The sequence below is a fragment of the Bacillus sp. TH17 genome (genome assembly GCF_016651125.1).
GTDB classification, from domain to species: domain Bacteria; phylum Bacillota; class Bacilli; order Bacillales; family Bacillaceae_G; genus Bacillus_A; species Bacillus_A mycoides.
Map to the genome: position 1 here is coordinate 1,441,781 of NZ_JAEKEN010000001.1, position 57,671 is coordinate 1,499,451.

Below are 57,671 nucleotides of genomic sequence, written 5' to 3' on the forward strand. Positions count from 1 at the left end.
AAGGAGTGGAATGCGAGCTGCTGTTTCAAGAACTTTATTTAGCTTCGGAACGAAAGACGATGAAAAGAAAGCAATTGAAGAAGCTGAGAAATATGTGAAGCGTTACTATAACGAAAGTGGTATGTTAACTACGATGGTTGCACCGCATAGTCCATATACATGTTCCACAGAACTGTTAGAAGAGTGTGCTCGTATTGCAGTAGAAAATCAAACGATGGTTCATATTCATCTTTCTGAAACAGAGCGTGAAGTACGTGATATTGAAGCACAGTATGGGAAGCGTCCAGTAGAATATGCAGCAAGTTGCGGATTGTTTAAACGCCCAACAGTTATTGCGCACGGTGTAGTATTAAATGAAAATGAGCGTGCATTTTTAGCAGAACATGATGTTCGAGTAGCTCATAACCCAAATAGTAATTTAAAACTAGGTTCTGGTATAGCGAATGTAAAAGCGATGCTAGAAGCAGGAATAAAAGTAGGAATTGCAACAGATAGTGTGGCGTCTAACAACAATTTAGATATGTTTGAAGAAATGCGTATAGCGACTTTATTACAAAAAGGTATTCATCAAGATGCAACAGCATTACCAGTTGAAACAGCTCTTTCTCTTGCGACAAAAGGAGCTGCGGAAGTAATTGGTATGAAACAAACGGGATCACTTGAGGTTGGTAAGTGTGCTGATTTTATTACGATTGATCCATCTAATAAGCCACATTTACAACCGGCAGATGAAGTGTTATCACATCTTGTGTATGCAGCTAGTGGAAAAGATATAAGCGATGTAATTATTAATGGTAAACGTGTCGTTTGGAATGGTGAATGTAAAACGTTAGATGAAGAGCGTATTATATTTGAAGCAAGTCGTTATAAACGAGGTTTACAAAGATAGGTATTTATATACCAGTTGAGAAAGCTATCCTTTCTAGAAAATAGAATAGGGTAGCTTTTTTTATTGAACGAATAAATATCCAAAAGAATGTCGCATCTTTCTATTGGTATTTCTGCTGCAATATGGGCTGCATTAGGAGATAGTATTACATCACTAAATTATGCAGACATTCCTTATTGGAAAGTGATTAGTAATGCTAATAATATAATTAGTATGGTATTTCGGGGTTTCGTATAGCAGTGTGAGAAGGACACGACCGGCCAATGTGTACAAGATATGCAAACATGACCGATGACGCAGATATCATTACTGTTTTCGGAGGTACAAATGATTACGGGAATACGGTTACGCTGGGAACAATAAACAGTGTAGATACAGGTGCTTTTTACGGAGCATTGAACGTCCTGTGTGCAGGTTAAAAAGTAAAGTTGGCTTCAAAGGCATCGCCAAAAAGGTGGTGCTTTTTCTTTTGAGTGGAGTGGAAACCCAATTAGGTACAGCACTTGGAGGTAATAGTGCTATTCGTGAAGCGACAATTTTTTATCGGAAATGAGTTGCTTTCACTTTTAGAAAACGCTGGTCGTATGGGAATTCCGCTACCTTCAGCACTAACGAATGCAGTTGAAATTTTAGGTGGCAAGAGCAATAAGACAAGTTCTGAATATGATAATAAGAAAGGAGATGTTGAATAATGACACGTTATAGTTTACACGGAGGGCACAACAGTATTGTACAAGGGGCTAATTCCGGAAATCGAAAAGAGCATATTATGGACCGTCAGGTGAAAGATGCGGTGGCAGCTAAGTTAAGAGCTTTAGGACACACAGTCTATGATGATACAGACGAAGTAGGAAGCACTCAAGCGCAAAATTTAAATAATATCGTTCGTAATAGTAATTCCCATAATGTGGATTTGGTTGTTTCTTTTCATCTTAATTCAAGTGATGGGAATGGGCAGGGTGTGGAAGTTCTGTATTATGATCAGAAAGAGCTGGCGGCTAAAATCTCAGCTCAACTAGCAAAAGATATTGGATGGCGTGATCGTGGTGCGAAACAACGTACTGATTTAGCCGTATTGAATGGAACTAAAGCACCAGCTATTCTTATCGAATTAGGATTCATCGATAACGAATCCGACATGGCTAAATGGAATGTTGATAAAATCGCAAATTCTATCGTATATGCTCTAACGGGACAAACTGTTGGGGATGGTGGAGGAAACGGCGGTTCTAATGGTGGATATCAATATGTTAAGTCTGGTGAATTCGGGACAAACTATCTAAATGAAGCGATTCAAGCTATGGTTGAACGAGGAACAAAGGGAAAAGTTGTTGTTAATCCATTAACAGGTCTTGCTTATATCCAAACTGAGGTATTGCCTAATTCAGAACTAGATAAAATCACTTGGTGGATGGATACTCGACCAGGTGGTAAGTGGTGGTATGAATATATTAAAGTGAATTAATAATTTTTTAACAAAAGAATAGTTTGGTGCCAAAAAATAAAAGTCGTTAATTACGGCTTTTATTTTTATTTTTGAGGATGAGCTATCTCCATTCTCTTTTATTCTTTTTTCGTGTTCTTTCTTTATTTCATCTGGAATGATGATTTCAATGTTATCACGTATTTTTTATATTCCTGATGTGAAATTTCGTGACGAAGAAGGGATACTTCATGGAGTCGAAGTAGATCGGTCACAGAAAATGAAAGTGAATGAAGAGAAGTTAAAAAAGTATGAAGAGTTCACACAAATATATAAGCAGAAATATAACGGGAAGATGCCAGTCATGAATTTCTTTACAGTCACAAAATACAGCGGGGAAAACTGGAAGAGTTAGCAGCTAAGTATGATGTGTTTGTGAAAGTGTATGTAATAGAAGAAATATAAAAAGCGTTAACAATTTTGCAAACGAACTTGCTAACACCTATACGAAATAGACATAAAATATCGCTGATACGTCGCTAAATAAAATGAGAATAATTAACGACTAATAATGAATAATGGTTTATTATAATGGAAGCAACAAAATATAACGTTTTATAATATTTTATATTTAAGGAGAGCAATTTATGAAGCGAAAAAAGAGCCGTTTAATGGTAATGGCACTTGTTACATCTTTATTTTTAACAGCTTGTAATAATAAAGCGAATAAAAGTGATGTAGAAGCTAAAAAACAAGTGTTAAATGTAACAGTATCAGAAGAAATTCCTTCCCTTGATACTACGAAAACGATGGATGGTACATCAGCACACGTTATGCAAAACATATTTGAAGGATTGTATGTGATAGATGATCAAGATAATCCAACTCCCGCTATAGCAAAATCGTTTGAAAGAAGTAAAAATGGTAAAAAATATACATTTGATTTGCGTAAAGATGCAAAATGGTCAAATGGAGACAGTGTAACAGCCAATGATTTTATGTTTGCGTGGAGACGGACGGTAAGTCATGAAACAGCGTCTCAATATGCGTATATGCTCTTTTACGTGAAAAATGCGAAAGAGATAAATAAGGGAACAATGCCTCTTGATGAACTTGGGGTTAAAGTTATAAATGATTATAAGTTAGAAGTGGAACTAGAACAGCCAATTCCGTATTTTTTACAGTTGTTAGCATTACCTATATACTTACCACAGCACGAATCATTTTTAAAAGAACAAGGAAAGAATTATGCATTGGAACCTAGTAATCTCATATATAACGGTCCATTTGTATTAGAGAAGTGGAAGCATGAACAAGAATTTCAATTAAAGAAAAATGATACATATTGGGATAAAAAGAAAGTGAAATTAGAAGAAATAAACTTTCAAATTGTGAAGGATACAATGACAGCAGTAAATTTATATGAAGCTGGCGATTTGGATCGAGTACCAATTAATTCTCAATTTGTAGACAAGTATAAAGGGAATAAGCAATTGCATATGTCGAGCGATCCTGGAATTGCTATGCTCCGTTTTAATGAAAAAAATAATGCGTTAGCAAATAAGAAAGTGCGTCAGTCTATCTCATTAGCGTTAAATAAAGAAGATTTTGTAGCTCACTTTATTAATAACGGGGCAAAACCTGCAAGTGGACTTGTACCAGTTGGTCATATAAATGAAGCGACTGACAAAGATTTTAGAAAAGAAAACGGAGATATTTCTCCATACGACTTACAAAAAGCGGAAAAGATTTGGGAAGAAGCGAAAAAAGAACTTGGAGTAGAACAAATAAAACTCGAGTTTTTAACGTTTGAACAAGATAACGCAAAACGTATGGCGGAATATATAAAAGGTGACTTAGAGAAGAATTTGCAAGGACTCACGATACAAATTAAACAACAGCCATTTAAGCAAAAATTACAATTAGAACAAACAGGAGATTACGATATATCTATGGCAAATTGGGGACCTGACTATAAAGACCCAATTAGTTATTTAGAACTATTTACGACGGGTAATCCGAATAACAAAATGAATTATTCTAACCTTCACTACGACGAATTAATAAAAAAAGCTAAAAATGATTTTGTACTAGATCAGAAGAAAAGATGGGAATCGTTGCGAGAAGCTGAGCAGGTCTTATTAGAAGACGCTGCTGTGGCAACGCTGTATCATATTGGCTCAGCTTATGTACAAAAGGATTATGTAAAAGGAATTGAAAAACATCAATTTGGTGGTGTTTATACTTATAAGAATGCTTATATCGCTAATGAATAAATACAAAAAACCTTACTTTTTAAAAGTAAGGTTTTTTTAGAGAGGGCAGGGAAATCCTTTGGTGGTGTTACCAGCATATAAAGAAGATAAATGCAAAATTGTAGTTACGCATTCATAGGAAGTTGCAAAAAATCAAAAACAAAAACGGAAAGTTTTTTCGATTTGTTTAAAAATTGAATGTAGTTTCTATTCTTTGTAGGGGTGTAATATCGGAAAAAGAAGAATAGAAATATAGCATACATGGAATAAGAGAATGCAGTACAGATCAGCATACAAGCATTCTCTTTCTGTAACTACGTTTATTTTTAATTATATGAAAAGAATATTAGATTATATATTTTGTCCTTGGTATACTTAAAAGGTAATTTGGGGTATTAAGATGAATTGATAGAGGTGTTTGTGTGGAATTATTTGAGTATTATAAAAAAAGGGGACGGTTTAAGTGTTTAATTGGGACGGGGATTTTTCTCTTTGGATTATATTGTCTGTATAATAGTTGGGGTGATGTTAATTGGGGAGAAATAATATTTATGGTTATAGCTTCGTTTGTTTTTGGGGGAATTGGATTTTGGCAATTAAGAAAAGGGAACTTATTAAAAGAGAATATAGCTAAAAATGATTTGAAGTTTTGGGATATTGATACTTATGTTTTACTAGAATTACCTCAAAATAATAAACATTACGGTTTATATACTCCCGATGGGGCCTATATAGTAGGAACAACTATGATTTCAACTGATATAATTTCTTCAAAATTACCTTTTTTAAAAAACAAGCAAGTTATTTGGTTGGAAGCAAGGGATGGGGAAATTCTTGCATATTTTCATAGTGAAGTTGAAAACTATGATTGGGCTATTTATGACTCAAATTATAATTGTGTAGGTATGTTTAAAGAAAATATGATACAAGGATTTGGAATGGTACGTGGTTCTTTAATGAATGAAAAAGAGATAAAACTTTCTGAAGTAGAAGTTGAATTTGATTTTTTCGAAACTTCTTTTCGTACAATGGATAATCGGATATTAATAAACTGTAAAAGAGGATATATGCCTTTGGAATAGAGCGAAAGATTCGGATTAAATGTACCTATTATTAAATTAGGTAATAATGTTTCTAATGCTGAAAAGATATTTGGTTTAGGGGTTCTTTTCTACATTTTAGAAACAATTAAAGTAAGAAAAAGTAGGGTTTTTAATGATTAGGATTAAAAATTTGTGTTATGAAATTTTTTGAATGCGTTATTGGGATAGGGGGATATTCATGAGGAATATACAAGTTAGACCGGAAGAATTGAGGAGAATTGCAAAGAATTTTAAATATGCTAGTAATATTTCTTCGGAGTATAATTTCTTTTTGAATCATGAAGATATCTCTAGTGTGTTACATCTTGGTTTTATTAATGAAACAGAATTAGAGTTTCAAAAATTATTTAAAAAAGAAATTGAAGAAAAGCAGTGATTCTTTTAAGGTGTTGGTGTTGGTGTTTTTGAAATAGTTAAATAATTAATCTTAATTCATATACATAAAAAAGGAGGATTTCTATGAAATCATTACGTTTATTCATGATTCTCACTCTTGTCGTATTGTTAAGCGCGTGCAATACAGCAACACAAGTTACAAAGGTTCAAAAAAATGGCGAAACGACTTTAAAAATTGGTTCCCTGCAAGGGTATTACGATGTGCAAACGCTTAAAGCTGAAAAAGGAAATGTGGAAATTCCTTATGAAGCAGCCGTTGAAGAAGGTACGATTTTATTGCAAGTTACAAAAGATGATAAGGTAATTTATGAAGAAGAAGTCACTTCTCAAAAGGAAGGTTTGCTTTCTTTTGAAGCGCCAAAATCCGGATCATATGATTTAATTGTACGCGTGAAGGGTGAAAAAGAGAAAGCAAAAGAAATTCAAATACATACTAAGCTATGAAAAAACGGCAAGTGGAGTGCACCCGCTTGCCGTTTCCATTTTCAGTTGATTCTGTTACAACATATGTTTATGAAGTGATCCGCTGAGTCCTGATGTTTATTCCGCCGAAATTCCTGATGAAGTTAAAATAAGAGATGAACAAAAGAATGTGTTACAAACTTGGCATGTTAGTAACGAAATTGATAACTCTCTTTTACATGATAAAAAGACTGGGTTTGATACATTTGTATTTGAAAGAGATGTAGATGGTAAAAAGCAAGTAGTAGCACTCAGGGGGACATAAGGTGATGATCTTTTTGGAGAAGGTGTCCCAGACCTTACTACAGATATTGATTATATATGGGGGTAAATAAGTTGAAAAACATTGAAGTTCTAAATAAATACATTGAAGGGTTTTCTGATGATCTCCCTACGTGGTTAAAGCATCTAATCGAGGCAGAGGAGATACATCAAAACTATGAGAATGTACAAGTACTTGGTGAATTAAAAACAGATGCGGTGTTGTACTATGTACACCGTACGCTGCAAGTGTTAGATGGATTGTCTTTAGATGAAGAAGCGTATCGCATTATTGAAAAAGTACTAACGTATAGTGAGCTTGCAAAGGTAGGCTCTTTAAAACAGCGAGAGAAATGGAAGAAGAACGGAATCAATCTATTGGTACATAACGAGGGTTCTGCTGATATCTTTAGTGATATTCAGTTTATCGAACATATAGAGACAAACTTAAACTCTACTGAGTATTTGTTTGTTCGAGATTTAATTAGAACACATGGATTAATCGGGCAGTATATCCGCGGAGAGGCTCGTTTGAACTCTCATATTGATTTAATTGACACATATAAAGAAGAATACGGAGACGTTAGGTTAAAGGAGATTCTATACTATCTTAATCAATGTATTATTGAAGGTGTATCAAAATCTTTGTGGAGCGAAGTAAAGAACGATGTGAAGATTACAATTGATGGGCTATTTGATGGTTATGTGGAGCCATTTACTTCTCGTGTACATAGACTCACGCCAAAACATAAGGAGTCAGTATTTGAAAAAGATATAATTATGGGGAGCGAGAAGAGAGACGTTCAAACATTTTTATCTGATAAGGATTTGTGGTATGTAGAACCGTCTATGCATGCCCTTAGCTTCGAGGATATTTGGACAGTTTTTGTTATGTTAAAGAACGAGATAGGCACTAGAAAGGTTCAGCATATCCATTTCGAGAAATTGATGCAGCAGTTGCACTATGATTTCAAAGGCGAGAAGAAGGACAACGTGTATCGTAAGCGGGTTATTGAGAAGTATCTACGGGAGTACCGTGAGAACGAGAAGCCGAATACAACACATGTTTCTTTTGAGGTTAAAGTCGATGAAGATATGAAGACTGCGTATGTGTCGTTTCAGTTTTCTGCTGTAGGTGAAGCGTTAATCATCTTCTGTGTAGAGGCAGAAAAGATAGATATGATGCATGCTCGGGCAAATGTACTGCTCTTTGATTTCTTCGGGTTACGAAAGGATGCATATGATAGATTCCATAACGAAGAAGTGTATTTGGAGCATATGAATAGTTCGGCTGATGATAAACGAATTATTCTTGATTATATAAAGGGAGATACGATTGTAGATGTCGGATCCGGTGGTGGTGTTATGCTAGACATGATTGAAGAAGAGACCGAGGATAAACGAATCTACGGTATCGATATTTCCGAAAATGTGATTGATACGTTGAAAAAGAAGAAACAGGACGAAAGTCGTTCTTGGGACGTCATTAAAGGGGATGCTATCAACTTAGGTAGCTCGTTTGATAAAGAATCGGTTGATACGATTGTGTATTCTTCTATCCTTCATGAGCTGTTCTCTTATATTGAGTATGAAGGTAAGAAATTCAATCATGAAGTAATCAAAAAGGGGTTACAGAGTGCTTACGAGGTGATAAAGCCAGGAGGTCGTATTATCATTCGTGATGGCATCATGACTGAAGATAAAATGTTAATGCGTGTGATTCATTTTAAAGATGCAGGTGGAATGAAGTTCTTAGAGCAGTATGTCCGTGAATTTAAGGGGCGTATAATCCAGTATGAGGTACTTGCAGACAATACAGTCAAAATGCCTGTTAACGATGCGATGGAGTTCTTATATACGTATACATGGGGTGAGGATTCCTTCGTTCACGAGGTGCAAGAGCAGTTTGGAGTCTTTACGCCAAACGACTATCAGGATTTCGTAAAGGGTATCTTTGGAGATAAAGTAAACATCGTTCAAGCTATGAACTATTTACAGGATGGATATACACAACATCTTAGCGAGAAAATCGATTTTAAAGATGAGTCTGGGAATGCGGTTGTGCTACCGGATAGTACGTTCTTTATGGTTTTAGAAAAGAGGTAATGATATTGAAAACTTATAAAAAGTTTAGTTTGTGGGTTTCGATATGTTTGTGGAGGATCTCGTTCTAAAGCATATGCAATGACGGGAGATTACATGGAAAGCGAACCTTTCTGTGTATACATTCCAAAAGCATTGCGAAAACAGAAAAAGAACGTAAAAAAGGGACATGAGTAAGAATATGCTCATGCCCTTTGTTTAGATTATATAATTTATTGTACTTCGCATCAGTCGTATGATGATCTAAGAAATGAAAAACGCTCGGTTTCCCATCTTTCGTTAAAAATCCACTATCTTGATTCATTATGCTGAAACGAGTTTTTACGTATAATTTCTATTAAACTCATTTTAATAAAGAATAATAATTCGTATCATATGGGATATCATCTTGATACATATAATTTTTTAGAACGCCTTCTTTTTCAAATCCTAATTTTAATAGCACTTTATTTGAAGCCTCATTTTCAAGAAAGACAATTGCTCCGATCCGTTTTAAATGAAGTGTGTGGAAACCGTATGATATAACTTCAGAAACCGCTTCAGTCGCATATCCATTTCCCCAGTGTTCAGGCAAAAAGGCATAACTTATATTTGCTCGTTTATGTTCGGAAGACCAATCATGAAAACCAATTGTTCCAATGAGCCCTTTCTTATCTTTTAATTCGATTCCCCATTTAATGCCGCTTCTTGCGTTGTAACCAAACTTAAAATTAGTAAGGATTTGCTTTACTTGATCCAAGTTTTGCAATGGTTTTTGGCCATAATGGCGCAGGACATCAGTATTAGAAAAGCACTGTAATATACTCGGTGCATCTTCTTCGGTAAGTTCTCGTAAAATGAGTCGGTTGGTTTTTAATATAGGAAACATATTTTCACTCCATTTCTTCTGAAACTAGAATGTGTTGTTATTATATAATCTAATCTGAAAATAAAGATTATTCAAGAGGGAAGTATGGTTTTGATTTGTGATAAAATTGATTGTGGAATATATTTCAAAAAGAGGTTTGTATATGGCGAAAAACTCAATTTTAATTGTAGATGATGATCGAGATATTATTCGATTCGTTAATGAAAATTTAAAACAAGAAGGTTTTAGTGTTTTTAGTGCTGACAACGGAGAAGAGGCGTTAGAGGTATTGAATAATAATGATGTTCAACTTGCTATCCTTGATGTTATGATGCCTCAAATGGATGGGATTGAATTGTGTAGAAGGATAAGAGAGAAATATAGTTTACCAATTATGTTTTTAAGCGCGAAATCATCGGACGTAGATAAAGTCGTTGGATTTAGTACTGGGGCAGATGATTATATTGTGAAACCGTTCAGTACAATTGAATTTATAGCAAGAGTGAAAGCTCAATTAAGAAGGTATACATACTTCAATCAAAATGCTGTTCAAGTAATAGAAAAGAAAATAAACATTAGAGGTTTAGAAATAGATGAAGTGTCGAGAACAGTGATGTTATATGGAGAAACAATCAATCTTACGAAAACTGAATATGATATTTTGTACTTAATGGCCGCTGCAATGAATCGTGTGTTTACTATTGAAGAAATATATGAAAGCGTTTGGAAAGAAAGGGCCTATGAAAGTAATAATACAGTAATGGTTCATATTGCAAGATTAAGAAATAAAATTGAAGAGAATCCAAAAGAGCCGAAGTTTATTCAAAATGTTTGGGGAGTCGGATATAAAATTGAAGATTAAATCATTACAAGGCATGAGAGCTAAGTTTTTTATCGCATTCATATGTAGCATTTTGTTAGCAACTGTAAGTATAATAGCGTTTCAAATTGTAATTGGAAATATATATAGTCATGTTACTGCGTTAGAGGAAAAATATTCATTTTTATATTTAATAGTTTTTTTAATTTTTACTACAATATACTTTGCATTCATGACAAAAACAATGATGAAAAGATTATCTGAAATTAACAAGAGTCTGAAGGAAATAAGTAATGGTAATTTTGAAATACATATACTTATTTCAAAAAATGACGAGATTGGTGAATTAGCAGCGAATGTTAATAGAATGGCCAAAAGTTTAAAAGAGTCTATCGAGAATGAAAAAAAATCGCAAGAAATGAAAAATGAAATGATTAGTAATATTTCTCATGACTTACGAACACCTGTAACATCCCTAATAGGTTACGCGGACCTGTTAGGAAATCAGCTTCATTCAAATAGAGAAGAATGTGAACAGTATGTAAGTATATTAAAGCGAAAAAGTTATGAATTAAAAAATCAAGTAGATGGTTTATTAGAATATTGTCAAATAAATTATAGAGAGATCGAATTACATAAAAGTGTAATAAATATGAAAGCGTTCATTGAACAAATCATGATTGATTTTTTACCACAACTAGATGATGCTGATATGAGCTTTTGTATTAAAGGTGATAAGGTGTTACATGTGGAAATGGATGTAGCGGTTATGGTGAGGCTATTCGAAAATGTAATTAGTAATAGTATTATGTACGGGAAAGACGGAAAGGAGATTTTAATTCAAGTTTCTAAAAGAGATATGAATGTTGAAATAGAAATTAAAAATTTTGGACAATGCATTCCGAATGAGAACTTTCCTTACGTTTTTGAAAAGTTTTATCGTGGTGAAAAATCACGTAGCTCTCATACGGGTGGAAAAGGAATGGGGCTTGCAATTGCGAGAAGTATAGCGGAACTTCATAAAGGAGATATCACTGTACGTAGTAACGATAAAGAAACGGTTTTCACTATCGTTTTACCGCAGTATAAAGAAATGTAAGAAAGTCGTAAGTATTTCTTTCATATGTCGTAATTTTTACTTCGTATCATGGGGAACAAAGATAGGAGAGTAGGGATACAGCATGTGGAAGAGATTTTTATTAGCGATTATAGTTGCTTTTTTAATTATAAGTTGGAGTTTAGTTTATTTAGGTAATGGCGTTACATCAGTCTTTGTTTGGTGGATTATACAGGCTTTTAGTGTAATTTCAGTTTTTCTCTTAATAGGCTCAGCAGTAATGTTTGTTTGGAAAGGCATTTTTAGAAAGCGGATAGATGGAACGCTACTATTAATAGTTCTGTTTTCTACCATTGGAGCTTGGCCCGTGGGATGGTTCGCTAACATTGGGAGAATTGCATACCCAGTAGATGTACAGTCTATGAGTCCTAAAGTAGTCGTTCGTTTTCCTTTGAATGAACGAGCATTGATAGGTTGGGGCGGCGATAAATTAGAAACGAACTATCACGTTATAAAACCAAATGAACGATGGGCATACGATATTCTCATTCCACCAGCTGAAGTGAAAAGTAGTAAGTTAGAGGATTATGGAATATATGGAGCGAAAGTAATGGCACCAGCTTCTGGGACAGTTGTATCAATTAAAAATGATGAAATAGATTTAGTTCCGGGATCGGATGATTTTCAATCGATGGCGGGAAATCATATTTATTTACGACTGGATGAAACAGGTACATTTTTGTTTCTTGCCCATTTAAAGAAAGGATCAATTAAAGTGAGGGAAGGCGAACGTGTAAATGAAGGGGAGGTTCTTGCCCAAGTCGGTAACTCAGGAAGTTCAAGTGAACCACATTTACATATCCATCATCAAAGGCAGGATCCATCCAAGGTGAGTATGTTTTTCACGGAAGGCTTGCCACTTTATTTTCGAACTGAAAAAGGTGCGATAATGCCAGAAAGAGGGACATACATAAGTGGTAAGTAGAAGGAAATCATTTCATACAAAAAGGGTATTCCAAATCAAATTTGGAATACCCTTTTTTATTAACCTACAAATGTTTGATACAGTAAGAAAATATTTAAAACGATAATAAGTGCAGCGATTAACCACGCGATAAATGTTGTAATGCGATGGTTGACGAGTGCGCCCATAATCTTCTTATTACTTGTAAACATAATAAGTGGTACTAATGCAAAGGCAATACCGAAAGATAAGACAACTTGACTCATAACGAGAGCGTAAGTTGGATTTACACCTAAAGCGATAATAACGAGAGGCGGAATCATTGTTATAAATCGGCGTAAGTATAACGGAATATGCATTCGAATGAATCCTTGCATAATAATATCACCAGACATCGTACCAACAGAAGAACTAGATAAACCTGCTGATAAAAGTCCAATCCCAAATAATGCAGCCGATACAGGACCGACTAAATTACTGAACTGGTTAAAAGCAACATCAAGGTCTTCAACGTGCAAGCCGTTTTTAAAGAATAGTGCAGCTGCTACAATTAACATACTTGCATTAATTGCTCCAGCGATAACCATTGCAATAATAATATCGATGAATTCGAAGCGGAAAATCTTTTTCTTTTGTTCATCATTTGTTCCGACTACACGGCGCTGCGTTAAGGCCGAATGTAAATATATCGCGTGTGGCATTACTGTCGCACCTAAAATTCCAGCTGCTAAAAGGATGCTATCTACACCTTGGAATTTTGGAGTGAAAAGTCCTGAGAGTAGAGGGCTTAATTCCGGTTTTGCGTAAAAGACTTGGATACCAAAAGCGATAACAACGATAAAAATCATACCTGTTATGATAGCTTCTAATGGACGAAAGCCTCTGCGTTGAAATTCAAGAATAATAAATGATCCAACTGCTGTAATTAAAGCAGCTGGTAACATCGGAATTCCAAATAGTAAGTATAAGCCAAGTGCTGCCCCGATAAATTCAGCTAAATCTGTAGCCATAATAACGAGTTCCCCTTGTATCCATAAACCGATGGAAACTGGTTTGGGGAAGTTTTCGCGAGCTACTTCAGGAAGATTTCTCCCAGTAGCGATTCCTAATTTAGCTGATAAAGTTTGAATTAATACAGCCATTAAATTAGAAGCGAGTATTACCCAAAGCAATAAATACCCATATTGTGATCCAGCTGCGATATTTGTAGCGAAGTTCCCAGGATCAATATAAGCAACTGATGCGATAAAAGCAGGTCCTAAGAATGGTAACAGTCTTTTAAAGCCTTTTGTTTGTCCACTTAACGCTAAATGGGCTGATTGAACTGTTGTACTTTGAGAAGGGACTTGTTCATTTTTTGTTATATCTTTATTCATAGTAGTATTCCCCTTTGAAATCTTAACTTGATTAAAGTTTCACTTTATTCTTACTCGTTATTTCAATACGTTTAGATATATGATGTGGCAATTTCATTTGAACATAAAAGTTTCCTTAATGCAAATTATATGACTGTGTGCAATGAATGGTATGACGATGCAAAAATATTTTGGGAGTTTATGGTTGCTGAATAAGGGAGAAGATAATAAATTATAGGGTTGTTTTTGAAATTTATGTGAACATACAGCCTATATTACAGCATATTAATTGATGGAAATGAAATTGTATGATATATAATATATTGGGATTACAACCTAACCGTAGTGTTTTGTTCTGTAATCTTGTTTTTATTTCTGTTAACTTATAGAAAAAATTGTAAATAGAAGAAAATAGGCTACGTATAATTTTGTATATATTTTCTTATTATATATGTTTTGATATGAACGTTAACTTATACATGATTTTAAAATTTAGATAGGTGGTAGAAATACATTGGCAACTACAAAACCATATAGAGTATTACTATATTACATGTACACAACAATTGAAAACCCAGAAGAATTTGCTGAACAGCATTTAGAATTTTGTAAATCACTTGAGTTAAAAGGAAGAATTCTTGTAGCGACAGAAGGAATTAACGGAACTTGTTCTGGAACTGTTGAACAAACAGAAAAATACGTGGAAGCGATGAATAATGATCCACGTTTTGCTGGAATCGTATTTAAAATTGATGAGGCAGATGAACATGCATTCAAGAAAATGCACGTACGTCCTCGTTCAGAGTTAGTTACACTTCGTCTAGAAGACGACATTAACCCGAAAGAAATTACTGGGAAGTATTTAGAACCAAAAGATTTTTATGAGGCAATGAAACAAGAAGATACAGTTATTATTGATGCACGAAATGATTATGAATTTGATTTAGGACACTTCAAAGGTGCGATTAAACCAGATATTGAATCATTCCGTGAATTACCAGATTGGATTAGAGAAAATAAAGAAACACTTGAGGGTAAAAAGATTTTAACGTACTGTACAGGTGGAATTCGTTGTGAGAAATTCTCAGGTTGGTTAGTTCGTGAAGGTTATGAAGATGTAAGCCAGCTTCATGGCGGAATTGTAACGTACGGAAAAGATCCAGAAGTACAAGGTGAACTTTGGGATGGTCAATGTTACGTATTTGATGAGCGTATCGCTGTACCAGTAAACCAAAAAGAACATGTTATCGTTGGTAAAGATCACTTTACAGGTGAACCTTGTGAGCGCTATGTAAACTGTGCAAACCCTGAATGTAACAAGAAAATTTTATGTTCTGAAGAAAGTGAAGCAAAACATTTACGTGCATGTTCTCATGAATGTCGTGTACACCCACGTAACCGTTACATCGTGCAACACGAATTAACAGAAGAGCAAGTAGCTGCTACATTAGAAAAAATCGAAGCAGGTAAGTAAGCATAATAGAAAACAGATGGTAGCATCGTGCTGCCATCTGTTTTTTAGTTACTTTGTACTATCCTTCTCTTTCACAGCAGATAATACAGTTTGTTTTACCCATGCTTTTCTTCGTTTATGTTGTACACTCCATTGGTATAAACTTTGTATACCTAAAATTAGTGAAATGACTATGCCACTAATCGCTATTAATAGAGCAAAAAATTCAAAAGGCGATGATATTTTGTTTGAATCGGTGTTTCTTAAAAGGTCAATCATAGTAAACCCTAACATTTGGCCTACAACAGAATAGAGCGTTAAAATTAATAATAAGAGGCTATCTTTTTTTGAAGCAACATTTTCTTGATATTTAAATAAACTATCGAGATTTTGTTTCGCGTTCGTGTACAGTACTTCAATGTTAAAAAGTTTTCTTAGACGAAAGAAAATATCTTCACTTTGTGATTGGGATACTAATTCTAAAGAAAAATAATTAGCTGTAAACGAATTTATTGAATAAATTAATTTCTCTATCTCATTTGTATCTTGTTCAATATTTAATTCAGCATAGGCGTTTGCCATCTTTAATAAAACAACTTTATGAAATAAATTTAATAATAAAGCGTAATAAAACTCCCCGTACATTTGGCTAGCAAGTTTAGTGACTGCTTGTTCACCTTCATTTGTAATACATGTGAAAATATGTTCTTCCATAATAAAGTAACGGTTAGGAGCCCATCTTTGATAAGAATGTTTTGTTAAATAATCGTGAATATAAGGAACATTATTTGCACTAATATATGGCTTACCATCATCTGATAATCCGGAAAGACTGGAAGTTCGATATACATCGATTATATGAAGGTCTGACTCTTTGTTTATGGATAATAGAGTTTGTACATACATTCGCTGGTCTTCAAAGAAAGGGAATGTTTGAAAATAAGAACTCCGCAATCTCTTGTTCTCAAAGAAGTCTGTTAAACCATGAAATAAATCACCGAATATAAGTTTTTCTACTTGTGAATATTTTTTTCCATCACATTCAATACAAATAGTCTCAGTCGTATCACTTTTAGTTTCAAGTACACGGAAGCGAGCCGCAAATTCAATTGCTTCTGATAATGTCATGTTAGGAGCGGTTTTTATTTCTGTCCGAATTGTTAAGAACCCAAGCTCATAAGGACAAAGTGTTACATCAATAGAATGTATCTTGAATGGAACGGAAATAAGGTTAGTTGTTAAATGTCCATTTAAATTAAGGTCTTTAGAATAGCGCTGTAATCCTTTTTGATGTTCTGAATGAGGAAAGAGAATTTTATTTGTAAAGGAAAGATAGTATGCTTCCATATTTTGATGTGAAACTTGAAATTTCCCGTAATATGTATTTTCATCTTCAAGATGATCGAGTCGAAAAGGTCGAAAATCATTTTTTTGTAAGAAAGGGAACATATTTTGTTCATATCCAGTTTTAAACGAAAACGGGAATATAAATTGAAATATAGCTGTTGTTACATCTTTTTCCTCGATTGTTTGTATTGCCTCCATTTACATTGTTTCCTTTCCGTATAAGCTATAGAAACAACATGCCCAATTTTTCTTGAAAATAACCTCTCTTGTTCATTAGATTAAGAATGAAAATTCAGCTTATTTAACAAGGGACATGTATAATGTTATGTATACTAAAATTAGTATAATTGTGTTAGAAAAAGGGGGATGTTGTATGCGTATTTTAGTATTAGGAGCTGGGGGCGTTGGCGGATTTTTCGGTGGCCGATTAGTAGAAAAGGGAGAAGATGTTACATTTCTCGTTCGCAGCAAAAGAAAACAGCAATTAGAAGAAAAAGGCCTTGTTATTCGTAGTGTTAATGGAGATTTTTCATTTCAACCGAAATTGGTAACGAAAGAAGATAGAACGACTCCATTTGATGTGATTTTATTTTCAACAAAAGCGTATCATTTACACGAGGCGACCATAGATTTAAAGCCGTTTGTAGGTAAAAATACTGTAATAATCCCATTGTTAAATGGTATCGCTCATTTATCACTATTACAAAAGGAATTCGGTGAAGAAAAAGTAATTGGCGGTCTATGCTTTATAGAGACGACATTAAACGATCAGGGAGAAATTGTACAAACGAGTGCTGCCAACAGACTTGTATTTGGAGAAATTAAGTCTCAAGATTCAGAGAGAATCAATCATATTTCCAAAGCATTTGCGGGTACGAAATCTAGTTTTGTTTTAAGTGAAAATATTACGCAAGATATGTGGCATAAATATTTATTTATTACTGTAATGTCAGGTGTGACAACATTAATGCGTGCACCAATAGGACCGATTCGCGAAAGCGAAGGTGGACGCGATTTTATCCAAAACTTATTTGAAGAATCTGTGCAAATCATGAGGGCATTAGGAGCTCCGGTAAAGGAAAACATTGCCCAGGAACATATGAAAACAATTGATAAAATTTCGTATGATATGAAGTCATCGATGCAGCGTGATATGGAAAAAGGTTCGTCCATTGAAGCGAAGCACTTACAAGGATATTTACTGGATTTAGCAGAGCAATTTTCTAAAGAAGCACCATTATTAGGAGCAGTATATCAAAATTTAAAAGTGTATGAAGAAATGGTCTTTAACAAATCTGCAATAGAATTGGATGTATGAAAAAAGAAAAAAGAAAGCAATATATACATATATTGCTTTCTTTTTTATGACAAATTATTTATTTCTTTTAACTCTTTCTGTCAAGTTTATTTCTTGTTCGCGTTTCCCATACAACTGATTAATTTCATTTGCTAATGCATCTAAATAGGAATCGGAAAAAATAGGCTTCTTTTCTTTAGACATACGGGTCTCCTTTGTGGATTTTTAGTATTCATTATGTATATTTTTCGGTGGATTATGCGCAATCGTTTTAATTTTTTTCTTTTTTAAAATTTTTGTTTACTTTTTGAAAATAAAGGAGTATTATAATCCACAGTTTCAATTTTCTAAATCGCTGAAGCCGCATGGTGCGGGGGACCCGTTCTTATGGATTAGTACATAATCCAATGGGGTGAATCCTTGAAAAAGGTAGGGCTACTCATAGGCCCGAATCCGACAGCTAACCTCGTAAGCGTTATATTGAGAAGGAAGGTGGAGCTTGTGCGACAAAAAAAATAATGTCTACAAGTCTATTTCGTTATGGCTTGTAGACATTTTTGTTTTCTGAAGAAATAGTTTATCGCTGTAACTAGCAAAATCGTTCGTACAAAATTATTGGAGAGTGGACAGCATTGGTTTCATCTATTAAAAGATTTTTAATTGGAAGACCGTTAAAATCAACTGAGTTAGGAGAGCAAAAACTTAATAAAACGAAGGCGCTAGCCATTTTATCTTCTGACGCATTGTCATCGGTCGCATACGGACCAGAGCAAATATTAATTGCACTAGCAGGTCTTGGAGCAATAGCTTATTGGTATTCCATTCCGATAGCTGTTGGGGTATTAGTATTATTGACAGCTCTTATTTTATCTTATCGACAAATTATTTTTGCTTACCCTCATGGCGGCGGAGCATATGTTGTATCAAAAGAAAATTTAGGGATGAATCCGGGATTAATAGCTGGAGGATCTTTATTAGTCGATTACATTTTAACTGTTGCAGTAAGTGTGTCCGCAGGTACAGATGCGCTCACATCAGCTTTTCCTAGTTTACATGCACATAATGTAATCATTGCGATTATATTTGTCATATTGATTACCATCTTAAATTTAAGAGGCGTAACGGAATCAGCTTCCGTTTTAGCATATCCGGTTTATTTATTCGTTGTAGCATTATTTATATTAATTGGTGTAGGAATATATAATATTTTGACTGGTCACGTTTCACCCACGCTGCATTCGCCAATTGGAACACCAGTTGCGGGAATTAGTTTGTTCTTACTGTTACGAGCATTTGCTTCAGGAAGCTCTGCTTTAACGGGTGTTGAGGCGATATCTAACGCAATTCCAAACTTTAAAGATCCTGCACCTAACAATGCAGCGAAAACATTGCTTGCAATGGGTGCATTACTTGCAGTTTTATTTTCTGGAATTGTCTTTTTAGCTTATTATTACGGAATTAATCCAAGTAAGGAAGTAACAGTCGTTTCACAAATTGCTGAACAAACTTTTGGACGTAATTTCATGTACTATTTCATACAAGGTACAACAGCTTTAATATTAATTCTTGCGGCTAACACAGGTTATTCTGCATTTCCACTATTAGCGGTTAATCTTGCAAAAGATAAGTTCATACCGAGAATGTTTACGATTAGAGGAGACCGCCTAGGTTATTCAAACGGTATTATTATACTTGGGATTTCTTCGATTATTTTAATTGTAGCTTTTCAGGGGAAAACAGAACACTTGATTCCGCTATATGCAGTAGGGGTATTTATCCCGTTTACACTTTCTCAAACTGGAATGGTACTAAAATGGCTTCGTGAAAAGCCTGAAGGATGGGCTTTAAGATTAACGGTTAATTTAATTGGTGCAGTCATTAGTTTTATCGTTATGAGCATGTTCTTTTTAACTAAGTTCGCACAAGTTTGGTCAATCCTTATTTTCTTACCTTTTATTATCTTCTTGTTCCATCGAATTAAGAAGCATTATGATGCAGTGGGCGATCAATTAAGTTTAAAAACTTGTGAACCACTTGTTCCGATTGAAGGGAATGTAATTGTCGTTCCTGTAGCTGGTATGACTCATGTAGTAGAAAATTCATTGAACTATGCTAAGGCTCTTTCTGCAGATCAAGTTATCGCTGTATATGTTGCTTTTGACAGAGAAGAGGAAAAGAAATTTGAAGAGAAATGGGAGAAGTGGCAACCTGAAGTAAGGCTTGTTACATTACATTCTCATTATAGAAGCATTATTCAGCCGCTTACAAAATTTATTGACACAGTGCAATATAAAGCGAGTGAATCAAATTACCGAGTTACGGTCGTTATACCACAGTTTATTCCGAAAAAAGGTTGGCATAACATTCTTCATAATCAGTCTAGTTTACTCATTCGTGCGTATTTACTCTATAAAAGAAATGTTGTTATTACGACAGTTCCATATCATTTGAAAAAGTAATAAGATTTTTTAAGGATAGCTTCACGAAAGTGAAGCTATCCTTTTTGTGTATATGCTATGCATAATTGCATATAGGTCTTAAAAATATATTAATATAATATAATCTCTTATGAGTAAACAGTGTTTTTTGTTGTGATATATGGATATTTTAATGGAGGAAGTTAAGTGGATTTTATTTTGGAATAAGGACATGAGGTCTTGAAAATAAAGGGAATTAAAATACTTCTTTACGATAGATGAATAGCTGTGTTTAAATGACCTTACAGTACAAAACTTTAATAAAAACAAAACTTAATTTCATATTCACGTGCGTTATTTATCTTAAAATGAATAATATTTTCATGTAATATATTCACTGTGTGAATATGGAAATTGCGATGAAACAGAAATTTTATACAATGTTATTCATACTAAGCACATGTGAAAAGTTATGAAATGTTTTATAACAATAAGTAAGTACTGTAGAAATAAAGTTTGAGAGAGGTGTTTCGTACATGACTCACGGTGAGAACGTTCTCTATTTTTAACCATCTCAAATAATGTGCAAGAAAATAGAATAATAAAATGCGATAGTAATAGTTGCTAATACATAGGAGGGGTTAAAGTGAAAAAAACTTTAATTACAGGGTTATTGGTTACAGCAGTATCTACGAGTTGCTTTATTCCTGTAAGCGCTTACGCTGAAGAGGGGCAACCAAAGGTGAAAGTATTAAACGTGCAAAATGTAATTGCTCCAAATACATTATCAAATTCAATTAGAATGTTAGGGTCACAGTCACCACTTATCCAAGCATACGGATTAGTTATTTTGCAACAGCCAGACATTAAGGTAAATGCGATGAGTAGTTTGACGAATCATCAAAAATTTGCAAAGGCGAATGTACGAGAGTGGATTGATGAATATAATCCGAAGCTAATCGACTTAAATCAAGAGATGATGAGATACAGCACTAGATTTAATAGCTATTATAGTAAGCTCTATGAACTAGCAGGAAAAGTAAATGAAGATGAACAGGCAAAAGCAGATTTTACAAACGCATATGGAAAATTACAATTGCAGGTCCAAAGCATTCAAGAGAGTATGGAGCAAGATTTATTAGAGTTAAATCGATTTAAAACGGTATTAGACAAAGATAGTAATAACTTATCAATTAAAGCTGATGAAGCAATAAAAACACTGCAAGGATCAAGTGGAGATATTGTGAAATTAAGAGAAGACATAAAAAGAATTCAAGGGGAAATTCAAGCTGAACTAACTACTATTTTGAATAGACCACAAGAAATTATTAAAGGTTCTATTAATATCGGTAAACAAGTATTTACAATCACAAATCAAACTGCACAAACGAAAACAATCGATTTTGTTTCTATCGGTACGTTAAGTAATGAAATTGTAAATGCAGCAGATAGTCAAACGAGGGAAGCAGCTCTTCGTATTCAGCAAAAACAAAAAGAGCTACTACCACTTATTCAAAAGTTATCACAAACTGAATCAGAGGCGACTCAAATCACATTCGTTGAAGATCAAGTAAGTAGCTTTACGGAACTGATTGATCGCCAAATCGCAACTTTAGAAACGTTATTAACGGATTGGAAAGTTTTAAACAATAATATGATCCAAATTCAAGCAAATATTGAAGAAGGCACGTATACAGACAGTAGTTTACTTCAAAAACATTTCAATCAACTTAAAAAAGTAAGTGATGAAATGAATAAGCAAACAAATCAATTTGAAGATTATGTTACAAACGTTGAAGTACATTAAACAGAAAAATAATTAGCGATATAGGGAGAGAAGAAAAATGACAAAAAAACCATATAAAGTAATGGCTCTATCAGCACTTATGGCAGTATTTGCAGCAGGGAATATTATGCCAGCCCATACGTATGCTGCTGAAAGTACAGTGAAACAAGCTCCAGTTCATGCTGTAGCAAAAGCATATAATGATTATGACGAATATTCATTAGGACCAGAAGGCCTTAAAGATGCGATGGAAAGAACAGGTTCTAACGCTTTAGTAATGGATCTGTACGCTTTAACAATTATTAAACAAGGTAATGTTAACTTTGGGAACGTAACGTCAGTTGATACATCTTTAAAAGGTAAAGTGATTCAGCATCAAGATACAGCTAGAGGGAATGCACAACAATGGCTAGATGTATTGAAGCCACAGCTTATTTCAACAAATCAAAATATCATTAATTACAATACGAAATTCCAAAACTATTATGATACTTTAGTTGCTGCGGTTGATGCAAAGGATAAAGCAACTCTTACGAAAGGTCTAACTAGATTATCAAGTAGTATTACTGAAAATAAAGCGCAAGTAGATAAGTTAGTAGAAGACTTAAAGAAATTCCGAAATAAAATGACGTCGGATACTCAAAATTTCAAGGGAGATGCAAATCAAATTACATCTATCTTGGCTAGTCAAGATGCTGGAATTCCGCTTCTGCAAAATCAAATTACAACGTATAATGAAGCAATTAGTAAATATAATGCAATTATTATCGGTTCATCTGTTGCGACAGCTTTAGGCCCAATTGCAATTATCGGTGGTGCGGTTGTAATTGCTACGGGAGCAGGAACTCCGCTAGGAATCGCATTAATTGCAGGTGGAACAGCAGCAGTAGGTGGTGGTACTGCAGGAATCGTCTTAGCGAAGAAAGAGCTTGATAATGCACAGGCAGAAATTCAAAAGATAACAGGACAAGTTACAACTGCGCAATTAGAAGTGGCAGGACTAACGAACATTAAAACACAAACTGAATATTTAACAAACACAATTGATACAGCAATTACAGCGTTGCAAAACATTTCAAATCAATGGTACACAATGGGATCAAAATACAATTCTTTACTTCAAAATGTAGATTCAATTAGTCCAAATGACCTTGTTTTCATTAAAGAAGATTTAAACATTGCGAAAGATAGCTGGAAGAACATTAAAGACTATGCAGAAAAAATCTATGCTGAAGATATTAAAGTAGTAGATACGAAAAAAGCATAATCGAATACGAATCGTTAGAGCGTTAAGTATTGATGAATGAGTTGAAGCTCCTGTTCAGTTGTGAGCAGGAGCTTTTTTATATCCTTATAAAGAGAATGGGTGAAAAGTATGCAGAAAAGATTTTATAAAAAATGTCTTTTAACGATCATGATTGCTGGGGTGGCAACGAGTAATGCACTTCCTTTACATCCTTTTGCAGCGGAACAAAACGTAAAAACATTACAAGAAAATGCAAAAAATTATTCTCTCGGTCCAGCAGGATTCCAAGATGTAATGGCGCAAACGACATCGAGCGTATTCGCAATGGATTCATATGCAAAATTAATTCAAAATCAGCAAGAGACTGATTTGAGTAAAATAAGTTCAATTAATAGTGAGTTTAAAGGAAATATGATTCAGCATCAAAGAGAGGCAAAAATTAATGCGGCGTATTGGTTAAATAATATGAAGCCTCAAATTATGAAAACGGATCAAAATATTATTAATTACAATAATACTTTTCAAGCGTATTATAATGACATGTTAGCAGCGATTGATCAAAAGGATAGCGGTAAATTAAAAGCGGATTTAGAAAAGTTGTATGCGGATATTTTAAAGAATCAAAATGAGGTAGATGTACTATTAGGGAATTTGAAAGCTTTTCGCGATAGAATGGCGAAAGACACAAATAGTTTTAAAGAGGATACGAATCAATTAACCTCGATTTTGGCGAGTACGAATGCTGGTATTCCAGCTCTAGAGCAACAAATAAATACATATAACGATTCGATCAAAAAGAGTAACGATATGGTGATTGCTGGTGGTGTACTTTGCGTAGCGTTAATAACTTGTCTTGCGGGGGGACCGATGATTGCGATTGCGAAAAAAGATATTGCAAATGCAGAACGAGAAATAGCCAGTTTAAAGAATAGAATTTCTGGATCGCAAGCAGAAGTGGCAATTTTGACAGATGCAAAAAATAAAACAACTAATATGACAGAAACAATTGATGCAGCAATTACAGCACTGCAAAACATATCAAATCAGTGGTATACGGTAGGTGCGAAATATAATAATTTACTACAAAACGTAAAAGGAATCAGCCCTGAAGAATTTACCTTTATAAAAGAAGATTTAAATACAGCGAAAGATAGCTGGAAGGATGTAAAAGATTATACAGAAAAATTACATGAGGGTGTGACGAAATAAACAGTGGACTAGTTCCGCTGTTTATTTTTTTATCCCGTTTTTTGTGAGAGCCGAGCTTGTAATTTTACCCATAAGTTTGCCGTGTGTTTTATCAATGTAACTTTAGGGTAATGTTTGGTCAAATTGATACTAATAACCTCGATAAACTCCTGATCACGCTTTTTATATTTAATATTTTAAGTAAAAAAGCTATACTATAGGCAAAACTAAAAATTGGAAAGGAAATACTAGAACATGGAAAATTATTTGTTATTTATCCTCACAGCAATCCTAATCATAATAATGCCTGGTCCCGGTTTTGCCTTAGTTACAAAAAACACTATCTCGCATGGTAAAAATGGTGGGATAAAGACCGTCTTAGGAACGGTATCTGGAATGATGATTCATACAATAATGGCTACACTAGGACTTTCTGCCATCTTAATGAAATTCTCTATGTTATTTACATTTATAAAATATGCTGGGGCTTTTTACTTAATTTACTTAGCTGTAAAGTCAATTAAAAGTGCCTTGTCTAAAAAAGAAGATATGTCAGGTTCAGTGGAAATGAACTCTAAGGATATTGGAACGATTAAAAGTTTTAGACAAGGATTTACCACGGCAATCTTAAACCCAAAAACTGCTGTGTTTTTCCTAAGTTTTCTACCCCAATTTATTGTGAGCAATCAAAGTCATCTCTTCCAATTTCTTTTGTTAGGACTCACATTTACGACTTTGACAGCAATATGGTATTTACTTTATATCTCACTAATACGTCAATTAAGAACTTTTTTAAGAAAAGAAAAAGTGAACCGTACAATAGAGGGTATTACTGGCACAGTATTATTAGTATTTGGAGTTAGGTTATTTTTCCAAAAATAAATATGTATATGAAAAGAGAAATAATCAATGGTGGTTATTTCTCTTATTCACTTATTCTAAAACTACCATTATAGATTTCTAGAGGTGAGATGATTTTTTGTTGGGTATTTATGTTACTATCACTGTAAAAATTGTGAAGAAATGTACTTAAACTAACGGGGCAGGATAGTTGAATAAGAATAAAAATATTTTTATAAGTTAAATTTATTGAATATCATAAAATATTTATAATTAAACTTTTTTCTAAATCAACACTCGATGGCGAGGTGGTGTTACCTCAAATATAATTATTTTATTTGAAGATTTCATTTTAATTTTTTCAAATCTTTTCATAGGTTGATATACAAAGACGTGTAGTGATAAGCCTATAACTGCAGTAATGTTTAAAATAATACTTATAATCATTAAAGACCATTCTATAACTGGAGAAAAGTATCCGTTCGTACTTAATGTAGAAGAACTTACATCTAGTATTAAAATAACTATTAGTAAAGGTAAGTTTTTAACCAATTTGAATCCCCTCTTTTAAGTGTAATATCTTTATATTATCATATTGCAAAATAAATTATATAATTAATTATAAGATAGTTATCTATGAGAATTTAACTTGTTTTTTCGTTTTGGGGTGTTAAAAAATTCTTAAGTTGATGGGCATGGGATAGCACACCATGCCTATGAACTTAAGAACAGAAACTTACGCTTGAACATAATATCAAATTTAGATGAGCAAAGCTATTTCAAGTGAATAGAATCCACTCTTTAAGAATACATAAAATATATACATACAAGCTTAGTCTGATCACTACATCATTAGTGAAAGTAGGATTCTATAGATTTTGGAGGAAGAGATATGAAAAAAAAGGTTCTCCTGTTTACAGATTTGGGGATTGATGATGCGTTTGCTATACTGTACACTTTTTTTCGTAAAGACATTCAACTTGTAGGAATTGTAGCCGATTATGGAAATGTATCCAGAGAAAATGCAATAAGAAATATTAACTATTTGAAGTACATTGCGGGAAGAGAAGAGATACCCGTATTCCTTGGTGCTTCTGTACCGTTGACAGGTATATTGATTCAGTATTTCCCTGAGGTACATGGAAAAGTCGGATTAGGACCTATCATTCCCCCTGAAATTTCATATCCAGTTTATCCTTTAAATGATATTTATCAAATTATAGAATCAAATTTAGAAGATCTTACAATTATCAATTTAGGAAGACTTTCTTCGCTAGCTACGACTTTTGTGTTGAATTTAGAAACAATGCGAAACGTAAGAGAATGTATTTGCATGGGGGGAGCTTTTTTCTATCCAGGTAACGTAACTGCTGTGGCTGAAGCTAACTTTTACTCAGACCCTTATGCAGCAAACTTAATTCTGCAGCATGCAAAGAACTTGACAATTATTCCTTTAAATGTGACTCAACATGCGATTGTTACACCCGAAATGGTCCAGCAAATCGATGCATTTCATCGGAATACACAGGATCTTGCAGGACTCATCATCAAACCTATGTTAGACTATTATTATAAATTCTACTCTAAGTCTAATCCTGGTATAAGTGGAAGCCCTATGCATGATTTTGTAACAGTGTGGTATTTGCTGAATCAAGAGGCTGTTGGCCTTTCAAGAGTACCCATTAAAGTAATTCCTGATCAAGGAGAAGGATTTGGTCAAAGTATTGCAGACTTTCGTTTTGCTACTAATCCAGGCTATAAAACGCATAATGTAGCTTTTCAGCTTGATTATAAAAGATTCAAGAAGGATATTATGGAAACGTTTTTAAAGAAGAGAGTGTAACAGACTTTATTAACTTCAGATAATAGGGATTATGTGAATGAAATGCCACTTCACTTAACGTACAGGAATTCGACTTTTTTAGGTTAAAATTCGCTTAGCATATAAAACTTCCAAAATGTTGGCTGTATCCCATCACTATCAAGCTAACAAAACAAAACAAAATCCCCCTAAAATGAAAAAATCCGCTGACTTCTCAAAGTAATTAACTGTAGTGAAAGAAAATTTTTATTTTGGGGGTACATTAAAACTTTAGCTTGACGGGCAGGGGGTCTCGTCACATAGCTTATCAAGCTAAGAAATTAGTTGTTCTCCAAAACGAAAAAATTAACTAAATCCCCATAAATAACTATAGGAAGATAAAAACACTGTAGCTTTCGAATAAAGTTTGATCAAAATTATGTAGTTGTTTGGTGATAATAAAATTGTTTCATTTATAATAAAATCATTTAAAAATTAATAGAGTTATTCAATTTATTCTGACGGTAATAATAAAGTAATTAAAAAGTGAAAATATTTGTTTGGAAAATACGGTTACTCATTTGCGATATTTACGTACCATGAAACAACTAATTACACTGTCTATAACTGAAATTCTCTTTGATTTCGAATGCTTTACAAACAAAAAAATAGCACGAATGTTCGTATGAAGGTATAATTATAAGTATCTTAAAATCAAAGGAGGTCTTGCCTTATGAGTCAAAGAATTTCCTACTATGATGTTGCACCTGATGGCATGAAAATTATGATGGATATGGAGAAGTACACTAAGAAATCTACAATTAATCGAATTACTAGAGAACTTATAAAGATTAGAGTCTCTCAAATTAACGGTTGTGCTTTCTGCATGGATATGCATACATCAGATGCCCGTAAGATAGGTGAAACCGAACAACGAATTTATTGCTTGAATGCTTGGAATGAATGTGATTTTTATATACCTGAAGAGAAAGTTGCTCTTGAACTATCTGAGCATATTACTCTAATTCCCACTAAAAGAGTTCCTGAAGACCTATATAAGCGAGTACGTGAACACTATGACGAGAAACAATATGTTGACCTTGTTCTGGTAATTAATCAAATCAACAGTTGGAATAGAATTTCTATTGCAATGGGAAATACAGCAACTAAAAAATAATTGCTCTCAACGAACGGTAAATAAGAATAAAATTAAAGATGTTTAAAAATCACAATACAATTGTTTCATTTTTCTTTATTACGCAGTTATCATAAACTGTAACATAACCAAATTTTTGAAATTTATTGGTTCATCCTTTATAGCTTTTATAATAATATTATCTTGAAACACGAAGGGACTGAACTATGCGCAGATATCAATATCTTGACCCCAAAATAAAAACATAATGGAGGTAAAAATATTGATTACAGAACTACAAACCGAAAGATTAGTTTTAAGAAAAATGAAAGTATCAGACTCAGCTAGCATGTTTACAATTTGGGCGGATCCAGAAGTTACAAAATTTATGAATATCAATAGTTTTACTGATGAAAGCCAAGCGGTAGATATGATTGAAATGCTTGATAAGTTATCTCGGGAAAACAGAGCTATTCGTTATTCAATAATTGAATTAGAATCAAATGAAATTATCGGTTCTTGTGGTTATAATTCATTTGATTTCAAAAACGCCAAAGCAGAAATTGGTTACGATATTAGTAAAGCTTTTTGGGGTAAGGGGTATGCGCCAGAAGCCATTCTCTCTTTAATGGATTATGCGTTTAGTACTTTAGAATTCAATAGAATAGAAGCAAAAGTTGAATCTGAAAACATCAATTCAATAAAAGTCTTACAAAAGTTAAACTTTACATTCGAAGGGACAATGAGAAAGTGTGAAAAATCTAATGAAAAGTTTATTGATCTAAGTATTTATTCAAAATTAATAACAGATTAACTTATATTACTTAGCCTACATTCCTTAAAATGTAGGCTATTAAATACCCTCGAAGCATCCTTAATTGCTATTAATTGAAAGTGAGGGCTACGGCTCTCTTTTTTAATTCACAATTTCTAGTACAATTGAAATAATTAAGAAACGTATAGAGTAATCCGTCCGATCTTAACCACTGAAGAAAAATTAACAGAGGAAGAGATCATGAACTTTGCTGTTGAAATGAGGGAAAAGAAATAGAAGGACACAACTATATAATAAGAAAAATCTAGAAGATACGTAATATTTAAAAATGAACCGTCTCATAAAGAACATGTAGTAATTTCTACGTGTTCTTTTTTAATAAAAATGAAAGTAAACTGTTAAATAAAAATTTACTTTCAATGTCATACAAGAAGAACAAAAAATAAGTCGTCTTTTGCTCTTAACAGGGTCTTACCAGCAGCATCCGTTACTTTAGAAACACTCCTATGAGATATAATTATTGATGGTACTTTTTAGGTGATATACTGGAGGTAGATTACTCATCTAATGATGAAGGGAGGTTTACGCGTATGGAAGTAACATTTACAGTAAGTAAATGGGATGAAAAGCCAGTCAATGAAACTAGAAAAGATTTCCCTATTAATATTGCCCATGTCGAATATGATATTGACGGTGAATTAAAAGGAAAAGCTTTTGTTGAATATTTATTATATTATTTAGAATCAACTATAGATGATGGTCACTTGGCTACTGCTAAAATTTCTGGATTTTTACATTTCGAAGGAATTTATAAGGGAAAACGAGGGACATTTATAGCTATAGAGCAAGGGATATTTGATAAAGGAAATCTAGATTCCCCTGCAACAATCATCAAAGCTACTGGTGAATTAGAAAGCCTGAAAGGGTCCTATAATTATAAGTTTACAGGTCAAACCAGTAAAATGATTCTAGACTTTGAATTCTAACAAAATATCTTATAATTTAGCAAAAAGGGCATCCACTGTAATACCAGGAATGTCCTTTTTTAAACTAAATTATACCGAAAAACAAGACTCAAAATTTTCAATGGGAGGAAATGATATGAGGATCACGATACAAGAATATGTGGTCAATGAAATAGATTCAGGACCATATGGAATAACCGTAGGAAAAGACGGAGCATTGTGGTTTACGGAACAGAAAGGGAATCGAATTGGTAGAATAAATGCTACTGGTGAAATAAATTCTTTTCCCATTCCGACAGCAAATGCAGGAGCTATGTCAATTATCTCGGACCAGACCGGTGACTTATGGTTTACGGAATATAACTCAAGCAAGATCGGTAAAATGTCGATGAACGGTCTTTTTGAAGAATATGTACTCCCTACAACGAACGCTGCACCTTTTGGCATAACGGAAGGCCCAGATGGAGCAATATGGTTTACAGAAATGAATAATGGTAGGATCGGAAGAATAACAAAGTCAGGGGAAATCACCGAGTTTGAATTGCCTAACTCCAAATCATTTCCCTCTTTTATTACTCTGGGATCAGACGGTGCATTATGGTTTACACAGAATCAGAACAATAGGATTGGGAGAATAACCACTAAAGGTGAGGTCAAAGAATATCCAATCCCAACACCCAACTCCGGGCCAGTTGGAATTGCGAGCGGCCCAGATGGAGCAATATTGTTTGTGCAAATCATAGGCAATAAAATTGGTAGAATTACGTTCGAAGGTGAGATCAAAGAATTTGTTATACCGACGCCGAACGCTCGTCCTCATGCCATAATACCTGGGAAGAACAGAGATCTTTGGTTCACAGAATGGGGAGGTAACCAAATCAGCCGTATTACAGTTGAAGGAGTTATTACGGAATATACGATACCTACAAATAATGCAGAGCCACATGGTATCACGTTTTGTCCGGATGGCGATCTTTGGTTCGCTGAAGAGTGTAATCAAATTGGACGTCTAACAATCATTACGTAATAGGGATATCGTCCATCGCTATCAAGCTCAGAAAAGTAAATATCCCATCACCATCAAGTTAAGAATTTGGTTGCTCCCCAAAACGAAAAAATGTGCTTTTTTGTTACAAGTAGCACAAAATTTCGTTCTGGGGGTACTATAAAATTTTAGCTTGATGGCGATGGGGTCTCGCCATCAAAACGTGAATTTCGCACGCTAAGGAATTTCTATATTAAAAAACTTGGCTTTACCGTACGTTAAGGAAGTTCCATAAACGATATTTAATGTTTGTTATTGTTACTACAGAAAGAACAAAAAGAATGAATTAAATATGAATCGATTTATCCCGCTATTTGCGGGCAGTAAGACTCCCACCTCAAAATTCGGCGAATACGAGGGAGTTAGGTGGGAGTCGGACTGCCCGTAAAAGCCCGATTGGTGAGGGCTAATAATCAGTGGGGGATGAACAAAACCCCCACTGATTAAAGTTTCACTTTATCTGATTCAAGATCATTTGTATCGAGTGTATGAAGCTAAAAAATAAAAGTTTCATTGTAAATCCTAAGTGGAGTAGAAGTTTAGGTTGATAAATAAGGGAGTCGAATTTTTTTGCATAAAGCTGTATAATGCTTGTAACGAAAAGGAAATACAGGAAAGGATATGTAATGAGTTACTATGGATAAGGATAAACAACAATTAAGCGTTGAAGTTGCAAGATTATATTATCAATCAGATTATAGTCAGCAAGAAATTGCTAATAAATTAAATATTTCAAGACCGACGATTTCTAGATTATTGAAGTATGCGAAAGAAAAAGGATTTGTTCAAATTAGTATAGCTGATCCATTTGCTGACTTAGATAACGTTGGGAATTTACTTAAAGAAAAGTATAACCTGTTAGAAGCGCATGTCGTATTTTCTCCAGTACCAGAATATGCAACGATTACGGAGTATATTAGTAAATATGCAGCTGAGTATATGGAAAAGACAGTGAAAACTGGTGATATCGTTGGTGTAAGCTGGGGAATGACGATGTATGAAATCGCTAGAAAAATCGTACCGCAACATGTGAAAGGTGTAGAGGTTGTCCAGTTAAAAGGTGGCATTAGTCACTCAAGTGTAAATACATATGCGAATGAAACGATCGCGTTATTTGCAGATGCTTTTCAAACGACGCCAAGAAATCTACCTCTTCCAGTTATATTTGATAATGCGGTGACAAAAGAATTAGTGGAGCAAGATAGACATATTCATCACATTATTGAAATGGGGAAACAAGCAAATATTGCAATTTTCACTGTTGGAACAGTGCGTGATGAAGCGTTATTATTCCGATTAGGATATTTAGATAAGGATGAAACGAACATTTTGAAAGAACAAGCTGTCGGTGACATTTGTTCACGTTTCTTTGATGGAGACGGAAATATTAGTAGCGAAGAAATTAATAAGCGTACAATTGGAATTGAGTTAGAGGAACTTAAATTAAAGAAACGTTCTATTTTAGTTGCAGGTGGTAATAGAAAAATAAAAGCAATTGACGGTGCGTTACGTGGCGGGTATGCAAATGTACTAATTATAGATCAGCATACAGCGAAAGAATTGTTACATTATCAAAAAGGTTAGAAATAAAAGGCTTTCTCAAAATATTAATTTTGAGAAAGCCTTTTATTTTTAGTATGAATAAATCAATGTGTAGTACCTTGTAAAGTATTTGTAAGGAACGCTCTTTGATTGATCTCCTTTTTCAAAAATTAGTGAGTTAGCCATAATATCTCTATCTACAAAACTCCAGCCATCTTGCTCCATCATATCGATAAAAGGTTCCATTTTTCCGCGCTTTACTAAGTAGGGGTATTGATTATCTATCGGTTCTACTTCCACCATTTCTTTATCTTGAATAACCATCTTAGACATAGCTAAAGCAAATGGAACTGGGTTTCCTTCTTGGAAAATAACATCCCTTTTATAAAAAATAAATATGGATAGTGAGGTGCATACTAGCAATGTGAATATAAAGAATTTTGACTTAAACAAGTGGTTCACATCCTTTATTTACAAGCTTATACTACTTTCAATGTATTACTAGAAATTCCCTTCTAAAAAAGAATGAACAAAAGTTCAAAAGTGTATTTACATTTGTTCAACTAAGAGTTAGAATGAAGTTGTTAAAAGATATGAGGAGTGAAGATAATGAACATTGCAAAGTTAATTGACCATACAATTTTAAAACCAAATTCTACAAAAGAAGATGTTATGAAAGTAATCGAAGAGGCAAAGCAATACAAATTTGCTTCAGTTTGTATTAATCCTACATGGGTAAAGCTAGCTGCTGAAGAATTAGCTGGACATGATGTAGACGTTTGTACTGTAATCGGTTTCCCATTAGGAGCAAGCACTACTGAAACAAAAGCATTCGAAACAAAAGATGCTATCGCAAAAGGTGCAACTGAAGTTGATATGGTAATCAACGTAGGTGCTTTAAAAGATGGCGACAATGAGTTCGTTGAAAAAGACATTTATGAAGTAGTACAAGCAGCAAAAGGAAAAGCTCTTGTAAAAGTAATCATTGAAACTTGCCTTCTAACAGATGAAGAAAAAGTTCGTGCTTGTGAATTATCAGTAAAAGCTGGCGCTGATTTCGTAAAAACTTCAACTGGATTCTCAACTGGCGGAGCAACTGCAGAAGATATCGCATTAATGCGTAAAACAGTTGGACCAAACGTTGGCGTGAAAGCATCTGGCGGCGTTCGTACACGTGAAGATGCAGACAAAATGGTAGAGGCTGGAGCTTCTCGCGTTGGAGCAAGTGCTAGTGTTGCAATCGTATTAAATGATGCAAAAGGTGCTACAGATAATTACTAATTAATAAAGTGTGAAAAGCAATAGATACACGTTTAAAGTAAAGTGTATCTATTGCTTTAACAATTGAAAAGAATGTAAGCGGATACGAATGGGAGGAGACGGCTTATGAAATACTTAATCGGTGTTTTAGGCCTCGTATTGATTTTAGGTATCGCTTGGCTTGCTAGTAATGATAGAAAGAAAGTCAAATATCGCCCAATCATAACGATGGTTATATTACAATTCATTTTGGGGTTTTTATTATTAAATACAAGCGTAGGGAATATATTAATTAGCGGAATAGCAGATGGTTTTGGAGAATTATTAAAATATGCCGCTGATGGTGTGAATTTCGTATTTGGTGGATTAGTAAATCAAAAAGAGTTTTCATTCTTTTTAAGTGTATTAATGCCAATCGTATTTATATCAGCTTTAATAGGTATTTTGCAACACATTAAAGTATTACCTATTATTGTGAAATCTATCGGTCTAGTATTAAGTAAAGTAAATGGGATGGGGAAACTCGAATCATATAACGCGGTAGCTTCTGCGATTTTAGGACAATCTGAAGTGTTTATTTCAGTTAAGAAACAACTAGGATTATTGCCAGAGAAAAGAATGTATACATTATGTGCATCTGCAATGTCTACAGTATCTATGTCTATCGTTGGATCATATATGGTGTTATTAAAACCGCAATATGTTGTAACCGCTTTAGTGCTTAACTTATTCGGTGGCTTCATTATTGCTTCTATCATTAACCCGTATGAAGTTACTGAAGAAGAAGATATGTTAGAAGTACAAGAAGAAGAGAAAAAGACATTCTTTGAAGTATTAGGGGAATACATTATAGATGGATTTAAAGTTGCGATTACAGTAGCAGCTATGTTAATTGGTTTCGTTGCCCTTATCGCATTCATTAATGCAGTATTTAAAGGTGTAATCGGTATCTCATTCCAAGAAATTCTTGGTTATGTATTTGCACCATTTGCATTTATTATGGGTGTTCCATGGCATGAAGCAGTTAACGCAGGGAATATTATGGCGACAAAACTTGTATCAAATGAATTTGTTGCGATGACAGATTTAGCACAAGGAAACTTTAATTTCTCAGATAGAACGACAGCGATTATATCTGTATTCTTAGTTTCATTTGCAAACTTCTCTTCAATTGGAATTATTGCTGGGGCAGTTAAGAGCTTAAATGAAAAACAAGGGAATGTAGTCGCAAGATTTGGTTTGAAATTACTTTTCGGTGCAACGTTAGTAAGTTTCTTATCAGCAACAATCGTTGGCTTATTATTTTAACAGATTCATATAATATAAAAAGGAATGGTGATTACAATGAGAATGGTAGATATTATTGCGAAAAAACGTGATGGAAAAGAATTAATGACTGAAGAAATCAAATTTTTTATTAATGGATATACAGATGGAAGTATTCCTGATTATCAAGCGAGTGCACTTGCAATGGCAATTTTCTTTAAAGATATGACGGATCGTGAACGTGCAGATTTAACGATGGCAATGGTTGAGTCTGGAGAAACAATCGACTTATCAGCAATTGAAGGCATTAAAGTAGATAAGCATTCAACTGGCGGTGTTGGTGATACAACAACATTAGTATTAGGACCATTAGTTGCTGCTTTAGATGTACCAGTAGCAAAAATGTCTGGTCGTGGTTTAGGACATACGGGCGGGACAATTGATAAATTAGAAGCGGTAGAAGGATTCCACGTTGAAATTACGAAAGAACAGTTCATTGATATTGTAAACCGTGACAAAGTGGCTGTTATCGGACAAACAGGAAACTTAACACCCGCTGATAAAAAGATTTATGCATTACGTGATGTAACAGGAACAGTAAATTCAATTCCTCTAATTGCAAGTTCAATTATGAGTAAAAAAATTGCAGCTGGTGCTGATGCAATCGTACTTGATGTAAAAACAGGTGCGGGTGCATTTATGAAAACCGAAGAAGATGCAAAAGAATTAGCTCATGCAATGGTACGTATCGGAAATAATGTTGGACGTCAAACGATGGCAGTAATTTCAGATATGTCACAACCTCTTGGTTTTGCTATTGGTAACGCTCTAGAAGTGAAGGAAGCAATTGATACTTTAAAAGGCGAAGGTCCAGAAGATTTAACAGAATTAGTACTTGTATTAGGAAGCCAAATGGTCGTACTTGCGAAAAAAGCAAATACATTAGAAGAAGCTCGTGAAATGCTAATTGAAGTGATGAAAAATGGAAAAGCAACTGAGAAGTTTAAAGAGTTCTTAAGCAACCAAGGCGGAGACAGCTCAATTGTAGATAATCCAGAAAAAATGCCACAGGCGAAGTATGTAATTGATGTACCTGCAAAAACTTCAGGTGTGATTTCAAACATTGTTGCAGATGAAATCGGTATCGCAGCTATGTTATTAGGTGCAGGTCGTGCGACAAAAGAAGATGAAATCGATTTAGCGGTAGGATTAATGTTACGTAAAAAAGTTGGCGATGCAGTAAAAGAAGGCGAGCCGTTCGTAACGATTTATGCAAATCGCGAAAATGTAGAAGATGTAAAAGCAAAAATCTATGAGAACATTTCTATCGCTGAAACAGCAGTGGCTCCTAAATTAGTTCATACAGTTATTACTGACTAATCATAATTACATTTACTTTGAGGAGGAAATAATATGGATAAGAAAAAATATATCGAAGAAGCAAATAAGATGTTATCGAAAGCGTATATTCCGTATTCTAAATTTCCTGTTGGTGCAGCGCTAGTTACAAAAGAAGGTAAAATCTATACTGGTTGTAATATAGAAAACGCTTCTTACGGTTTATGTAACTGTGCAGAAAGAACAGCAATATTTAAAGCAGTATCAGAAGGTGAGCGCGACTTTAGTTACTTAGTCATTACAGGAGAAACTGACGGACCTATTTCACCATGTGGTGCTTGTAGACAAGTTATTGCTGAATTTTGTGATCCGAAAATGCCAGTTTTACTAACAAATGTAAAAGGCGATGAAAAAGAAGTGACTGTAGAGCAGTTACTGCCTGGTGCCTTTTCAATTGAAGATTTAAAATAAGTTAAAAGGCCATTCCACAATTAATAGTTGTGGAATGGCCTTTTTTATTTTCAATAATAGAATGTAATAATCTGTTCATATTCCGTTCATAAACTTTGCGTAAAATGATTGCAGTGAATATGGAAAGTGACGATATAAATTGTCGTTCTACAGCAGGAGGAATATGATGAAGAAATTATATAATGCAGCATTCATTTACTTAATTATTGGTTTATTATCAGGTGTATTTGCAAGAGAGTATACGAAAGCGCAAGGCATTAAAGGATCCACTATGTTGCAATTAGTGCATACACACGTATTAGTGCTCGGCTTTGTATTCTTTTTGGTCGCTTTAGCTCTATTTAAAGTATTTAATGTCCGTGAAACAAAAAGTTTTCGTGCGTGGTTTGTTGTTTATAATGTAGGATTAATTTTTACTATTGCTACAATGGTATTTAGAGGTATTCTACAAGTAAATGGAACTGACTTTAATGGTTTAAGCCATATGGCTGGATTAGGTCATGTCATTATAAGTGTTGGGCTCGTTTGGTTTATGATTTTGCTCAAAAAATCTTTTAAATAGATAGGAGTGGAGAGTATGAGTTTAGCACTTTTATCAAGTATAGTAGCGGTTTGTATGGCCGTTGGAGTTATGTTTCTTCGCTTTAAGTCAGCGAAAAAACCGGTAACGAAAAAGAAAATTATATTACCGCCAATTTTTATGAGCACTGGTGCAATGATGTACTTCTTACCAGAGTTTCGATTAACGTCTTTAGAAATAGTAGAGGCAATTAGCGTAGGACTTATTTTCTCTATATTTCTTATTAAAACATCTAAGTTCGAAATAAGAGGCGAAGACATATATATGAAACCATCAAAAGCGTTCATATTTATTTTAGTTGGTTTATTAGCTGTCCGGGTAGCATTAAAATCATATTTAAGTCAGTCGATTGATTTAACCCAATTAAGTGGAATGTTTTTCTTACTCGCTTTTGCGATGATTGTATCGTGGAGAATTGCGATGTATCGCTCGTTTACTAAATTAGAAAAGACAATAAAAAGAGCTGGAATTTCTATATAGGAATTTCAGCTCTTTTTATGTTTTATAAGATTGTTTTTTTAGCTTTGATTTCATTTGCTTAATTTTAAACGTATTTGAGCATCTTGTAATGCAACTGGTGTAACGTTAAGACCATTTTGATCAACGATTTTTGTGTTTAATAAAATGGAATCTAAGCTCCCGCGAAATGTTTTTGTATAGTTTTGACGCAACATTTGTTGTTCTTGTTTTTCATCAACTGTTAATCCAGATGTTCTTTCTTTTTTTGATAATTCGTTAATACGGAATAAAATGTTTTGCATTTTGTTCACCTCTTACTTTAAATTAAATTAGTTACTTACTAATTTATAGTTATTTTAACTTTTTCATATGAATATGTCAAGAAGGGTAAAAGAAAAGTAGACACCCGTATTACAGTAAGTGGGTGTCTACAAGGAAAATATAAAGTTTAGCTTAATTCATGTAAGTGACTAACAAGTTCTGCTGTTTTAGAAAAGAATGGAGAATGATCAGCTTCCAAAGTAATGATTTTCACACAAGGAGTTTCTGTATTCATTCGGCGCTGAAAATCAATCGGAATTGCTCTATCTAGAGTTGTTTCGATATAAATACGATTTACAGTTCCAAAGTTCTCTTCTGATATTTTCAGCTCTTTTTGGAACGGTCCTAGTGGTTGAGGACGCATTTGATTAAAAGATGCTCCTTTAATAGAACCGTCTTCTGTAGCATTTAAAAATGTTTGTTCAATCAACTCTGGTATAAGTTCTGCGGTTATGTCATTCTCATTTATAGAGAATTGTGGGCCAGCTTCTCCGTCTAACTTACTACCAAGACTTTCTCCATTTTGTGGCAAGAATGCACAAAGATATACTAATTTATCGATTTTATTTGGTATAAGCTCAGCGGTTTGAGTGATCACAATTCCACCCATACTATGTCCAACAAGAATAACTTTTTCATTTTGTTGATTTATAATAGTTGTTACTGCATTAACATAGGAATCTAATGTTATATTTTGTGATGGAGTTGTATCTTTCCCACTTCCAGGTAAGTCTAGTGTAATAACTGTATGTCCGAAAGCCTCTAGTTGAGGTTTTACTAAATCCCATGCCCATTCACCTTGCCATGCTCCATGTACTAAAACGTAAGTACTCATTTAATCAACACTCCTCTAATGTTTATATGTTTATTTTTTCGTAATATTGATGATGTATAATTAGTGTATATGAAGTGGATTGATAAATATAATGAAGCTTATTTATAGATGATATAAATAACTTTTATATAAGGAGAACAGAATGAACGTTTTTGATTTTAAAGTTTTTAAATACGTGGCTCGTTTGAACAGCATTAGTTTAGCAGCTAAGGAGTTACATATGACACAGCCGGCTATAACTCATATCGTAAACAAATTAGAGAAACGATATGCTATAACATTATTTGATCGCTCTAGACAAGGAACTGTTTTAACTGAAAATGGAAAAAAATTTTTAGTTTGTGTAGATCGACTTCTAATGGAGTATGAAAACCTTGAAGAAACAGCTTTACAATTAAAAAATAATAACTTGTATAAGATTGTATTAGCTACATATCCTTCAGTTACTGTATATTGTTTGGCGGAGTGTATCGAACAAGGTAATTTTGATCAAAGTCAGTATGTGCTTGCAGTTCGAGAAGGAAGCTATCAAGAAGTGTTAGATTGGCTGTCTTCTGAAAGTGCAGATTTTTCTATTTCTATAAAAGAAAATTTAATACCAGGATTTCACTATGATGTAATTGGTGAAGATCCGTATGTTATGGTTTCTTCTAAGTCAGTTCCATCAGGTCTTACAATGAAAGAGTTGAAAAATTATCCTTTTATAATGCCGCTCTCTGGTTGTAAAGAAGTACTTGAACCATATTTGATGAAAAATGAAATAGTAGTTAATAAAGTGATGGAATCAGAGACAATTAGTTCGGCGTTAGCACTGGCTTTACAAGTTAAAGGAATAACAATCGTTCCATTATCAGGACTTCATAAACAAATTATTCATGACTTCATCGTGCAACCGATAGAAATTAAAATTCCACGACAACTTATTATGCAATGGTCACCTAAAAAAGAAAATGACGCACTGTTTCTGGCGTTTGTTACGAATTTACTAAGCCAACTACAACAAAAGAAAAAATGAATAAAATGATACAAAAGGTAAGCTCATTTCACTGAAGCTTACCTTTTGTGTGTATTACCAATATAGGACAGTATCATAAAGCCCGATTAATATAAGGAGAACACCGGCTATACGCTGAATGTTTTTTCCTATTTTTCGGCTCTTTTTCAGTAAAGTCCCATTTAATCCAAGGTAGGAGATGATGAACATAAGTACAACGATAGGTAGAGCAGTTCCTATCGAAAAGAATGTCGGAAACAAGTATCCATAATTAGATGAGAAAGATAAAGGGATTAACGTTCCGAAAAATAGAACGAACATAGTCGGACAGAAGGCTAAGGAAAAGAGAATCCAAGTAAAAATGAGCCAACCTCATTTTGTTTTCGTATAAATTTGATCGAGAAGAAACTTCTTCCTTTTATAATACCTGCCAACATTAGCCCCATTAAAATTAATAAAGGTCCAATTATTTTTCGTAACCATGGGAAATACAAAGTTAATATTTGCTGAATCTCTTTTCCTAAGAACCATACTAATAGTCCAAGTGTCGTAAAAGCTATTATTTTTCCTAAAATAAATAACAATATATGTTTCCATACATGTCCCTTTTGTAAAGATTGATTGCCATAAAGTGAAACTTTAATCAGTGGGGGGGTTGTTCATCCCCACTGATTATTAGTTGAACCAATCGGGCATTTACGGGCAGTTGATATCCCACCTAACTTCTTTGTACTATCCGAATTTTGAGGTGGGAGTTTTACTGCCCGTTAATGCGGGATAAAGTGTAATAGCGCTAATGTTTCCTGTTAATTGGCAAGGAGAAAGGGTACCTACAATGCCTAATAAAAACGCAAATAAAAGAGGAATTGATTTCGTAGCATTCGCGATATCCATTAAAGGAGACATGAGTTGATAACTCCACTCGCTAACTGTTGAAAACACGTTATATTCACCTTTCTAACTAGTTATATTGTAATGTTCCATTTTTAGTAATCTGCTTCCACGTTTTACCGTCATCCATAGAAAGAAAGACATTTGCTTTCATTGTAGCAAAAACTATTTCAGCTGAATTTTGAGGATTTTGTGATATGTACATAATTGTATCTTTAGAATCTAAAGATGGAATCTGTAAGTTTGTTTCTTCATTTGTAGCAATTGATTTCTTCGTAATTAGTTGCTCAGTTTGCTTATTAATAGAGGCATAGATAATGTCTTCATTACTTAATGTAACTGCGGTCGATTCAACTGGTTTAGAAAATAGTTCAAATGTATTTCCATAATCTGTAGACAAATATACACCGTCTTTAGCACTTACCGCGACTACACTAGATTGATCTGGATGTGCTGAAAAGGAATGGATTGTACTTGAAAGACCGTTTAATTTACTATTTTTCCAATCTTGTCCGTTGTTCGTACTGAAATAAAAACCTTGTTGTAATTTAGAATTTGGACGCTCATTGTATAAATAAATTGCTTCCGTATTATATCCGACAGCAAGGTTATGAAAATCAGATTCTCCATAAAACGCTAGCTTTTCGAGGGTATTACCGCCATCAGAACTTTTCATTAACCCTAAAGGATTTTTTAAATTTGCACCTGGTTCAGGATGACCGCTGGCAACGAATCCATTCTTTGTTGCCTGAAATCCCATGTAATCATGTAGCTCAGTCGTAGTTTCAAACCATTTACCATTTTGATAAACTTTTATACCACTGTGAGTTGCGATAGAAACCCCAGGCATATTTCCCGCGTAGCCAATTCCATGAATGTGCTCGATTTTTCCAGATGTAATTTCTTTATAGAAGTTTTGCGGAATCGTAGTTGCTGTTTCTTTATTTTTTGGCTGAGATTGCACCGTTTCTTTTTTAGCTGGTGCTGTTTCAGCATTGCTAGAACATCCTGTAATTATTAATAAAGAAGTAATTGCTAACCCTGTTGCTACATAATGTTTCACTTTTGTAGACTCCTTTCCATATATATGAGATTTTAAGTATATGGAATAAATGTCAAGAAATTGTGGAGTGGTATGCAGAATTTAGAGTGGAAGGGGCCCTAGTAATGAAGATTTTCTTTTCTCTATGAGCACTATTAATTGACGAAAAATTATAACAATAATAGAATGAATTATATTGGATAATTAGTTTCAAAATTATACATAGAACGCTAGGGGGATTATTATGAAATCAACATTTTTTGCTCAAAATAGAGAACGATTAGTAAACACATTACCGGATGAATCTATTACTATTTTATTTGCTGGGCAAGCACCTCATATGTCAGCCGATGCACATTATAAATTTGTGCCGAATCGAAATTTTTACTATTTAACGGGAATCGATGAGCCAAATGTTATTTTCATGTTGAAAAAGTTTGGAAATAGTGTGGAAGAAACTCTTTTCATTGAAAAATCAGATCCAGTAATGGAAAAATGGGACGGTAAAACAGTTTCTAAAGAAGATGCAGAACAAATTTCAGGCATAAAAAAAGTTGTATATATAGAAAGCTTTGAGAAGACAATGGCAAATACACTTTTCACAGAAAATGTGAAGCATCTGTATTTAGATTTAGAGCGTCGTGAGTGGAAGGGTACTGAGACGAAAACGTTAGCGTTTGCTAAATATGTAAGAGAACAGTATCCACACGTTTTAATTGGTAATGTATATCCGCATATTTGTGAATTACGAGTGTTTAAAACGGAAGAAGAAATTGAAATCATTAAAGAAGCGATTGCTGTAACTAAAGAGGGTATTTATAACGTGCTGAAGCATGCAAAAGCAGATGTGATGGAATATGAATTAGAAGCTCATTTTGATTTTACGCTTAAATCATCTGGAATTAAACATCATGCATTCAATACAATTTTGGCGAGTGGTAAAAATGCTACAGTCCTTCATTATGAAGATAATGATGCACAAATTCAAAATGGTGATTTAGTGCTGCTCGATTTAGGTGCTCAAAAAGATTACTACAACGCTGATATTAGTTACACATTCCCAGCTAGTGGAACATTCTCTAGTCGCCAAAAACAAATATATAATATAGTGTTAAAAGCATTGAAAGAAACAACTGAGCTTATTAAGCCAGGATTAAAGTTTACTGCATTAAATGAGCACACAAAAAAGGTACTGGCAGAAGAGTGTAAAGCTATTGGTTTAATTCAAGAAGATGAGGAACTATCTAAATATTATTATCACGGCGTGAGTCATTTCCTAGGTTTAGATACTCATGATGTAGGAACATACAAAGATAGAGTATTAGAAGAAGGTATGGTCATTACGATTGAACCAGGTCTATATATTGAAGAAGAATCAATTGGGATTCGTATTGAAGATGATATTCTTATCACAAAAGACGGGTATGAAAACTTGTCAAAAGATATCATTAGAACAGTTGAAGAGATTGAAGAGTTTATGAGAGAAAATAATGTAAATGTAAAAGAAGATGAAGTTGTTACGAAATAATAATTAGAAGAGGCGCTCAATTTTGGGCGTCTTTTTATTTGGACCATTTTAAACCTCCATATTTTCTTGAAAATTGTCTTCTATAATAATCTTGAAAAAGAAAAAGGAGGGATTTTCAATGAAGAGATTTGTATTAACAGCAGTTACAGTCTCCGTAATATCTTTAATTGCTGCATGTTCTGCGATCACAAATACAACAAATGATCATAAAAATATGGACGATAAAAAAACAACACAGACTGAAACGGCTACAAAACCATTGAAAGTTGTAAAAGGGCCAGAAGTTACTTTAGTAGCGAAAGAAGAAAAGCAAAAGCTAAGTAACGGTGTTATTGTTCCAGTCTGGACATTTAATGGCTCATCCCCAGGTCCAGAAATCAGAGTGAAAAAAGGTGAAAAGGTTAAAGTGACATTAAAAAATGAATTATCTGCACCAGTATCTATTCATTGGCATGGGTATCCTGTCCCAAATAACATGGATGGAATTCCAGGTGTGACGCAAGATGCGGTTGAACCTGGAAAGAGTTTCACCTATGAATTTGAAGCGAACGTACCAGGAACATATTGGTATCATTCGCATCAAGATTCTGTGAATCAACTAGATAGAGGTTTATATGGTGCTCTCATTGTAGAAGATACTAATGAAAAATATGATAAAGATTACACATTAATGTTGGATGAATGGGTTACAGATAAAGAAGAAATTAATAAGCAGTTAAAAGAAATGACAAAAGGGCCAACAGGTAATAAATCTAAGGGTAATGAAAATACGAAAAAGAATGATGATATGAAAGGCATGGATCATTCCGGTATGGACAGTGATAAAAAAGACTCTAGTAATATGGCAGGAATGGACCATGGAAATATGAAGATGGAAGGTCATGATATGAGTATGTATGACTTATTCACAATCAATGGTAAAAGCGGAGATTTAGTAGAGCTGTTAAAAGTGAATGAAGGGGATAAAGTTCGTCTTCGACTCGTTAATGCTGGTTATCTATCACATGATATACATGTTCACGGTCATGATATAAAAGTAATTGCGACAGATGGTCAACCAATTAACGATCCAAAAGTTATAAAAGACAAAGTAATTTCAATCGCACCGGGTGAACGTTATGATATTGAATTTACAGCTAACAATCCTGGGAAATGGTACGTTGAAGACCATTCAGAAAGTAAAGGTGCAAAAGGAATGAAAGCTATTATTGAATATGATGGCAGCAAAGAGATGAAAGACAAAGCAGATGAAAAAGAAAAATTACCGAAATTAGATATGACGAAATATGGTGCTAAAAAATTAGGTAGTTTCACGTTAAATCAACAGTATATTGCCACATATAATATGGACTTGAATACGCAAATGAATGGAAATGAAATGGTATATACAATTAACGGAAAGGTATTCCCAGATATTGACCCAATTTCAGTGAAAAAGGGTGACTTAGTAAAAGTAAAATTAGTAAATTGCTCTAAAGCGGACGATCATCCGATGCATTTACACGGTCATTTCTTCCAGGTGTTAAGTAAAGATGGAAAACCGGTAGAAGGTTCTCCAATTGTGAAAGACACTTTGAACTTAAAACCAGGAGAAGAATATGAAGTAGCCTTTGTAGCAGACAATCCGGGTGAATGGATGTTCCACTGTCATGATTTACACCATGCTTCAGCGGGGATGGTAACAGAAGTGAAATATACAGATTATAAATCTGATTATGTTCCAAACCCTAACATTCCTAATAAGCCAGAATAATATGAAGCAGTTATCCTATGGATAGCTGCTTATTCATTTTCGTTGCAAGTGTTAATGCATATGTTGATCGTGCCCGGATGAAGATGGGGGAGTATGATCGGGGAATGTCACGAACACGGCAACGATAATTACCACACTAATTGAAAGTAATAATAAAAAACGCCGTTGGATAAAAGTAGAAAAGGTTTCTGATAAAAGTTGAATTATACATGACATAGTTATTGTTATAGTAAGTAAAAGACTAATGAACAGTATACTGTGAGCTTGTTGAGCGTTTAACATTTCTGTAATCATTGCTCCCATCATACTTGCCATTAATCCAGAAAACATTCCTTCTAAAGCGGTAAATAGGTGAAACCGTAGACCGACTAAAAAACCGATACAACTACTAATCAAAATCGCAAGCAAAGTAGAATATAGTAATTCACCTTTAAAAAGAATACCTAAATAAAAACCGATACTTAAACCGATACACATACTAAAAGACATAATAAATACCATATACTCCATTAGGGTACCCTTGCGTTTAGATATATATGATGTAATAAGAATCGAGATACAACAAAGTGTTAAGGCAGTTAACGTATAAGCGAACATCATGATACCTCCCTGTCCTATCATTCACTTCATCATATGTTCAAATGGAGAGTACTTATGCTAATATATATCTGCAAATTATCTGGACAATTTAAAAAAGGTAAGTTCAATATAATTTTCAAATAATGATGGTTATCTTAGTGGACGATGCTTCATAAAGAATTGTTGTATTTTTATTTTGAGAGAATATATGTAAGCAAGTAGTAGTGAATGGAAAAGATGTTCGATTTTTGAGCGTCTTTTTTGTCTATAAGCATGAGAAAGAAAGTGTTATATAATGAGTTTCTATTGTGAAGCCATAAAGAATAAGCGTATAATATTATAGGTCTCCCATTTGTGAGGCAAACCGCGAATGATAAATAAGATGGTTGTTTTATCATCGCTTCTAAACAGATAGACAATGAAAGTAACACTGGAATACAGATAGGGAGTTAGAAGATGAAATTAATTATTGCCGAGAAACCAGATCAAGGTTTGGCTCTTGTTTCACAGTTTAAATATCGCCGGAAAGATGGGTATTTAGAAGTAGAAGCAAATGAGTTATTTCCAAATGGAGCGTACTGTACATGGGCAATTGGTCATTTGACGCAGTTATGTAATCCAGAACATTATCACGCTGAGTGGAAGAAATGGTCACTTAATACATTGCCGATGATTCCAGAGCGTTTTCAATTTGAGGTAACAAAGTCAAAGTATAAGCAATTTAACGTTGTGAAACAGCTGTTACATAATCCACAGGTAACAGAAATTATTCACGCGGGCGATGCTGGGCGTGAAGGGGAACTGATTGTAAGAAATATTATTAATCTTTGCAACGTGCAAAAGCCAATGAAGCGTCTTTGGATTTCATCTTTAACGAAGCAAGCTATTTATCAAGGATTTAAAAACTTACTAGATGAAGCAGATACGATTAATACGTATTACGAAGCATATACAAGATCTTGCGCTGACTGGGTCGTTGGTATGAATGCATCGCGTGTCTTTAGTATTTTGCTAAAGAAAAAAGGAATGAATGATGTGTTTTCCGCTGGTCGTGTACAAACACCAACATTAGCACTCATTGTAAAGCGTGAAAAAGAAATAGAGAACTTTAAGTCAGAGCCGTTTTGGGAAGTGTTCGCAACCTTTAATATAGAAGGAAAGAAATATGAGGGGAAATGGGAGAAAGATAATGAGTCCCGCTTAAATGACCCTGATTTGGCAAATAAAATTGCAGCGTTTTGTCAAAACAAACCGGCTGTAGTAAAAGAAATGAAAACGGAGCGTAAAGAGTTTCAGCCGCCGTTTTTATTTAATTTATCAGCACTGCAAGCGACAGCGAATAAAGCCTTTAAATTTTCACCAAAAAAGACACTTGATATAACACAAGCACTATATCAAAAAGGGATTGTCTCTTACCCTCGTTCGGATTCTAACTATGTTACACAAGGAGAGGCAGCGACGTTCCCTGATATTTTACAGAAGTTAAGTCAGTTTGATGAATATAAAGGTTTATTGCCAGCACCAATTGAATCGATTATGAATAATAAGCGTTATGTGAATGAAAAGAAAGTTACAGATCACTACGCAATTATACCGACAGAGCAAGTTACAAATCCAAGCAAACTATCAGGTGATGAAAAGAAAATTTACGATATGATCGTAAGAAGGCTGATTGCGGCGCATTATGAAGTAGCAATCTTTGACTACACAACGATTACAACTCTTGTAGACGAACGTGCTGCGTTCATTTCGAAAGGAAAACAACAAATTCAAGAAGGATGGCGTAAAGTCATTTTCCAAGACGATAAAGATGACGAAACGATTCTTCCAATTGTAGCTGAAGGTGAACAAGGGAAAGTTGTAAAGGTGAAAGTGAAAGAGGGGAAAACACAGCCACCGAAACGTTATACAGAAGGACAACTTATTACGTTAATGAAAACGGCCGGTAAGTATTTAGAGAATGAAGAGCTTGAGAAAGTATTGAAGAAAACAGAAGGTTTAGGTACGGAAGCGACTCGTGCCGGTATCATTACGATGCTGAAAGACCGTAAATATATAGATGTACAGAAAAATCAAGTGTACGCAACCGATAAAGGGAAAGTATTAATTACAGCAATCGGTGATAAAATACTAGCTTCACCAGAAATGACAGCAAAATGGGAGCAACGCCTTGCGGAAATTGGAGAAGGTACAGCTTCACCAGCGACATTTATGGAGCAAACGAAAAAGCTATCAGCTAAAATTATTGAAGATGCGGTAGAAATGTCGGAGAAATGGGATTTCACCGGATTACATGTTGAATCGATTGAACGAAAAGGATCGAAATTTACAACAGGTAAAAAGGTCGGGAACTGTAAAAAATGCGATGGCGATGTTATTGATAAGTCGACGTTTTACGGTTGTTCTAACTACAATACAACACAATGTGACTTTACCATCTCGAAGAAGATTTTAAGCAAAGCTATTTCGCAAAAAAACATGACGAAACTATTAAAAGGTGAGAAGACCGATTTAATTAAAGGCTTTAAAAAAGGCGAGAAAACGTTTGATGCGAAGTTAGAGTGGAAAGATAATAAGATTAATTTTGTGTTTGAGAATTAAGTGGTTTTAACAAATGAAAAAGCTCTTTCCCGAGTAAAATGTGCTGTATTAGGTTTGAAAATATAGATAGAAAAGAAAAAGCATGACAATTTTATGTCATGCTTTTTTATTTTATAATTACAGAGTTTTGTATACTAGCACTAAAATTTATTTGAAATAATTGTTTGAAAAGGTGTTATTAAATTGGGCGTTTATATCATTTTGATCATTTCTTTTATATAAAGGAAAAATAAGGAATTAGAAAATAAAAACAAGCAATGAAGAGAACAGCTGAAAGTAGCTTACACCGATGTTTATAAAAAGTTATAGAGCATTTCTTTGAATGAGGAATGCTTTTTGTTTTTGCTTGGAATAAAAATATACAACAAAAATACTATCTAAAATAATAAAAATTTATTGTGAAACGATAAAATTTATATTAAAATCAAAATCAGAATAAATAAGTGTGATGCTTTTTATGGAAAAGGTAACAACGTTATTTTTAAAATTAGAGGAGGTATAAATATGGAGGTTAACAATGTGATAATTGAAAATATGGATAACCCTCATGAGTTGGAGAGAATGTATAGAAAAGACCCGAAAGCTTTTAAAAAGTCATTCTCACAAGCATGGGATGAAAACCCTGATTCTCAGGTTCTTGGTGCTTGGTATGAAAGATTGTATTTCAAGGAGACGGCAAATACAGAAAAACCTTCATTGTTTCAAAAAGGTTTCTTATTCATGGGCATTTTAGCTATTCTGGCAGGGCTAAGCACCAGGGTAATCTTCCATTTTGTCGAACAGGAAGCAATTGCTCCAATTAACTTGGCTTTTGGTGTAATTCCCTTTATTGCTGCTTATTTTATTTACAATAATACTCCGAAAAAAAGTATTATTTATTTCCTTGCAGCATTGTTCCTAATTGCCGGGGGTATCTTAATATGTTGCCATTAAATTATAAAGACAGCAGTATCCTTGCGTATTTACATCTTCCTATATTCTTATGGGTCTTAGTAGGGCTTGCGTTTACAGGAAATGAATATTCAAAAGGAAGTACGAGATTAGCTTATATTAAATTTAATTTGGAATATTGTATTCTCTACGCCAGCATGGCAGTGAGCGGAATGGTACTAGCAGCATTAACCATGCAGTTATTTAGGTTTGTTGACTTGAATATAGAAGACTTCTATTTTAGTAATGTTATTTTATTTGGTGCTGCCGCTCTCGCTATTGTGGCTGCATACTTGGCATCAATGAATCTTAAACTTGCTAAGAATATTACACCATACATATCTAACATTTTTAGTCCTCTCGTCTTGATCACATTGTTGATTTATCTTATAACGGTTATATGGGTCGGGAAAAATCCGTTCTTGGACCGCAATTTCCTAATGGCCTTCAACGGAATACTCCTTGGTGTATTGGCTGTTACCATATTTTCCATTGTTGAGAGTGAATCAGACGAGAAAAAGAACATTTCAGATTATATCAATTTTGCCTTAATTGTTCTTGCGCTTATTATTGACACTGTAGCTTTGTCAGCCATCGTATTCAGACTTTCTTCTTACGGGATTACACCTAATAGACTTGCTGTCTTAGGAGTAAACATACTGATCTGGGCAAATCTAATTTGGATTATGTTTTCCTATATGCGTTTTCTACAAAACAAATCAGGACCGACAGCTATCCAAGATGCCGTTACGAAGTATTTGCCAATTTACGGACTTTGGGCAGCTTTCGTTATATTTACTTTCCCTATAATTTTTAATTAGAAAGACTTTGTTAACGTAACGACAAGCTAATTTTCTATAACGTATAAAATCCTTAGAGCCGATAAGTATCGTTACTTCTATACTTTCTCGACAATAAAAAAACGTCCCAAAGTAGGACGTTTTTTTTATGTGTATTGCTGTTTTTTCTTAATAAGTAATAACACTTGTGACACACACGCTAGTACTGGTAGTTCTATTAACGGTCCAATCACTAATGCAAGCGCGATAAGAGGCTCGTCTGGAAAAGCAGTCACAGCAATTGCGAGTGCAACAGGCGAGTTTCTCGCTAATGTTGTTAAGCTTAGGCTTACAGTGTCTTCATAGGATAAATGCATCATACGTCCTACAAACTGTCCTAGTATAAAGTTAATTATGAAGAACAGTAATACTGGTATAAGTAACAATAAAACAACATTCATATTTTGTAATAAGTACTTACCTTGTGAGGCAAACATCGCTACTATTGCTAAACTTAAAAATACAATTTGGGAAGAGCTGAAAAATGGAATGAGTTTATTCTCAAGTGTTTCAACTTTTTTCATTTTATGCATAATGAATTTTGTAGCGTGCGCAAGTAAAAATGGTAAGACGATTACGATAACAATACTTTCTACTAAAACAGAAACCGCTACAGTTTTCATTACACCAGCAAATAAAAACAAATAAATTGGCAGCAATAATACTTGTAAAATTAAATTTACCGGTAGAATTGATGTAGATAATGCGACGTTACCTTTTGCGATCTCTGTGAAAATTAAATACCAGTCTGTACACGGAGTAACCATTAACATAATAAAGCCAACCCAAAGTGCTGGGTGATCTGAAAGAAATAATGCGCCTAATCCCCAAGCGAGAAGAGGTGTCCATATAAAGTTAATACCTAGGCTTGTTCCAGCGAATTTTAAGTTGCGGAATCCATTTTTTATATCCTTTAATGGAATGCTAAGGAATAATCCATAAAGCATTAAAAATAAGAAGGGGACAATAAATTTTTCCGAATACATATGTACCATATTAAATTGTCCTAATATAACCCCGAATATAACAGCTGCAAGAATGATAAAGGTTTGAATCTTTTCTAAAGTACTCATTAATTAATCCTCTCTATAGATGAATTTCCCTCTTTAGTCATATTATACAAGGTATTTTACTTATGTGTTTTTGAATTAATCATTTTGACTGAGGAAATATCTTTATTAAATATTTTTAATTCGAGATTTTCTTCTTTTTAAAAAGTTACTTGACTAAAGTAAGTGGATATATTACAATCACTTACATAAGGTAATTAAATAACAAAAAGTTTTAATTTGCTCAGGTTAAGGTATCAATTGGAACTTTTTATTAGAATAAGAATTTTTATGATGATGAATAATGAATATGATAAGAAAGTTTAGGTGAAGAAAATGGGATTATTTAGCTCATTGTTTGGTAAAAAAGAAGAAAATACAAAAGTAGAGGGGAATAAAACAATGTCAAAAGTATTATTTGTAAAAGCAAACGATCGTCCAGCGGAGCAAGCAATTAGTTCGAAAATGTATGAAACATTTGTAAGTGCTTATAAAGAAGCGAACCCAAATACAGAAATTACGGAGTTAGATTTATTTGCATTAGATCTTCCGTATTACGGAAATATCGCAATTTCAGGTGGATATAAACGTAGTCAAGGAATGGAGTTAACAGCTGAAGAAGAGAAGGCTGTAGCAACAGTAGATCAATATTTAAATCAGTTTTTAGAAGCTGATAAAGTTGTATTTGCGTTCCCATTATGGAACTTCACAGTACCCGCACCATTAATCACATATATTTCATACCTTTCTCAAGCCGGAAAAACGTTTAAATATACAGCGAACGGTCCAGAAGGTTTAGTTGGTGATAAGAAAGTAGTTGTATTAGGCGCTCGTGGTTCAGATTACTCTTCTGAACAAATGGCTCCTATGGAAATGGCTGTTAATTACGTTACAAACGTACTTGGGTTCTGGGGAATTGCCAATCCAGAGACAGTTGTAATTGAAGGACACAATCAATATCCAGATCGCTCACAGCAAATTGTTGAAGAAGGTTTAGAGAACGTTAAGAAAGTAGCGGCGAAATTTTAATTAATGATAGTAAATGTAAAAACCAACATGGATGACCATGTTGGTTTTTTAGTCTATTTTTCGTGTAAAAAAATGTATATTTATAAAATAAAAGAAAAGTTCGAAAATAGTATTGCAAAATATTATATATCAAACTATAATGAGTTCAAGAATAGTTGATACTTAAATTAAATATTCAGAAAATTCAATTAGTTAAAATTGGAAAATGAAATAAGGAAATTTGAATGGGGGTTATATTATGGCGAATAAAGTACCGTTTTCGTTCATAGTAGTTATCGGATTAATGTTATTTGCACTATTTTTTGGAGCAGGAAATTTAATATTCCCAGCGATGCTTGGTCAATCGGCAGGAGAGAATGTATGGATTGCTAACGCTGGATTTTTAGTAACAGGAGTAGGTTTACCATTACTAGGTGTATTAGCATTTGGTTTTTCAGGTAAAGATGATTTACAGTCATTAGCAAGTCGAGCTCACCCGGTATTCGGGATTGTGTTTACGACAGTTTTATACTTAGCGATTGGTCCGTTATTTGCAATACCAAGAACGGGAAATGTTTCTTATGAAATTGGTCTTAAGCCGTTTATGCCAGAGGGATTAGGTTCTACACCGTTAATTCTTTTTACAATTATATTCTTTAGCATCACTTGTTTTTTTTCGCTAAATCCTGCGAAAATTGTCGATATTGTTGGAAAAATCTTAACGCCAATTAAATTAACATTCATCGGTATTTTAGTAATCGTTGCTTTTATTCATCCGATTGGAGAAATGCAAGCACCAGTTGAAGGGTATACATCACATGCATTTTTCAAAGGATTCCAAGAAGGATACTTAACAATGGACACGCTTGCATCGTTCGTATTTGGGATCATCATTATTAATGCAATTAAAGAAAAAGGTGCGAAAACGAAAACACAAATTATGGTTGTTTGTGCAAAAGCAACACTGATCGCAGCATCTATTTTAGCAATTATTTATACAGCACTTTCTTATATGGGAGCTTCAAGCGTTGCGAAGCTTGGACATTTAGAAAACGGCGGAGAAGTATTAGCGAAAGTTTCTAACTACTATTTCGGATCATATGGCGGGGTATTATTAGGATTAATGATAACAGTTGCTTGTTTAACAACTAGTGTGGGACTTGTATCAGCATGTTCTTCATTCTTCCATAAGTTATTCCCAAATGTTCCTTACAAAGCAATTGCAATTACGTTATGTGTGTTTAGTGCTATTGTTGCAAATGTTGGATTAACACAACTAATCGCAGTTTCTGTTCCAGTATTAACAGCGATTTATCCACTAGCAATCGTGCTGATTTTCTTAACATTCTTCCACTCGTTATTCAAAGGTAGAGCTGAAGTTTACCAAGTGAGCTTAATCGTAACATTTATCATCAGCTTATTCGATGGATTAAGTGCAGCTGGAGTTAACATTGAAGTAGTAAGCCAAGTGTTCACTAAATTCCTTCCGATGCAGGAAGTAGGATTAGGCTGGATCTTCCCAGCGATTATCGGTGGATTTATCGGCTATGGTATTAGCGTTGTAAAAACGAAAAATGGAGTGCAACCAGCAGCTGGTGCGAATAAGAAAATAAGTTAAACAAAAAAAGTTATAGAATTTGATTCTATAACTTTTTTTGTTACTATTGATAAGAATAGAAAAAATAAAGTAGTAGGGGAAATAAAATGAAAAAAACAATTGACCATATCGGGATCGCAGTTCGTGATATAGATAGTACGATACATTTTTATGAAAAGGTTTTATCAGGAACTTTAATAGATCGATACGTAAGTGAAGCACCTGGTGTTGAAAGCGAAGTAGCTATTCTTGAAGTTGATGGTGATAGAATCGAATTACTTGCGCCAACGAATAATACAACTTCTCCAATAGCACGATTTATAAAGCAAAAAGGGAAAGGTGTCCATCATGTTGCGTATCGTGTAGACGATTTAGATGTAGCTTTAGAAGAATTAAAGGAACAAGGGATTCGAACGTTAGAACATACGCTTCGCATCAATAAGCATGGTAGACGATTAATTTACCTTAACCCAGCGGATACGGAAGGGACGATTATTGAATATTGTGATTATCCGGAAGTGAAATAAAGGAAGTGTATTTTTGTGAAAGGTGTTACGTACTAATGTAACGCCTTTTTATTTGTATACTTTTCAATATTTCGACGAAAGTATTTCGGAATGTTGAATATATATTATGAGAAGCTATCCACTATCCTGTAGGAGTGGGCATGATTTTTTTAGTATTTGCGAGCAAATGGAGCCGACTATAGGGTAAGCAATCCTCATTTTGCACAGTAATATATGAAAGAAAAAGAGTGCTTTATAACCAACTATATATTTTATGCAATACATATAATATAAATTGTGAATTTCATGTATTGGAGAGTGGTTATCTGTGGAGATTTCAAATAGTGCTGAAAATTTTAACGTATTATTTGTTACATCTAGTGTTCCTGTCTATTTTCCGGTGCTAGAGGAATCTATATATAATAGTTTGAAAAAGGCAATTCGTAATGTAACGATGGTAACATACGAAAACTTGGTGAAAACGGCTTTAAAGATAAAACCGGCACTCATTATTGTATTTCATGGTTTTGAAGAAGGGATAATTAAGGGAATTCAAGATTTAAAACAATACAACTTTAAAACTGCACTCTGGCTTACAGATGACCCTTACTTTACAGATGTGACGAAAAACTTAGTGCTTGATTATGATTATGTGTTTACGCAAGATACAGGATGTATTGATTTTTATAAAGATTTAGGTTGTGATAATGTATATTATTTGCCTTTAGCAGCAGAACCTCCTGTATATACGCCGATACTTAGGGAAGAGGAATACATATTTGATATTAGTTTCATAGGGACTGCTTTTGATAATCGGCTCGCATTTATTGATTCAATTGCAGAGTACTTAGTGACTAAAAACACTCTAATTATAGGTTGTAATTGGGATAGACTAAAAAGTTATGAGTTATTGAAAGATAAAATTTTACTTTTACCATTTTTGGTTTACGAAAACAGTATAGGATATTACAAAAAAAGTAAAATCAACATGAATATACATCGCTCGATAGAGGATTTAACATTTAATAGAAATAGAGTAAAAGTAAATGCTTGTTCTATTAATAATCGTACATTCGAAATAGCTAGTACAGGTTCTTTTCAAATGACGGATATTCGTTCAGATTTAGAAAAGTGTTATATTCCAGGGGTACAAATTGAGACATTTACCTCAGCGGTTGATTTTATAGAGAAAGCTGAAAGATATTTATCGAACCCGGCACAAAGAAAGAAAATTGCGATGGAAGGGCTGAAGAGAACGCTAATCGAACATACATATGATAAAAGGGTACAACAGCTGTTAAAAATAATTGAAATGAACCCTAAAAAAGAAAATGAAATTTAAAAATAGGGAAAGAATGTGTTGAAACACAACGTATTTAAAGAACAAGGTATTTGAATGGAAGAGCATACACTTCGAATGAATAAGCATGGTAGAAGATTAATTTATCTTAACCTAGCGGATACAGAGGGCACGATCATTAATTATTGTGATTATCCGGAAGAGAAGTAAAGGAAGTGTAATATGGAGAAAGGGTGTTGCGTAATAACGTAATACCTTTTTTATTTATCCCGCTATTTGTTGGCAATAAGATTCCCGCTTCAAAAGTCGGAGAATGCGAGGGAGTTAGGTGGGAGATCGAATGCTCGTAAAAGTCCCACTGATTAAAGTTTCACTTTATGTATTTCACATTTTCTTCACAAATGATTCACGATAACTTTTCTTATGCGGGAGCTAACATAAATATATTTTATGTTATAATAACAATCAGCTTTAAAAATATAAGTTATATATATGAAAGTAGTTACTATTATATTAGAAGTTCAGAGGTGAGGGGTAACTTAAGAGTCGAACTGTATAGAAATTTATACTTAATCAAGTTAATATTTTGCCCGGGATTCAAACTTGAGAAGTAAAAGTAATGAAAGTGTAGCAATGACGAAGAAAGAAGTGAAATAAGTGTGAAAGTAATGCAAAGGTTAGGGGCATGGTTGCTAATCGCGTGCGTGTTGATCATATTGATACCAAAAAGCGCATCCGCTCATGCGTATGTTGTGAAATCAAATCCTACTGAAAATGAAACGTTGAAGAAAGCACCATCTATTGTGAAAATTGAATTCGATGAGGACATACAAGTTTCAAGTTTTAATACATTGTTCGTAAGAGACACCTCAGGTAAAAGAGTAGATTTAAAAGATGCACATATTGATAAGAAAAACAAAAAAATATTAGAGGCTGGGTTAAAAGAGAATCTCAAAAATGGTCTTTACTCTATTCAGTGGAAAGCTATTTCAGCTGATGGACATCCGATTCAAGGAGTTATTCCATTCCGTATTGGATTAGCAGAAGCGGGAACAGATGATATAAAAGTAGAAGAGATGGGCTATGTTCCGCAAATCGATATGATCATGGAACGTGGGGTTCTATATACAAGTTTCTCACTATTTTTAGGAGTTCTATTCTTTAATCTTATTATGTATAAAGGGAATGCAACCCCAGTTCAATCAAGGAGTAAGAGAATAATATGGATAGCATTATTTGGGATATTTATTAGTTTACTATTCAATTTACCATTGCAGGCGAAAATAAATGCTGATGTTTCATGGTTAGAAGCATTCGATCCTATATTATTAAAAGAAACATTACAGCTATCTGTTTTTCGTTATGTATGGATCACTCAAATGGTTCTTATTAGTATGCTGATGATTGTTACATATTTTGCAGTGAAGAGTGAGAGGCTTTCGTCGTTTAAAGTATGGAGCATTCCAATTGTATTATTTATTGGGTTACTTGTTATGAAAGCCTTCAATAGTCATGCATATGGATTAAAGTTTAAAGAAATTGCTGTCGTTATGGACTTTCTGCATTTATTCGCAGCTTCGTTATGGATGGGGGGGCTATCATCGATTGTTCTTCTGTTACGTAAAGAGGCTGACAAGTGGACTATGTATTGGGATGCGATTAAGCGTTTTTCGCCATGGGCAACAGGTGCTGTCATAGTGATTTTATTAACGGGTCTTTTTAACAGTACATTTTTTATTCCCACGATCCATT

The 57,671-nt window shown here is 34.0% G+C and carries 52 protein-coding genes, 8 pseudogenes and 1 riboswitch (2 of these 61 running past the window's edge); of the genes and pseudogenes, 46 read left to right on the top strand and 14 right to left on the bottom strand.

Annotated features, from left to right (window positions below; translation table 11 throughout):
- From JFT95_RS07330 to JFT95_RS07375, 13 genes and pseudogenes are all read left to right on the top strand, one after another.
- On the top strand, positions 1 to 889 hold the 3' portion of the coding sequence (locus JFT95_RS07330) for a bifunctional S-methyl-5'-thioadenosine deaminase/S-adenosylhomocysteine deaminase (RefSeq protein WP_012260737.1). The gene continues 437 nt to the left of window position 1, outside the view; the window shows 889 of its 1,326 coding nt (coding positions 438–1,326); its start codon lies off the left edge, out of view; its stop codon occupies positions 887 to 889.
- 284 nt (positions 890 to 1,173) lie between these two features.
- Positions 1,174 to 1,308: a hypothetical protein gene (locus tag JFT95_RS29850; protein WP_255256129.1), complete on the top strand. Its 135-nt coding sequence runs from the start codon at positions 1,174 to 1,176 to the stop codon at positions 1,306 to 1,308.
- Positions 1,305 to 1,581: pseudogene (locus tag JFT95_RS07335) on the top strand (phage holin family protein); the annotation flags it as partial. The gene JFT95_RS29850 and the pseudogene JFT95_RS07335, both read left to right, overlap by 4 nt.
- Positions 1,581 to 2,090: pseudogene (locus JFT95_RS07340) on the top strand (N-acetylmuramoyl-L-alanine amidase); the annotation flags it as partial. The pseudogenes JFT95_RS07335 and JFT95_RS07340, both read left to right, overlap by 1 nt.
- A 99-nt stretch (positions 2,091 to 2,189) precedes the next feature.
- Positions 2,190 to 2,354: an N-acetylmuramoyl-L-alanine amidase C-terminal domain-containing protein gene (locus JFT95_RS30105; protein WP_369811979.1), complete on the top strand. Its 165-nt coding sequence runs from the start codon at positions 2,190 to 2,192 to the stop codon at positions 2,352 to 2,354.
- 169 nt (positions 2,355 to 2,523) lie between these two features.
- Positions 2,524 to 2,777: pseudogene (locus tag JFT95_RS07345) on the top strand (replication-relaxation family protein); the annotation flags it as partial.
- A gap of 182 nt (positions 2,778 to 2,959) precedes the next feature.
- Entirely contained in the window at positions 2,960 to 4,588 is a 1,629-nt protein-coding gene (locus JFT95_RS07350) for a peptide ABC transporter substrate-binding protein (protein WP_201051837.1), read from the top strand.
- 401 nt (positions 4,589 to 4,989) lie between these two features.
- Positions 4,990 to 5,790: pseudogene (locus JFT95_RS07355) on the top strand (ABC transporter ATP-binding protein).
- 31 nt (positions 5,791 to 5,821) lie between these two features.
- The gene (locus JFT95_RS07360; protein WP_307838400.1) at positions 5,822 to 6,046 is read left to right on the top strand and encodes a hypothetical protein; all 225 of its coding nucleotides are present in this window, start codon (positions 5,822 to 5,824) and stop codon (positions 6,044 to 6,046) included.
- 83 nt (positions 6,047 to 6,129) lie between these two features.
- Positions 6,130 to 6,510 (top strand): BA_1872 family lipoprotein, encoded by a 381-nt coding sequence (locus tag JFT95_RS07365; protein ID WP_002031172.1) that lies wholly within the window; start codon positions 6,130 to 6,132, stop codon positions 6,508 to 6,510.
- Between the two features lie 148 nt (positions 6,511 to 6,658).
- Positions 6,659 to 6,793, top strand: a complete 135-nt coding sequence (locus JFT95_RS29855; protein ID WP_012260740.1) for a hypothetical protein — start codon at positions 6,659 to 6,661, stop codon at positions 6,791 to 6,793.
- Positions 6,794 to 6,849: 56 nt separating this feature from the next.
- Complete coding sequence (locus JFT95_RS07370) at positions 6,850 to 8,895, top strand: class I SAM-dependent methyltransferase (RefSeq protein ID WP_201051838.1); 2,046 nt, start codon at positions 6,850 to 6,852, stop codon at positions 8,893 to 8,895.
- 27 nt (positions 8,896 to 8,922) lie between these two features.
- A pseudogene (locus JFT95_RS07375) lies at positions 8,923 to 9,069 on the top strand (radical SAM/SPASM domain-containing protein); the annotation flags it as partial.
- A 166-nt stretch (positions 9,070 to 9,235) separates the two neighbouring features.
- Here the strand turns inward: JFT95_RS07375 and JFT95_RS07380 are convergent.
- Positions 9,236 to 9,760, bottom strand: coding sequence for a GNAT family N-acetyltransferase (locus tag JFT95_RS07380; protein ID WP_201051839.1), 525 nt, complete (start codon positions 9,758 to 9,760; stop codon positions 9,236 to 9,238).
- Between the two features lie 142 nt (positions 9,761 to 9,902).
- Between JFT95_RS07380 and JFT95_RS07385 the strand changes: the two genes are divergently transcribed.
- From JFT95_RS07385 to JFT95_RS07395, 3 genes are all read left to right on the top strand, one after another.
- On the top strand, positions 9,903 to 10,601 hold the full coding sequence (locus tag JFT95_RS07385; RefSeq protein WP_201051841.1) for a response regulator transcription factor: 699 nt from the start codon (positions 9,903 to 9,905) through the stop codon (positions 10,599 to 10,601).
- Entirely contained in the window at positions 10,591 to 11,658 is a 1,068-nt protein-coding gene (locus tag JFT95_RS07390; protein ID WP_201051843.1) for a sensor histidine kinase, read from the top strand. Before JFT95_RS07385 ends, JFT95_RS07390 begins: the two co-directional genes overlap by 11 nt.
- Before the next feature lie 82 nt (positions 11,659 to 11,740).
- Complete coding sequence (locus JFT95_RS07395; protein WP_002031165.1) at positions 11,741 to 12,601, top strand: M23 family metallopeptidase; 861 nt, start codon at positions 11,741 to 11,743, stop codon at positions 12,599 to 12,601.
- 59 nt (positions 12,602 to 12,660) lie between these two features.
- On the opposite strand, the gene JFT95_RS07400 is transcribed toward JFT95_RS07395, so the two are convergent.
- A complete protein-coding gene (locus JFT95_RS07400; RefSeq protein ID WP_016103141.1) occupies positions 12,661 to 13,956 on the bottom strand; it encodes an Nramp family divalent metal transporter in 1,296 nt (431 codons plus the stop codon).
- A gap of 493 nt (positions 13,957 to 14,449) precedes the next feature.
- Between JFT95_RS07400 and trhO the strand changes: the two genes are divergently transcribed.
- The gene (gene trhO, locus JFT95_RS07405) at positions 14,450 to 15,409 is read left to right on the top strand and encodes an oxygen-dependent tRNA uridine(34) hydroxylase TrhO (protein WP_002086277.1); all 960 of its coding nucleotides are present in this window, start codon (positions 14,450 to 14,452) and stop codon (positions 15,407 to 15,409) included.
- 48 nt (positions 15,410 to 15,457) lie between these two features.
- Here trhO and JFT95_RS07410 read toward each other — a convergent pair whose 3' ends face one another.
- On the bottom strand, positions 15,458 to 16,933 hold the full coding sequence (locus JFT95_RS07410) for a hypothetical protein (protein WP_016103142.1): 1,476 nt from the start codon (positions 16,931 to 16,933) through the stop codon (positions 15,458 to 15,460).
- A gap of 175 nt (positions 16,934 to 17,108) precedes the next feature.
- On the opposite strand from JFT95_RS07410, the gene panE reads away from it, so the two are divergent.
- On the top strand, positions 17,109 to 18,053 hold the full coding sequence (gene panE / locus JFT95_RS07415; RefSeq protein WP_016103143.1) for a 2-dehydropantoate 2-reductase: 945 nt from the start codon (positions 17,109 to 17,111) through the stop codon (positions 18,051 to 18,053).
- A 54-nt stretch (positions 18,054 to 18,107) separates the two neighbouring features.
- Here panE and JFT95_RS29860 read toward each other — a convergent pair whose 3' ends face one another.
- On the bottom strand, positions 18,108 to 18,236 hold the full coding sequence (locus tag JFT95_RS29860; protein ID WP_000031870.1) for a hypothetical protein: 129 nt from the start codon (positions 18,234 to 18,236) through the stop codon (positions 18,108 to 18,110).
- 139 nt (positions 18,237 to 18,375) lie between these two features.
- A riboswitch (cyclic di-AMP (ydaO/yuaA leader) is annotated at positions 18,376 to 18,522 on the top strand.
- Positions 18,523 to 18,664: 142 nt separating this feature from the next.
- Here JFT95_RS29860 and JFT95_RS07420 point away from each other — a divergent pair.
- The 5 genes from JFT95_RS07420 to JFT95_RS07440 all read left to right on the top strand — a co-directional run bounded on the left by JFT95_RS07420 (position 18,665) and on the right by JFT95_RS07440 (position 25,551).
- Complete coding sequence (locus tag JFT95_RS07420; RefSeq protein WP_002126816.1) at positions 18,665 to 20,491, top strand: APC family permease; 1,827 nt, start codon at positions 18,665 to 18,667, stop codon at positions 20,489 to 20,491.
- Between the two features lie 604 nt (positions 20,492 to 21,095).
- Positions 21,096 to 22,256, top strand: coding sequence for a non-hemolytic enterotoxin NHE subunit A (gene nheA, locus JFT95_RS07425; RefSeq protein ID WP_002126819.1), 1,161 nt, complete (start codon positions 21,096 to 21,098; stop codon positions 22,254 to 22,256).
- 37 nt (positions 22,257 to 22,293) lie between these two features.
- Entirely contained in the window at positions 22,294 to 23,502 is a 1,209-nt protein-coding gene (gene nheB, locus JFT95_RS07430; RefSeq protein WP_002126822.1) for a non-hemolytic enterotoxin NHE subunit B, read from the top strand.
- Positions 23,503 to 23,610: 108 nt separating this feature from the next.
- Positions 23,611 to 24,690, top strand: a complete 1,080-nt coding sequence (gene nheC / locus JFT95_RS07435) for a non-hemolytic enterotoxin subunit C (RefSeq protein WP_201051845.1) — start codon at positions 23,611 to 23,613, stop codon at positions 24,688 to 24,690.
- A gap of 234 nt (positions 24,691 to 24,924) precedes the next feature.
- Positions 24,925 to 25,551 carry a LysE family translocator gene (locus tag JFT95_RS07440; protein WP_000432973.1) on the top strand — a complete coding sequence of 209 codons (627 nt, stop codon included), beginning with the start codon at positions 24,925 to 24,927 and terminating at the stop codon, positions 25,549 to 25,551.
- Positions 25,552 to 25,794: 243 nt separating this feature from the next.
- Here the strand turns inward: JFT95_RS07440 and JFT95_RS07445 are convergent, their stop codons facing one another.
- A complete protein-coding gene (locus JFT95_RS07445) occupies positions 25,795 to 26,061 on the bottom strand; it encodes a hypothetical protein (RefSeq protein WP_002126826.1) in 267 nt (88 codons plus the stop codon).
- 340 nt (positions 26,062 to 26,401) lie between these two features.
- Between JFT95_RS07445 and JFT95_RS07450 the strand changes: the two genes are divergently transcribed.
- The 6 genes from JFT95_RS07450 to JFT95_RS07475 all read left to right on the top strand — a co-directional run bounded on the left by JFT95_RS07450 (position 26,402) and on the right by JFT95_RS07475 (position 32,814).
- Positions 26,402 to 27,352: a nucleoside hydrolase gene (locus tag JFT95_RS07450; RefSeq protein WP_002126827.1), complete on the top strand. Its 951-nt coding sequence runs from the start codon at positions 26,402 to 26,404 to the stop codon at positions 27,350 to 27,352.
- A gap of 691 nt (positions 27,353 to 28,043) precedes the next feature.
- The gene (locus JFT95_RS07455; protein WP_201051846.1) at positions 28,044 to 28,487 is read left to right on the top strand and encodes a carboxymuconolactone decarboxylase family protein; all 444 of its coding nucleotides are present in this window, start codon (positions 28,044 to 28,046) and stop codon (positions 28,485 to 28,487) included.
- A 241-nt stretch (positions 28,488 to 28,728) separates the two neighbouring features.
- The gene (locus JFT95_RS07460; protein WP_002126830.1) at positions 28,729 to 29,259 is read left to right on the top strand and encodes a GNAT family N-acetyltransferase; all 531 of its coding nucleotides are present in this window, start codon (positions 28,729 to 28,731) and stop codon (positions 29,257 to 29,259) included.
- 551 nt (positions 29,260 to 29,810) lie between these two features.
- Positions 29,811 to 30,206 (top strand): DUF3224 domain-containing protein, encoded by a 396-nt coding sequence (locus JFT95_RS07465; protein WP_002126833.1) that lies wholly within the window; start codon positions 29,811 to 29,813, stop codon positions 30,204 to 30,206.
- A gap of 115 nt (positions 30,207 to 30,321) precedes the next feature.
- Positions 30,322 to 31,212, top strand: a complete 891-nt coding sequence (locus JFT95_RS07470; RefSeq protein WP_201051849.1) for a Vgb family protein — start codon at positions 30,322 to 30,324, stop codon at positions 31,210 to 31,212.
- Positions 31,213 to 31,866: 654 nt separating this feature from the next.
- A complete protein-coding gene (locus tag JFT95_RS07475; RefSeq protein ID WP_000356572.1) occupies positions 31,867 to 32,814 on the top strand; it encodes a DNA-binding transcriptional repressor DeoR in 948 nt (315 codons plus the stop codon).
- A gap of 48 nt (positions 32,815 to 32,862) precedes the next feature.
- Here the strand turns inward: JFT95_RS07475 and JFT95_RS07480 are convergent, their stop codons facing one another.
- On the bottom strand, positions 32,863 to 33,225 hold the full coding sequence (locus JFT95_RS07480) for a hypothetical protein (RefSeq protein WP_002086260.1): 363 nt from the start codon (positions 33,223 to 33,225) through the stop codon (positions 32,863 to 32,865).
- A gap of 156 nt (positions 33,226 to 33,381) precedes the next feature.
- On the opposite strand from JFT95_RS07480, the gene deoC reads away from it, so the two are divergent.
- The 6 genes from deoC (at position 33,382) to JFT95_RS07510 (ending at position 38,167) form a co-directional block, all read left to right on the top strand.
- The gene (deoC, locus tag JFT95_RS07485; RefSeq protein ID WP_002012110.1) at positions 33,382 to 34,053 is read left to right on the top strand and encodes a deoxyribose-phosphate aldolase; all 672 of its coding nucleotides are present in this window, start codon (positions 33,382 to 33,384) and stop codon (positions 34,051 to 34,053) included.
- 105 nt (positions 34,054 to 34,158) lie between these two features.
- Positions 34,159 to 35,340: a NupC/NupG family nucleoside CNT transporter gene (locus JFT95_RS07490; protein ID WP_002035026.1), complete on the top strand. Its 1,182-nt coding sequence runs from the start codon at positions 34,159 to 34,161 to the stop codon at positions 35,338 to 35,340.
- A gap of 36 nt (positions 35,341 to 35,376) precedes the next feature.
- Complete coding sequence (locus JFT95_RS07495; RefSeq protein ID WP_002126836.1) at positions 35,377 to 36,678, top strand: pyrimidine-nucleoside phosphorylase; 1,302 nt, start codon at positions 35,377 to 35,379, stop codon at positions 36,676 to 36,678.
- Between the two features lie 33 nt (positions 36,679 to 36,711).
- Positions 36,712 to 37,107, top strand: coding sequence for a cytidine deaminase (locus tag JFT95_RS07500; RefSeq protein ID WP_000358532.1), 396 nt, complete (start codon positions 36,712 to 36,714; stop codon positions 37,105 to 37,107).
- Between the two features lie 166 nt (positions 37,108 to 37,273).
- Positions 37,274 to 37,669 carry a DUF2871 domain-containing protein gene (locus JFT95_RS07505; RefSeq protein WP_000737878.1) on the top strand — a complete coding sequence of 132 codons (396 nt, stop codon included), beginning with the start codon at positions 37,274 to 37,276 and terminating at the stop codon, positions 37,667 to 37,669.
- A gap of 15 nt (positions 37,670 to 37,684) precedes the next feature.
- Entirely contained in the window at positions 37,685 to 38,167 is a 483-nt protein-coding gene (locus JFT95_RS07510) for a CcdC family protein (RefSeq protein WP_002012104.1), read from the top strand.
- Between the two features lie 50 nt (positions 38,168 to 38,217).
- On the opposite strand, the gene JFT95_RS07515 is transcribed toward JFT95_RS07510, so the two are convergent.
- Both JFT95_RS07515 and JFT95_RS07520 read right to left on the bottom strand, forming a co-directional pair.
- The gene (locus JFT95_RS07515; RefSeq protein WP_002168639.1) at positions 38,218 to 38,448 is read right to left on the bottom strand and encodes a DUF896 domain-containing protein; all 231 of its coding nucleotides are present in this window, start codon (positions 38,446 to 38,448) and stop codon (positions 38,218 to 38,220) included.
- Between the two features lie 146 nt (positions 38,449 to 38,594).
- On the bottom strand, positions 38,595 to 39,302 hold the full coding sequence (locus tag JFT95_RS07520) for an alpha/beta fold hydrolase (RefSeq protein WP_002126841.1): 708 nt from the start codon (positions 39,300 to 39,302) through the stop codon (positions 38,595 to 38,597).
- 142 nt (positions 39,303 to 39,444) lie between these two features.
- Here JFT95_RS07520 and JFT95_RS07525 point away from each other — a divergent pair, with 142 nt between their 5' ends.
- Complete coding sequence (locus tag JFT95_RS07525; protein ID WP_201051850.1) at positions 39,445 to 40,317, top strand: LysR family transcriptional regulator; 873 nt, start codon at positions 39,445 to 39,447, stop codon at positions 40,315 to 40,317.
- A gap of 54 nt (positions 40,318 to 40,371) precedes the next feature.
- On the opposite strand, the gene JFT95_RS29865 is transcribed toward JFT95_RS07525, so the two are convergent.
- From JFT95_RS29865 to JFT95_RS07540, 4 genes and pseudogenes are all read right to left on the bottom strand, one after another.
- Positions 40,372 to 40,617, bottom strand: a complete 246-nt coding sequence (locus JFT95_RS29865; RefSeq protein ID WP_003188550.1) for an urease accessory protein UreH domain-containing protein — start codon at positions 40,615 to 40,617, stop codon at positions 40,372 to 40,374.
- A gap of 14 nt (positions 40,618 to 40,631) precedes the next feature.
- Positions 40,632 to 40,880, bottom strand: a complete 249-nt coding sequence (locus JFT95_RS29465) for an urease accessory protein UreH domain-containing protein (RefSeq protein WP_002126842.1) — start codon at positions 40,878 to 40,880, stop codon at positions 40,632 to 40,634.
- 147 nt (positions 40,881 to 41,027) lie between these two features.
- A pseudogene (locus JFT95_RS07535) lies at positions 41,028 to 41,238 on the bottom strand (hypothetical protein); the annotation flags it as partial.
- A 19-nt stretch (positions 41,239 to 41,257) separates the two neighbouring features.
- Positions 41,258 to 42,250, bottom strand: coding sequence for a F510_1955 family glycosylhydrolase (locus JFT95_RS07540; RefSeq protein ID WP_002126844.1), 993 nt, complete (start codon positions 42,248 to 42,250; stop codon positions 41,258 to 41,260).
- Positions 42,251 to 42,473: 223 nt separating this feature from the next.
- On the opposite strand from JFT95_RS07540, the gene JFT95_RS07545 reads away from it, so the two are divergent.
- A complete protein-coding gene (locus JFT95_RS07545) occupies positions 42,474 to 43,757 on the top strand; it encodes an aminopeptidase P family protein (RefSeq protein ID WP_002126845.1) in 1,284 nt (427 codons plus the stop codon).
- Between the two features lie 118 nt (positions 43,758 to 43,875).
- Positions 43,876 to 45,510, top strand: coding sequence for a multicopper oxidase family protein (locus JFT95_RS07550; RefSeq protein WP_201051851.1), 1,635 nt, complete (start codon positions 43,876 to 43,878; stop codon positions 45,508 to 45,510).
- Positions 45,511 to 45,561: 51 nt separating this feature from the next.
- Here JFT95_RS07550 and JFT95_RS07555 read toward each other — a convergent pair whose 3' ends face one another.
- Positions 45,562 to 46,107, bottom strand: coding sequence for a hypothetical protein (locus tag JFT95_RS07555; protein WP_016120021.1), 546 nt, complete (start codon positions 46,105 to 46,107; stop codon positions 45,562 to 45,564).
- Positions 46,108 to 46,545: 438 nt separating this feature from the next.
- Here JFT95_RS07555 and topB point away from each other — a divergent pair, with 438 nt between their 5' ends.
- A complete protein-coding gene (gene topB / locus JFT95_RS07560; RefSeq protein WP_002012275.1) occupies positions 46,546 to 48,690 on the top strand; it encodes a DNA topoisomerase III in 2,145 nt (714 codons plus the stop codon).
- 504 nt (positions 48,691 to 49,194) lie between these two features.
- Positions 49,195 to 50,441 (top strand): annotated as a pseudogene (locus JFT95_RS07565) (DUF4153 domain-containing protein).
- A 125-nt stretch (positions 50,442 to 50,566) separates the two neighbouring features.
- Here JFT95_RS07565 and JFT95_RS07570 read toward each other — a convergent pair.
- Positions 50,567 to 51,532 (bottom strand): arsenic resistance protein, encoded by a 966-nt coding sequence (locus JFT95_RS07570; RefSeq protein WP_201051852.1) that lies wholly within the window; start codon positions 51,530 to 51,532, stop codon positions 50,567 to 50,569.
- Positions 51,533 to 51,844: 312 nt separating this feature from the next.
- Between JFT95_RS07570 and JFT95_RS07575 the strand changes: the two genes are divergently transcribed.
- From JFT95_RS07575 to JFT95_RS07600, 6 genes and pseudogenes are all read left to right on the top strand, one after another.
- Positions 51,845 to 52,537 (top strand): FMN-dependent NADH-azoreductase, encoded by a 693-nt coding sequence (locus JFT95_RS07575; RefSeq protein ID WP_201051853.1) that lies wholly within the window; start codon positions 51,845 to 51,847, stop codon positions 52,535 to 52,537.
- Positions 52,538 to 52,775: 238 nt separating this feature from the next.
- Complete coding sequence (gene brnQ, locus JFT95_RS07580; RefSeq protein WP_078178885.1) at positions 52,776 to 54,134, top strand: branched-chain amino acid transport system II carrier protein; 1,359 nt, start codon at positions 52,776 to 52,778, stop codon at positions 54,132 to 54,134.
- An 86-nt stretch (positions 54,135 to 54,220) separates the two neighbouring features.
- A complete protein-coding gene (locus tag JFT95_RS07585) occupies positions 54,221 to 54,640 on the top strand; it encodes a VOC family protein (RefSeq protein WP_002086225.1) in 420 nt (139 codons plus the stop codon).
- Positions 54,641 to 54,947: 307 nt separating this feature from the next.
- Entirely contained in the window at positions 54,948 to 55,961 is a 1,014-nt protein-coding gene (locus JFT95_RS07590; protein ID WP_033730339.1) for a CgeB family protein, read from the top strand.
- Positions 55,962 to 56,021: 60 nt separating this feature from the next.
- Positions 56,022 to 56,129, top strand: a pseudogene (locus tag JFT95_RS07595) (glyoxalase); the annotation flags it as partial.
- 443 nt (positions 56,130 to 56,572) lie between these two features.
- On the top strand, positions 56,573 to 57,671 hold the 5' portion of the coding sequence (locus JFT95_RS07600) for a copper resistance CopC/CopD family protein (RefSeq protein WP_201053603.1). Its footprint extends 551 nt past the window's final position; only the first 1,099 of its 1,650 coding nucleotides appear in the window; it begins with the start codon at positions 56,573 to 56,575; the stop codon falls past the right edge of the window.

What these genes read in the sequence shown, in the direction of transcription:
- JFT95_RS29850 (WP_255256129.1), top strand. Translation starts at nt 1,174, where the DNA reads ATGACCGATGACGCAGATATCATTACTGTTTTCGGAGGTACAAATGAT.
- JFT95_RS30105 (WP_369811979.1), top strand. Translation starts at nt 2,190, where the DNA reads ATGGTTGAACGAGGAACAAAGGGAAAAGTTGTTGTTAATCCATTAACA.
- JFT95_RS07350 (WP_201051837.1), top strand. Translation starts at nt 2,960, where the DNA reads ATGAAGCGAAAAAAGAGCCGTTTAATGGTAATGGCACTTGTTACATCT.
- JFT95_RS07360 (WP_307838400.1), top strand. Translation starts at nt 5,822, where the DNA reads ATGCGTTATTGGGATAGGGGGATATTCATGAGGAATATACAAGTTAGA.
- JFT95_RS07365 (WP_002031172.1), top strand. Translation starts at nt 6,130, where the DNA reads ATGAAATCATTACGTTTATTCATGATTCTCACTCTTGTCGTATTGTTA.
- JFT95_RS07370 (WP_201051838.1), top strand. Translation starts at nt 6,850, where the DNA reads ATGGGGGTAAATAAGTTGAAAAACATTGAAGTTCTAAATAAATACATT.
- JFT95_RS07380 (WP_201051839.1), bottom strand. Translation starts at nt 9,760, where the DNA reads ATGTTTCCTATATTAAAAACCAACCGACTCATTTTACGAGAACTTACC.
- JFT95_RS07385 (WP_201051841.1), top strand. Translation starts at nt 9,903, where the DNA reads ATGGCGAAAAACTCAATTTTAATTGTAGATGATGATCGAGATATTATT.
- JFT95_RS07395 (WP_002031165.1), top strand. Translation starts at nt 11,741, where the DNA reads ATGTGGAAGAGATTTTTATTAGCGATTATAGTTGCTTTTTTAATTATA.
- JFT95_RS07400 (WP_016103141.1), bottom strand. Translation starts at nt 13,956, where the DNA reads ATGAATAAAGATATAACAAAAAATGAACAAGTCCCTTCTCAAAGTACA.
- JFT95_RS07410 (WP_016103142.1), bottom strand. Translation starts at nt 16,933, where the DNA reads ATGGAGGCAATACAAACAATCGAGGAAAAAGATGTAACAACAGCTATA.
- panE (WP_016103143.1), top strand. Translation starts at nt 17,109, where the DNA reads ATGCGTATTTTAGTATTAGGAGCTGGGGGCGTTGGCGGATTTTTCGGT.
- JFT95_RS29860 (WP_000031870.1), bottom strand. Translation starts at nt 18,236, where the DNA reads ATGTCTAAAGAAAAGAAGCCTATTTTTTCCGATTCCTATTTAGATGCA.
- nheB (WP_002126822.1), top strand. Translation starts at nt 22,294, where the DNA reads ATGACAAAAAAACCATATAAAGTAATGGCTCTATCAGCACTTATGGCA.
- nheC (WP_201051845.1), top strand. Translation starts at nt 23,611, where the DNA reads ATGCAGAAAAGATTTTATAAAAAATGTCTTTTAACGATCATGATTGCT.
- JFT95_RS07440 (WP_000432973.1), top strand. Translation starts at nt 24,925, where the DNA reads ATGGAAAATTATTTGTTATTTATCCTCACAGCAATCCTAATCATAATA.
- JFT95_RS07450 (WP_002126827.1), top strand. Translation starts at nt 26,402, where the DNA reads ATGAAAAAAAAGGTTCTCCTGTTTACAGATTTGGGGATTGATGATGCG.
- JFT95_RS07455 (WP_201051846.1), top strand. Translation starts at nt 28,044, where the DNA reads ATGAGTCAAAGAATTTCCTACTATGATGTTGCACCTGATGGCATGAAA.
- JFT95_RS07465 (WP_002126833.1), top strand. Translation starts at nt 29,811, where the DNA reads ATGGAAGTAACATTTACAGTAAGTAAATGGGATGAAAAGCCAGTCAAT.
- JFT95_RS07470 (WP_201051849.1), top strand. Translation starts at nt 30,322, where the DNA reads ATGAGGATCACGATACAAGAATATGTGGTCAATGAAATAGATTCAGGA.
- JFT95_RS07475 (WP_000356572.1), top strand. Translation starts at nt 31,867, where the DNA reads ATGGATAAGGATAAACAACAATTAAGCGTTGAAGTTGCAAGATTATAT.
- deoC (WP_002012110.1), top strand. Translation starts at nt 33,382, where the DNA reads ATGAACATTGCAAAGTTAATTGACCATACAATTTTAAAACCAAATTCT.
- JFT95_RS07490 (WP_002035026.1), top strand. Translation starts at nt 34,159, where the DNA reads ATGAAATACTTAATCGGTGTTTTAGGCCTCGTATTGATTTTAGGTATC.
- JFT95_RS07495 (WP_002126836.1), top strand. Translation starts at nt 35,377, where the DNA reads ATGAGAATGGTAGATATTATTGCGAAAAAACGTGATGGAAAAGAATTA.
- JFT95_RS07500 (WP_000358532.1), top strand. Translation starts at nt 36,712, where the DNA reads ATGGATAAGAAAAAATATATCGAAGAAGCAAATAAGATGTTATCGAAA.
- JFT95_RS07505 (WP_000737878.1), top strand. Translation starts at nt 37,274, where the DNA reads ATGAAGAAATTATATAATGCAGCATTCATTTACTTAATTATTGGTTTA.
- JFT95_RS07510 (WP_002012104.1), top strand. Translation starts at nt 37,685, where the DNA reads ATGAGTTTAGCACTTTTATCAAGTATAGTAGCGGTTTGTATGGCCGTT.
- JFT95_RS07515 (WP_002168639.1), bottom strand. Translation starts at nt 38,448, where the DNA reads ATGCAAAACATTTTATTCCGTATTAACGAATTATCAAAAAAAGAAAGA.
- JFT95_RS07520 (WP_002126841.1), bottom strand. Translation starts at nt 39,302, where the DNA reads ATGAGTACTTACGTTTTAGTACATGGAGCATGGCAAGGTGAATGGGCA.
- JFT95_RS07525 (WP_201051850.1), top strand. Translation starts at nt 39,445, where the DNA reads ATGAACGTTTTTGATTTTAAAGTTTTTAAATACGTGGCTCGTTTGAAC.
- JFT95_RS29865 (WP_003188550.1), bottom strand. Translation starts at nt 40,617, where the DNA reads ATGTTCGTTCTATTTTTCGGAACGTTAATCCCTTTATCTTTCTCATCT.
- JFT95_RS07545 (WP_002126845.1), top strand. Translation starts at nt 42,474, where the DNA reads ATGAAATCAACATTTTTTGCTCAAAATAGAGAACGATTAGTAAACACA.
- JFT95_RS07550 (WP_201051851.1), top strand. Translation starts at nt 43,876, where the DNA reads ATGAAGAGATTTGTATTAACAGCAGTTACAGTCTCCGTAATATCTTTA.
- JFT95_RS07555 (WP_016120021.1), bottom strand. Translation starts at nt 46,107, where the DNA reads ATGTTCGCTTATACGTTAACTGCCTTAACACTTTGTTGTATCTCGATT.
- topB (WP_002012275.1), top strand. Translation starts at nt 46,546, where the DNA reads ATGAAATTAATTATTGCCGAGAAACCAGATCAAGGTTTGGCTCTTGTT.
- JFT95_RS07570 (WP_201051852.1), bottom strand. Translation starts at nt 51,532, where the DNA reads ATGAGTACTTTAGAAAAGATTCAAACCTTTATCATTCTTGCAGCTGTT.
- JFT95_RS07575 (WP_201051853.1), top strand. Translation starts at nt 51,845, where the DNA reads ATGGGATTATTTAGCTCATTGTTTGGTAAAAAAGAAGAAAATACAAAA.
- brnQ (WP_078178885.1), top strand. Translation starts at nt 52,776, where the DNA reads ATGGCGAATAAAGTACCGTTTTCGTTCATAGTAGTTATCGGATTAATG.
- JFT95_RS07585 (WP_002086225.1), top strand. Translation starts at nt 54,221, where the DNA reads ATGAAAAAAACAATTGACCATATCGGGATCGCAGTTCGTGATATAGAT.